The sequence below is a fragment of the Pseudobutyrivibrio sp. ACV-2 genome (assembly GCF_900107545.1).
GTDB lineage: Bacteria > Bacillota > Clostridia > Lachnospirales > Lachnospiraceae > Pseudobutyrivibrio.
Window position 1 is genome coordinate 1 of the sequence record NZ_FNQZ01000017.1, and the last position, 57,671, is coordinate 57,671.

50 protein-coding genes and 1 pseudogene (1 of these 51 running past the window's edge) are annotated in these 57,671 nt (G+C 39.6%); 9 read left to right on the forward strand and 42 right to left on the reverse strand.

Annotated elements, in window-relative coordinates; translation table 11 throughout:
* Window positions 1-2,263 (forward strand): annotated as a pseudogene (locus BLV53_RS17105) (hypothetical protein); the annotation flags it as partial.
* A gap of 155 nt (window positions 2,264-2,418) precedes the next feature.
* A complete protein-coding gene (locus BLV53_RS17865; RefSeq protein WP_170830876.1) occupies window positions 2,419-2,535 on the forward strand; it encodes a helix-turn-helix domain-containing protein in 117 nt (38 codons plus the stop codon).
* A gap of 539 nt (window positions 2,536-3,074) precedes the next feature.
* Here the strand turns inward: BLV53_RS17865 and BLV53_RS14005 are convergent.
* From BLV53_RS14005 to BLV53_RS14050, 11 genes are all read right to left on the reverse strand, one after another.
* Complete coding sequence (locus BLV53_RS14005; RefSeq protein WP_242879112.1) at window positions 3,075-3,422, reverse strand: ATP-binding protein; 348 nt, start codon at window positions 3,420-3,422, stop codon at window positions 3,075-3,077.
* A gap of 443 nt (window positions 3,423-3,865) precedes the next feature.
* Entirely contained in the window at window positions 3,866-4,093 is a 228-nt protein-coding gene (locus BLV53_RS14010; protein WP_090301958.1) for a hypothetical protein, read from the reverse strand.
* 196 nt (window positions 4,094-4,289) lie between these two features.
* The gene (locus tag BLV53_RS14015; RefSeq protein ID WP_242879113.1) at window positions 4,290-4,682 is read right to left on the reverse strand and encodes a putative toxin-antitoxin system toxin component, PIN family; all 393 of its coding nucleotides are present in this window, start codon (window positions 4,680-4,682) and stop codon (window positions 4,290-4,292) included.
* A 5-nt stretch (window positions 4,683-4,687) separates the two neighbouring features.
* On the reverse strand, window positions 4,688-4,963 hold the full coding sequence (locus tag BLV53_RS14020; protein ID WP_015550616.1) for an AbrB/MazE/SpoVT family DNA-binding domain-containing protein: 276 nt from the start codon (window positions 4,961-4,963) through the stop codon (window positions 4,688-4,690).
* Between the two features lie 58 nt (window positions 4,964-5,021).
* On the reverse strand, window positions 5,022-5,174 hold the full coding sequence (locus BLV53_RS17110) for a hypothetical protein (RefSeq protein WP_170830877.1): 153 nt from the start codon (window positions 5,172-5,174) through the stop codon (window positions 5,022-5,024).
* 229 nt (window positions 5,175-5,403) lie between these two features.
* The gene (locus BLV53_RS14025) at window positions 5,404-5,745 is read right to left on the reverse strand and encodes a MazG nucleotide pyrophosphohydrolase domain-containing protein (protein WP_090301963.1); all 342 of its coding nucleotides are present in this window, start codon (window positions 5,743-5,745) and stop codon (window positions 5,404-5,406) included.
* Between the two features lie 1,275 nt (window positions 5,746-7,020).
* Window positions 7,021-8,118 (reverse strand): sugar kinase, encoded by a 1,098-nt coding sequence (locus BLV53_RS14030; protein WP_090301965.1) that lies wholly within the window; start codon window positions 8,116-8,118, stop codon window positions 7,021-7,023.
* A gap of 190 nt (window positions 8,119-8,308) precedes the next feature.
* Complete coding sequence (gene uxaC / locus BLV53_RS14035) at window positions 8,309-9,709, reverse strand: glucuronate isomerase (protein WP_090301967.1); 1,401 nt, start codon at window positions 9,707-9,709, stop codon at window positions 8,309-8,311.
* Complete coding sequence (locus tag BLV53_RS14040; protein WP_090301969.1) at window positions 9,706-11,202, reverse strand: mannitol dehydrogenase family protein; 1,497 nt, start codon at window positions 11,200-11,202, stop codon at window positions 9,706-9,708. The genes uxaC and BLV53_RS14040 overlap by 4 nt, the downstream gene beginning before the upstream one ends.
* Window positions 11,203-11,208: 6 nt before the next feature.
* Window positions 11,209-12,282: a mannonate dehydratase gene (gene uxuA / locus BLV53_RS14045; RefSeq protein ID WP_090301971.1), complete on the reverse strand. Its 1,074-nt coding sequence runs from the start codon at window positions 12,280-12,282 to the stop codon at window positions 11,209-11,211.
* Between the two features lie 217 nt (window positions 12,283-12,499).
* Complete coding sequence (locus BLV53_RS14050; protein WP_090301973.1) at window positions 12,500-13,141, reverse strand: bifunctional 4-hydroxy-2-oxoglutarate aldolase/2-dehydro-3-deoxy-phosphogluconate aldolase; 642 nt, start codon at window positions 13,139-13,141, stop codon at window positions 12,500-12,502.
* 232 nt (window positions 13,142-13,373) lie between these two features.
* Here BLV53_RS14050 and BLV53_RS14055 point away from each other — a divergent pair, with 232 nt between their 5' ends.
* Entirely contained in the window at window positions 13,374-14,255 is an 882-nt protein-coding gene (locus tag BLV53_RS14055) for a helix-turn-helix transcriptional regulator (protein WP_090301975.1), read from the forward strand.
* On the opposite strand, the gene BLV53_RS14060 is transcribed toward BLV53_RS14055, so the two are convergent.
* Both BLV53_RS14060 and BLV53_RS14065 read right to left on the reverse strand, forming a co-directional pair.
* The gene (locus tag BLV53_RS14060) at window positions 14,235-15,395 is read right to left on the reverse strand and encodes a MalY/PatB family protein (RefSeq protein WP_090301977.1); all 1,161 of its coding nucleotides are present in this window, start codon (window positions 15,393-15,395) and stop codon (window positions 14,235-14,237) included. The genes BLV53_RS14055 and BLV53_RS14060 overlap by 21 nt on opposite strands.
* Before the next feature lie 10 nt (window positions 15,396-15,405).
* On the reverse strand, window positions 15,406-16,293 hold the full coding sequence (locus tag BLV53_RS14065; protein ID WP_170830878.1) for a DUF3737 family protein: 888 nt from the start codon (window positions 16,291-16,293) through the stop codon (window positions 15,406-15,408).
* Between the two features lie 308 nt (window positions 16,294-16,601).
* Between BLV53_RS14065 and BLV53_RS14070 the strand changes: the two genes are divergently transcribed.
* A complete protein-coding gene (locus BLV53_RS14070; RefSeq protein WP_090301979.1) occupies window positions 16,602-18,254 on the forward strand; it encodes a GGDEF domain-containing protein in 1,653 nt (550 codons plus the stop codon).
* Between the two features lie 70 nt (window positions 18,255-18,324).
* Here BLV53_RS14070 and BLV53_RS14075 read toward each other — a convergent pair whose 3' ends face one another.
* The gene (locus BLV53_RS14075; protein WP_090301982.1) at window positions 18,325-18,516 is read right to left on the reverse strand and encodes a hypothetical protein; all 192 of its coding nucleotides are present in this window, start codon (window positions 18,514-18,516) and stop codon (window positions 18,325-18,327) included.
* A gap of 407 nt (window positions 18,517-18,923) precedes the next feature.
* Here BLV53_RS14075 and BLV53_RS14080 point away from each other — a divergent pair, with 407 nt between their 5' ends.
* Window positions 18,924-19,796: an AraC family transcriptional regulator gene (locus tag BLV53_RS14080; protein WP_170830879.1), complete on the forward strand. Its 873-nt coding sequence runs from the start codon at window positions 18,924-18,926 to the stop codon at window positions 19,794-19,796.
* A 188-nt stretch (window positions 19,797-19,984) separates the two neighbouring features.
* On the opposite strand, the gene BLV53_RS14085 is transcribed toward BLV53_RS14080, so the two are convergent.
* The 5 genes from BLV53_RS14085 to BLV53_RS14105 form a co-directional block, all read right to left on the reverse strand.
* Entirely contained in the window at window positions 19,985-21,271 is a 1,287-nt protein-coding gene (locus BLV53_RS14085) for a Gfo/Idh/MocA family protein (RefSeq protein ID WP_090301986.1), read from the reverse strand.
* 197 nt (window positions 21,272-21,468) lie between these two features.
* Window positions 21,469-22,308, reverse strand: coding sequence for a sugar phosphate isomerase/epimerase family protein (locus tag BLV53_RS14090; protein WP_090301988.1), 840 nt, complete (start codon window positions 22,306-22,308; stop codon window positions 21,469-21,471).
* A gap of 193 nt (window positions 22,309-22,501) precedes the next feature.
* The gene (locus BLV53_RS14095; protein WP_090301990.1) at window positions 22,502-23,335 is read right to left on the reverse strand and encodes an HAD family hydrolase; all 834 of its coding nucleotides are present in this window, start codon (window positions 23,333-23,335) and stop codon (window positions 22,502-22,504) included.
* Between the two features lie 2 nt (window positions 23,336-23,337).
* Window positions 23,338-25,062: a glycoside hydrolase family 3 protein gene (locus tag BLV53_RS14100; protein ID WP_090301992.1), complete on the reverse strand. Its 1,725-nt coding sequence runs from the start codon at window positions 25,060-25,062 to the stop codon at window positions 23,338-23,340.
* 112 nt (window positions 25,063-25,174) lie between these two features.
* Window positions 25,175-26,692, reverse strand: coding sequence for an MFS transporter (locus BLV53_RS14105; RefSeq protein ID WP_090301994.1), 1,518 nt, complete (start codon window positions 26,690-26,692; stop codon window positions 25,175-25,177).
* Between the two features lie 214 nt (window positions 26,693-26,906).
* Here BLV53_RS14105 and BLV53_RS14110 point away from each other — a divergent pair, with 214 nt between their 5' ends.
* The 3 genes from BLV53_RS14110 (at window position 26,907) to BLV53_RS14120 (ending at window position 30,948) form a co-directional block, all read left to right on the forward strand.
* Window positions 26,907-28,133: a helix-turn-helix transcriptional regulator gene (locus BLV53_RS14110; protein WP_090301996.1), complete on the forward strand. Its 1,227-nt coding sequence runs from the start codon at window positions 26,907-26,909 to the stop codon at window positions 28,131-28,133.
* 102 nt (window positions 28,134-28,235) lie between these two features.
* Complete coding sequence (locus tag BLV53_RS14115) at window positions 28,236-29,693, forward strand: MFS transporter (RefSeq protein ID WP_090301998.1); 1,458 nt, start codon at window positions 28,236-28,238, stop codon at window positions 29,691-29,693.
* Window positions 29,686-30,948, forward strand: a complete 1,263-nt coding sequence (locus tag BLV53_RS14120) for a carboxylesterase family protein (RefSeq protein WP_090302000.1) — start codon at window positions 29,686-29,688, stop codon at window positions 30,946-30,948. The genes BLV53_RS14115 and BLV53_RS14120 overlap by 8 nt, the downstream gene beginning before the upstream one ends.
* Here the strand turns inward: BLV53_RS14120 and BLV53_RS14125 are convergent.
* The 19 genes from BLV53_RS14125 to ispE all read right to left on the reverse strand — a co-directional run bounded on the left by BLV53_RS14125 (window position 30,893) and on the right by ispE (window position 54,350).
* Window positions 30,893-32,086 (reverse strand): helix-turn-helix transcriptional regulator, encoded by a 1,194-nt coding sequence (locus BLV53_RS14125; protein ID WP_090302002.1) that lies wholly within the window; start codon window positions 32,084-32,086, stop codon window positions 30,893-30,895. The two genes, BLV53_RS14120 and BLV53_RS14125, sit on opposite strands and share 56 nt — an antisense overlap.
* A gap of 124 nt (window positions 32,087-32,210) precedes the next feature.
* Complete coding sequence (locus tag BLV53_RS14130; RefSeq protein WP_090302004.1) at window positions 32,211-34,436, reverse strand: glycoside hydrolase family 2 protein; 2,226 nt, start codon at window positions 34,434-34,436, stop codon at window positions 32,211-32,213.
* Between the two features lie 104 nt (window positions 34,437-34,540).
* The gene (locus BLV53_RS14135) at window positions 34,541-36,091 is read right to left on the reverse strand and encodes an AAA family ATPase (RefSeq protein WP_090302006.1); all 1,551 of its coding nucleotides are present in this window, start codon (window positions 36,089-36,091) and stop codon (window positions 34,541-34,543) included.
* A 249-nt stretch (window positions 36,092-36,340) separates the two neighbouring features.
* A complete protein-coding gene (locus BLV53_RS14140) occupies window positions 36,341-38,308 on the reverse strand; it encodes a fructose-1,6-bisphosphatase (protein WP_090302008.1) in 1,968 nt (655 codons plus the stop codon).
* Between the two features lie 137 nt (window positions 38,309-38,445).
* Complete coding sequence (locus BLV53_RS14145) at window positions 38,446-38,889, reverse strand: C-glycoside deglycosidase beta subunit domain-containing protein (protein ID WP_090302010.1); 444 nt, start codon at window positions 38,887-38,889, stop codon at window positions 38,446-38,448.
* A 15-nt stretch (window positions 38,890-38,904) separates the two neighbouring features.
* Window positions 38,905-39,777 carry a sugar phosphate isomerase/epimerase family protein gene (locus BLV53_RS14150; protein ID WP_090302012.1) on the reverse strand — a complete coding sequence of 291 codons (873 nt, stop codon included), beginning with the start codon at window positions 39,775-39,777 and terminating at the stop codon, window positions 38,905-38,907.
* A gap of 233 nt (window positions 39,778-40,010) precedes the next feature.
* On the reverse strand, window positions 40,011-40,514 hold the full coding sequence (locus BLV53_RS14155; RefSeq protein WP_090302014.1) for a hypothetical protein: 504 nt from the start codon (window positions 40,512-40,514) through the stop codon (window positions 40,011-40,013).
* Entirely contained in the window at window positions 40,498-41,370 is an 873-nt protein-coding gene (locus tag BLV53_RS14160; protein ID WP_090302016.1) for a ParB/RepB/Spo0J family partition protein, read from the reverse strand. The genes BLV53_RS14155 and BLV53_RS14160 overlap by 17 nt, the downstream gene beginning before the upstream one ends.
* Window positions 41,371-41,499: 129 nt before the next feature.
* Complete coding sequence (locus BLV53_RS17675) at window positions 41,500-44,271, reverse strand: carboxylesterase family protein (RefSeq protein ID WP_090302018.1); 2,772 nt, start codon at window positions 44,269-44,271, stop codon at window positions 41,500-41,502.
* 165 nt (window positions 44,272-44,436) lie between these two features.
* A complete protein-coding gene (locus BLV53_RS14170) occupies window positions 44,437-44,775 on the reverse strand; it encodes a PqqD family protein (RefSeq protein ID WP_090302020.1) in 339 nt (112 codons plus the stop codon).
* On the reverse strand, window positions 44,765-46,645 hold the full coding sequence (locus BLV53_RS14175; protein ID WP_090302022.1) for an OPT family oligopeptide transporter: 1,881 nt from the start codon (window positions 46,643-46,645) through the stop codon (window positions 44,765-44,767). The genes BLV53_RS14170 and BLV53_RS14175 overlap by 11 nt, the downstream gene beginning before the upstream one ends.
* A 264-nt stretch (window positions 46,646-46,909) precedes the next feature.
* Window positions 46,910-48,064, reverse strand: coding sequence for an FprA family A-type flavoprotein (locus BLV53_RS14180; protein ID WP_090302024.1), 1,155 nt, complete (start codon window positions 48,062-48,064; stop codon window positions 46,910-46,912).
* A 173-nt stretch (window positions 48,065-48,237) separates the two neighbouring features.
* Window positions 48,238-50,640 carry a hypothetical protein gene (locus tag BLV53_RS14185; protein ID WP_090302026.1) on the reverse strand — a complete coding sequence of 801 codons (2,403 nt, stop codon included), beginning with the start codon at window positions 50,638-50,640 and terminating at the stop codon, window positions 48,238-48,240.
* 234 nt (window positions 50,641-50,874) lie between these two features.
* Window positions 50,875-51,078 (reverse strand): hypothetical protein, encoded by a 204-nt coding sequence (locus BLV53_RS14190; RefSeq protein ID WP_090302028.1) that lies wholly within the window; start codon window positions 51,076-51,078, stop codon window positions 50,875-50,877.
* A gap of 88 nt (window positions 51,079-51,166) precedes the next feature.
* Window positions 51,167-51,724, reverse strand: coding sequence for an elongation factor P (gene efp, locus BLV53_RS14195; protein WP_015548742.1), 558 nt, complete (start codon window positions 51,722-51,724; stop codon window positions 51,167-51,169).
* Window positions 51,725-51,884: 160 nt separating this feature from the next.
* Entirely contained in the window at window positions 51,885-52,334 is a 450-nt protein-coding gene (locus tag BLV53_RS14200) for a CYTH domain-containing protein (protein WP_090302030.1), read from the reverse strand.
* A 12-nt stretch (window positions 52,335-52,346) separates the two neighbouring features.
* Window positions 52,347-52,757: a YwiB family protein gene (locus tag BLV53_RS14205; RefSeq protein ID WP_090302032.1), complete on the reverse strand. Its 411-nt coding sequence runs from the start codon at window positions 52,755-52,757 to the stop codon at window positions 52,347-52,349.
* Window positions 52,758-52,777: 20 nt separating this feature from the next.
* Window positions 52,778-53,452, reverse strand: coding sequence for a GntR family transcriptional regulator (locus BLV53_RS14210; protein WP_090302034.1), 675 nt, complete (start codon window positions 53,450-53,452; stop codon window positions 52,778-52,780).
* Window positions 53,453-53,468: 16 nt separating this feature from the next.
* Window positions 53,469-54,350, reverse strand: a complete 882-nt coding sequence (gene ispE, locus BLV53_RS14215; RefSeq protein WP_090302036.1) for a 4-(cytidine 5'-diphospho)-2-C-methyl-D-erythritol kinase — start codon at window positions 54,348-54,350, stop codon at window positions 53,469-53,471.
* A 199-nt stretch (window positions 54,351-54,549) separates the two neighbouring features.
* Between ispE and BLV53_RS14220 the strand changes: the two genes are divergently transcribed.
* Window positions 54,550-55,218, forward strand: coding sequence for a hypothetical protein (locus BLV53_RS14220; RefSeq protein ID WP_090302038.1), 669 nt, complete (start codon window positions 54,550-54,552; stop codon window positions 55,216-55,218).
* A 61-nt stretch (window positions 55,219-55,279) separates the two neighbouring features.
* Here the strand turns inward: BLV53_RS14220 and BLV53_RS14225 are convergent, their stop codons facing one another.
* The 4 genes from BLV53_RS14225 to BLV53_RS14240 form a co-directional block, all read right to left on the reverse strand.
* Complete coding sequence (locus tag BLV53_RS14225) at window positions 55,280-56,137, reverse strand: undecaprenyl-diphosphate phosphatase (RefSeq protein ID WP_090302040.1); 858 nt, start codon at window positions 56,135-56,137, stop codon at window positions 55,280-55,282.
* Window positions 56,138-56,360: 223 nt separating this feature from the next.
* A complete protein-coding gene (locus BLV53_RS14230; RefSeq protein WP_242879115.1) occupies window positions 56,361-57,065 on the reverse strand; it encodes a GTP pyrophosphokinase in 705 nt (234 codons plus the stop codon).
* A 93-nt stretch (window positions 57,066-57,158) separates the two neighbouring features.
* Entirely contained in the window at window positions 57,159-57,422 is a 264-nt protein-coding gene (locus tag BLV53_RS14235; protein WP_090302042.1) for a hypothetical protein, read from the reverse strand.
* On the reverse strand, window positions 57,419-57,671 hold the end of the coding sequence (locus tag BLV53_RS14240) for a TrmH family RNA methyltransferase (RefSeq protein WP_090302044.1). Its footprint extends 560 nt past the window's final position; 253 of the gene's 813 nt are visible here — the last part of the coding sequence; its start codon lies off the right edge, out of view; the stop codon is at window positions 57,419-57,421. The genes BLV53_RS14235 and BLV53_RS14240 overlap by 4 nt, the downstream gene beginning before the upstream one ends.

Below are 57,671 nucleotides of genomic sequence, written 5' to 3' on the forward strand. Positions count from 1 at the left end.
GTTCTATGCTAAAATGAATCCTGATGTTGTTGCTGTTCTTGGCAACGATGCTAATGCTCTCTTTAACCACTTCTTACAATTTGGTATCAATGAAGGCAGACGCATTAATCCTTATTTCGATGTTAATGCTTACAAGAAAGCTTATCCTGATCTTGTTGCTGCTTTTGGCGATGATATTGCGGCTTACTACAATCATTTCGCTAACCATGGTATCTCTGAGCACAGAACTCTTGGTGGTTTCCCTGCTGAAAAGATTGTTCCGGGCGCAGCTGTTGCTTATTCCGGCTCTTCTAGCTCTTCTTCTTCCGGCGGCGGTGGTTCTTCTTCTTCTAAGCCTGCTACTAAGCCTGCTGATGAACAGGTTACTCCTACACCAGTTACCCCTGAGAAAGAGCCTGAGAAAGAGCCTGAAAAGGATCCAGAGCCTACTCCTGTTCCAGAGAAAACCGCAGAGGAAAAGGCTAAGGATGCCTTAGATAACGCTGTAAAGGCTGCTGAAGATGCTGATAAGGCTTTAAAAGAAGCTAATAAAGCCTATAGTGATGCCGCAGCAGAAGTAGGTAAGCAGGATGTTGATGGAAAAAACACAACAACTGATGGATTGTTGGCTGCTGTTGTGTCTACAGATGGTACTGCATCGATAGTAGCAGGTGAAAATAAACTTACATCTAGGGCTATTGCTTCTGCAAATTCTGCTATTGCTAAAGCACAAAACAATCCGACGGCATCTAATAAGCAAGATGCAATAAATGCTGCTACAGCAGCAGTACTTCAGGCAACCGACGAGTTACAAGCTGCTAATTCAAATGTTGCAGCCGCAGATAAGGCTCTTAAGGCCGCAGATAATGCCGTAAAAGCTGCACAAGCAGCGACAGTTGCAGCAGATGAAGCATTAGCTCAGGCAAAAAGTGCTAAGGTTGCTGCAGATGATAAAGTTGCTGCAGTTAAAGAGCAGATTAATGCAAATCGAACTAGATTAGCATTAGCACAACAAGCAGAGACGATTGCAAATCAGAATTTTACTAAGGTAAACGCTGAACAACAAGAAGCTGTAAAAGAAGCTTATGATGCACTTGTTGTTGCAGCTAAAGCTTTCGGTGATGATAATAAAGTTGATAATAATGATCTTGCTGTAGCTGATAAAATTAATAATGTTGTATCCAATAGTACAAAAGATAAACTTGATATAGCTTCAGCAAATCTAGTAGGAGAAATCGAAACAGCCCTTACCCTTGGTCAAGGAAATGGTACAATTAATGATTTGGATAGAGCTAAGAGTGCTTATACAAATGCTGCAAGCACAGCAGAGACTTCGCTTGTAAATGCTAAGAAAGCCCTATTAGAGTTGGTTCCAGGAGCAGAGTTTAATGCTGATGGTACTGTAACAGCCGAATCAGTTAATCGTGCAATGAGTGCCGGTGAGAATAAACTAAATTCGGATATTAAGGCTCAGTTTAAAGCTCTTAAAGATGCAATAGATGCAAAAAATAGTACAACACAAGGTACACCTTATTACGATTATGTGACTGAGTTAATCGACGATGCGCTTCAAGCTTTGGTTGATTTGGGATGCTATAAAGCCGGTCAAAACACGACTGCTTATCAAGAAGCAGAGGCTGATTTGATTAATAACGGTGCTTATATTGGTGATTCTACTAAACAAACTGCTGCATTTAATACAGCAAAAGTTGACTTTGATAAAAAATATAATGATAATCAGACTGGTATTAAAGCAGTTTACGATAATGCAGTTTCAGCTAAACAGGGTGCAGATACAAATGTAGAGAATCTTTCAAAATTAGTTGGAGCCTATGAAAAAGCTGATTTAGCAAACAAGGATGCTGAGAAGGAATATAAAGATGCTCAGACTACTTATAAGAATGTAAAAGCTTCTTCAGCAAAAGCAATTGAGGATGCACAGGAAGCGGTAGATGCTGCACATACTGAGGTAATTGTTATCCAGCAGGCGGTGACTTCATTAGAAACAACAGATACATATGATCATGATAATGATCCATTAACACCAGCTGTTACCAAGCTTGGGGCTGCACAAGATGAGGCTGCCAAAGCTGATGCTCAATTAGGAACAGCTGAACGCTTAGTCAAAGATACAGCAGACGAAGCTGAAAAAGCTGCCGAAAATAAAGAAGCTGCAGACGAAGCAAAGGCTGCTGCTGATGAAGCAAAAGCTACAGCCGAGCAGAACCTTGAGACAGCAAATGGCCAGCAGACAACAGCAAATGGTATTGTTGTAACAAATTAATAATAGATTAGTGAATGATATCATAATAAAAAGTGTTACATAGTTACTATTGTTTCGAGTCTAAAATAAAATTCGCTTAGTAGCAGGCGAACAGAATCGGGAGCTTTGGCGTAAGCCGGAGCTCCCTGTTTTGCTAAAGTTTGAGGATGAATGTTATGAAATACGAGAATATTGAACTACTCAGGTTGCGGCATGAGCTGACACAAGGGGAAGTAGCGGATGTCTTGGGATGCCATAGAGAGGTCTACCGGAGATATGAAAAAGGAACTTGAAAAATGCCTGTGAGCATGGCAATAAAGAAGGCACAGTTTGATCTGGTATCACTGGTTTACTTTTTTCCCAGAGTATGTGACAGAATAATCTGTTATCTCTGCGTTATGCTTTGTTATAAAATGTTATCCCCACGTTATTGATTGTGACTTTTTCAGGATAAAATATGTGTATTGTAAAATGTACCAAAGAATAAGATTGATGCATCACTCGCTGGTACATTTCTATTACAAAAGAATATGAATACTACTAAACGTCAGATTGGAACAGTAATCCAATGCTGGCGTTTTTTACATTAAATCAAGCTCTAGAAAAAGAGGATGAATAATAGATTTGTATAACCACCCTCCAAAAACCCATCAAAAAGAAATTCCATCAGAAACTTTGATTCACCCAAATTTGCTTAATAACAGGTTAACAATATGTAGCTGCCTACGAGGATTCAATTCTGATTTAGAATGTGTTGTTTCCTCAGAAGACATATTATTAACAATAGATGGTACTTTTTTTGCAAGGAATAGTTACAACAATAAAATTTTTCCTAAATGTAATAGCTTTTTCCATGCTCCGCAATAATAATAGTGGGTACTCCTCTTCCATATTTCTCACTTATATGAAGCTGTAAAAATATTTCAGACAGTTTTTCTTTAACAGGCACAGATTCTCCAAGAAAAAATCCTTCTTTTGTCTGAGCTGACACAAGAGTTCCTCTTAATAATATTCCTATTCTATCTGAAAATACTGATATCATAGGTTCATTTCTACTAACCTGATAATCATGAAGCACAGCATTGATAATCGCTTCACTGAATACTTTATTACTGAATAGTGGAACATCTTTTCTTTCGACCAATCTATTTGTTTCATCAGCCTGTATTATATTTGGCACATCTCCATACTACAGTAATGTATCTAAAGTATATAAAATACAATTATTTCCAAACTATCTTTAAAATCAAACCATTCTTGTTGTTCTGGCATTGAGCACAACTCTGTTATAGTTTCTTTTAAACCCATAAACTCACCGGCTTTCTGTATTCTTAGAAGAGTATAGAAGATCTAGAATAGGGTTGATAGGAAATTAGAACAAAAAGAGCACTACCAAATGGTAATGCCCATATATTTTTATATATTTTATTGCATAGAAAAAGGCTCTGGGCCCTCCGTTATCCAACAGTGGGTCGAGCCTGTACTTAACTATTTAATAACATGTTTTAGGGAAAAATCAACTCTAATTTGGGAATTCAAGTAATTGACCATTCTTTTATATTACTAGGCTTAATAAACGATATATCTTTTCCCAATGAAGCAAAATAATTCGCCGTCGCGAATTCATGCTTCTCTGGTGGAATTCTTAAATTCGAAACATCTACTCCGCCAGCCATTTTTCATCTGCTCCAGTGCAACCTTCTGAAGTTCTGGTGACAGCTGTTGCAAAATTAATAAAGCCTGATTTATTGTTTCATTTTTTTCTATTTCCCCATTCAACAAATAATCAACTATCGTTTCTAACGCTACTGCCATTCCTGCAAGCACATCTGCCAGTTTCTCCTGGCTCATTCCCTTCTCACTTATTCCTCCTGTTGAATCTGATGTATGTCTTTGGCAAACCGGTTTGTCCTCTTGACTACCTCATAATACGTTGTAATACCTTATGGTTCGATGTATGAACCGACAACAAAAGGTTGTCGCTATGAAAACCTTTATAAATAAAAAAGCACTACTATCATGAATAGTAATGCTCTATTATATCAATTTACATTTCCAAAAAAGTAGCTACGTTTATAATTCTTGGATCTTCAACCACTGCTTCTAAAAAATCCTTATCGCCCGTCAAGAATAAGTCCGCATGCGCATTTAGTGCTGCTCTAAGTATTGGTCTATCCTTAACATCTCGTATTTTTAATTCTGCTGCATTCATTTTTTTGGGAGTTTTGACAACTTTTATCGACTGTAAAGCAACATACAAAAACGCCTCTAGTTCCACTAATCTATCTGGAAATTTTTCTTGAAACTTTCTATGAAGTTCATCAACAACATAGTCACAAGTTATAGGTTGATATGGATAAGTTAGTGCCTTTCTCAATGCCTGAGCTACTTTTCCATTAGGAAATAACGCTGCTGAAATAAAAATGTTTGTATCGATCATCACTTTCACTCAGCATTTTCCTCCCTCCGTGATGCAGTAATCCAGTTTGCAACATCGTCCTCAGATAATAATCCCGCCTTTGAAGCTTCACCCTTCATTTGCTCTTGGAACCTTTTTAACGCATATACGGCCGAATTAACAACTTTAACTTCATTTCCTTCAACTATAAATGTCACCCTATCTCCAGTCTCAATACCCAACGCTGCTCTTACATTCTTAGGTATAGTGACCTGCCCTTTCGACATTACCTTTGCGTCATTTACAAATAATGTGCTTGCCATATTAACACCTCCTTTAAAAAGTAGGGAATTCCTACTTTTATTATAACTTGATATTAGGTTACTTACAATCTATTTTTATATTTTTTAATAGCTTTATCTGCTCTAATGCCACTTTCTGCAATTCTGGTGATAATCCTTCCATTATCTGTACCACCTGATTAATAGTCTCATACTCTTCCTTCTCTCCATTTAATAAGTAATCGATTGACAATAGCAATGCTTTTAATATTCTAGAAAACAAATATATATTTATAATAGAATATTCTAGAAATACCGTTTCTCAAATCTCAAAATTGTTGAATTTTAGGCAATTCTCACATCAAAAATTCTAGAATAATAATTATTATTCTTACTTTACATCAATATTATCATCTATAGTTAACTCTTACTTCTACCTTTTGCATTGCGATACAAGAGGGATTAAAATTTCATAACTGTTTCTACCAGCGATTCATATTCTTCTCAAACTTACTAGTGTAAGATTCTTTTAACTCATCGGCAGATATCCCATAGCAAAGCAAAACATCATTGTAATACATAAGCACATCAGCCATTTCTTCAATAAGATGATTACGCTCAGGATTGTCTATATCAGCTGCTTGAGGGCCATGCTTCTTAACTATATCAATAACCTCTCCAACTTCTCCAATCATCCAAAGTAGCTTGTTTTTACCAAATTCTGGAGAAATATGCTCCCATTTATCTTTGTACTTTTCCTGAAGTGCTTTCTGCATTTCAAGCATTTCATTTATTCCAAAATCAAACTGTCCTAAAAAACACATTGGTGCCTGACCCCATTACGAAAATGTTACAAAATGGAATAGACATTGGTGACTGATTCGATGTGGTCAACAAGAGCTGCAAAGCCAGTAAAAAAGGCTTTGCAGCTTATTCTTTAATTGGAAAAACGCAGTTTTTCGCAATAGGGCCACTTACGGTATCTCACTATCACATAAAACATAGAGCGAATCAAAGTAAATATTTTTGTGCCTTCTGAACGTAACCCTGACACGAAAAATCCCTCGATTCCACATGCTACATGCCATCTAGAGTCAAATCCGACACGTATAATTCATTTTATCCTATTATTACGTGTCGTTAGACTATCTATTTAACACGAAAAATCCTTTCAATCCCCTTTCTACGTGCATTCTAGTTCCGATTCGGGCACGTGAATTCTATTTTTCCCTCTATCTTCGTGCTTTCTGAAGGTAACCCTGACACGAAAATTCCCTTGATTCCACATGCTACATGCCATCTAGAGTCAAATCCGACACGTATAATTCATTTTATCCTATTATTACGTGTCATTAGCCTATCTATTTGACACGAAAAATCCTTTCAATCCCCTTTCTACGTGCATTCTAGTTCCGATTCGGGCACGTGAATTCTATTATTCCCTCTATCTTCGTGCTTTCAATCTTTTTGTAACAACGGTGCCAGTAGAAATCAGAGATGAGGCAGTTAAAGAAAGAGATGCTGAAACAATGTTGGTGACTGAATCCGATGTGGTCAATTAAAGTTGCAAAGCCAGTAAAGTAAAATTAAGGCTTTGCAGCTTTTTAGTTTGCGCGCCTATCACTGTTTACCGAGTACAAATTTACGCTGCCACTTATATTTCTTCAATTGAAAATCATAATATTATATTGTACAATGAAGGCACAAAAAAGGTGCTACCGATAGACGGTCAGCCCTTTGGTTATTATCACTTAATGAAGAAGTAATCGAACCTTAGGCAGAGGCGATTACTTCTTTTTCTTATGGTCTTTTCCATAGCTAACTCCAATAGAAAAGCAGGTTAATCCAAATCATATAATTGCAATGAAATCACATATACCCATAAGCAAGCCCTCCTGATATCTATTTCCGGTAAACCCGGATTTTAAGGTAATCAGGAGGGTACGCCCTCACTAATTCAAGGGTCACTCTCCTACCGCTTGTTTTGTAATCTATAGATGTGCCTGTGTAAATCATACATCTTCAATGAATTATAAAATCAAAAAAAGAGCCCTTCGATATTGCTCAAGGGCTCTGAAATATTAAAGCTTAGAATGTAATTAACGCTTTACTCTGGCGCCGGCGCCGCCCATGATGGCTTCTACTTCGGCACAGGTGGCCATGGTGGTGTCGCCTGGTGTTGTCATGGCGAGGGCTCCGTGGGCTGTTCCGTACTCTACGGCCTTTGAGGCATCGCCTGTGGTCATGAGTCCGTATACAAGGCCTGATGCAAATGAATCACCGCCGCCTACTCTATCGAGAATCTCAAGTCCCTTGTAGTCCTTGGCCTTGAAAATCTCACCATCTGCCCAGCAAAGTGCAGACCAGTCGTTGACTGTGGCAGTCTTTACTGTACGAAGAGTGGTAGCTACTACCTTGAAGTTTGGATAAACCTTTGCTGCTTCATCTATCATCTTCTTGTAGCCTTCAATGTTTAACTCCTTAAGGTTGGCATCGTTTCCTTCGATTTCAAAACCAAGGCAGGCTGTGAAGTCTTCTTCGTTTCCAATCATCACATCCACGTACTTTGCGATTTCTTTATTTACTTCTTGAGCCTTTGCCTGACCGCCGATGGCAGACCACATTGAAGCTCTGTAGTTTAAGTCGTAGGATACGATAGTTCCATATTTTTTTGCGGTCTTGATAGCCTTTATTACGGTGTCTGCAGATGTTTCAGAAAGAGCTGCATAAATACCGCCAGTGTGGAACCATCTTACACCAAGCTCACCAAAGATATAGTCAAAATCAAAATCTTCAGCTGTGGCCTGAGAAATAGCTGTGTTTGCTCTATCCGAACAGCTAAGTGCGCCTCTAATTCCAAAGCCACGCTCAACAAAATTAATTCCGTTTCTGCACTCTCTTCCGATACCATCTGTCTTTTTCCAATTGATAAGCTTTGTGTCTACGCCACCCTGGAGGATGAAGTCTTCCACAAGATGTCCTACTTCATTATCTGCAAAGGAAGTAATGACAGCTGTATCCATGCCAAAGCATCTGCGAAGTCCACGGATTACGTTATATTCTCCGCCACCTTCCCATACCTTAAACTCTCTGGCTGTGCGGATGCGGCCTTCGCCTGGATCAAAGCGCAGCATTACCTCACCTAAAGATACAGCATCATATTTACAATCTTTTTTGTCTCTTAAATTCAAGTTCATTATTCTCTCTCCTAGTCCGAGTCCGCTGTCCAAAAGGGCCATGCTACATCTCACATGTCGCCACGCTCTCGCTCTTTCCAGAACGTAGCCACACTAAATTCGCGCAAGCGCTCATTAAGTGTAGACGTTCTTCTATGGGCTCCATTGTGAGATGTAGCATGCCCCTTTCGGGCAGCTCATCTATATGTTGTTAAAAGTTGAAATAATCTACGGCGTTGGTTCCGCATATGCGTTTTACGAGTGTAGCAAGATATGCTTCGTCGTTTGGATATTCGCCGTTTTCTACCCAAGTTCCTATCTTGTTGCACAGGATGCGACGGTAGAGTTCGTGGCGTGGGAATGAAAGGAAGCTACGGGAGTCTGTGAGCATTCCAACTGATGTGGAAATAAGTCCTGTGTCGGACATAGACTCGATTTGTCTTTCCATTCCGTTTTTATGGTCGCAGAACCACCAGGCTGCACCAAGCTGCACCTTACCCTTTATTCCTGACTCGTTGCTGCAGAAGGTTCCAGCCATAGCCGCAAGCATTTCTGTATCCTTTGGATTCAGGCAGTAAAGAATAGTCTTTGGCAACTCGTCGTTTTCATCCATTGCTGAAAGGAGTGCTGCAAGCTGTGGTGCATAGTTGAAATCGTTTAATGCATCAAAGCCTGTGTCAGGGCCAAGTGTCTTGAAGAAACGCGCTGAATTGTTTCTGATGGCGCCAATGTGCAGCTGCATTACAATGCCTCGCTTTGCGTACATACGGCCAAGTTCTGTAAGCATGTAGCCTCGGAATTTACCTTCCTGCTCTTCTGAAAGCTTTACGCCTGCAAGACGTATCTTTAAGATTTCATCTACTTCTCTTTTGTTTGTAGGAACAAAGAACAGACTTTCAAGGCTATGATCAGAAACTCTACATCCATTTTCCATAAAGAACTCTAACCGAAGTTCAAGAGCCTTAAGCAAGGATTCTGTGTCATCGATTCTGAATTCAACAAGCATGCTTAAATCATCGATGTAATTTTTGAAGCCTTCCTTTTCAATACCCAGAGCCTTTTCTGGACGAAAGCTTGGAAGTACCTTTATTTCAAAACCATCCTCACGGATTTTTTTGTGCCACTCAAGGCTATCCTTGGGATCGTCTGTAGTACAAAGGACAGACACATTTTGCATTCTAAGGAGATTTCTAACGGAGTATTCCTTCTGTCGTAATTTTGAATTACATTCATCCCAGATTTCCTTTGCGGTGTCTGGTGTAAGAGGCATTGTAATTCCAAAATATCTTTGGAGCTCAAGGTGAGTCCAGTGATATAGAGGATTGCCAATCAAATTCTGCACAGTATCTGCCCATGCAAGAAATTTATCAAATGGAGCCCCGTCTCCAGTGATAAGCTTTTCTGAAACACCATTGGCTCTCATGGCGCGCCACTTATAGTGGTCGCCACCAAGCCAAACCTCTGCCATATTGTCGAAACACTCATCCTCATAGATTTCTCTAGGGTTTAAGTGGTTGTGAAAATCAATAATTGGCTCATCTTTAACAGATGCAAACAGTTTCTTTGCCGTATCATTATAAAGGAGGAAATCATCGTCCATAAACTTCATCATACTGCCTCTAATTCCTTTCTGATATTACCCTGGCCCTTCATCTTTGAATATACTTCAAGGATTCTCTTGCCCATGGTGTCTTCATATAAATCAACGCCAAATACGTCTTTACGTTTTAATACATCCTTTGCAGGAAGACCCTTCAATTCCTCAAGAAGTGGGTCTGGGCTCTGCTCAAAAGACTTACCTTCGTCATCAATTCCTTCGAGGTATCTTAAGTAACCAGCCAATACAAGTGTTACCACCTTAAGATTTTCTGTAGAAAGTGATGAGTTGCTTCTATATGCTTTGATTGTCTCTCCGAAACGAATTGGAAGCTTCTGTGATGTATCGCAGGCAATTCGCTGTGGAGTATCTGGCATAAATGGATTCGGAAGTCGCTTTGTAAGCACAGCATTTAAGAACTTTTCTGGAGAAAGTACCTTAGGGTCCACTACTACCTTCATTCCCTCTTCCTTACCAAGCTTTGTCACGAGCTTCTTTAAGGCCTCATCATCCATTTCATCATGGATTGTGTCATAACCAAGGAGACATCCAAAGATGGCCAGTGCTGTGTGAAGTGGATTTAAGCATGTGCAAACCTTCATCTTTTCAGTCTTATCTACTGTCTCTCTGTCTGTAAAAATGATGCCAGCCTTTTCAAGGGCTGGGCGGCCATTAGGGAATAAATCCTCCACTACCAGGTATTCTGTCTCCTCCGCATTTACGAAGTTGGCTACATAGGTGTGCTTGCTGGTAACTATTGGCTCTGCGCCTTCAACGCCATCATCGATAAGCATCTGCTTTACTGTGTCATCTGGTCTTGGTGTGATTTTATCAATCATTGTGAGTGGAAATGCAACTAGAGATGGAGTTTCAAGATAGCTAACAAATCCTGCATCACATTTGCCCTCCTTGAACCACTCCTGTGCAAGCTCAAGCACTGCCTCTTTAAGCTTGTCTCCATTGTGTGAGCAGTTGTCCATGCTGACGATAGAAATAGGAAGGCTACCCGCCTTGTATCTTTCTAAGATAAGACCTACTACCTTTGTCATATAAGCTCTGGTCTTATAGCCTTTTTCTGTGATTGTAAAGCTTACCATCTGAAGTGATGGAGCTCTAAAGATTTCACGAAGTCGCTCAATTTCTTTTTCGTTATCCTCATCAAGAATGCAGGATTCTGCAATTGAACCTACTACTGTTTTTTCTACGCTTCCGTCTGCCTTTAGTGTTGCAAGGATGCTTAGGTTGTCACATGGTCTGTTGTACTTTTCGATGATTTCATAATCATAGCCTTCAGCTACAATGAGACCTGTATCTAAAACGCCCTCATTTAAAAGCTTCTCTACCGCATTTGCCTGGAAGGCTCTGAAAATATTACCTGCACCAAAGTGAATCCATGTAGGATTTGACTTCGTATTTGCGATAATTGTTTCTCTGTCATATTGAGGAAGCTTATAGCCTTTTTCCTCCCAAGCCTTTCTATCCTTCAATCCTTCATTTGTAAGTTTCATTTCCCATTAACCCCTTTTACTATTCTTCTCGATTGCTTCCCACAATCCATTGATATATGTTGCACCAAGTGCTCTGTCATAAAGTCCGTATCCAGGCATAGCCTTTTCACCCCAAATCATACGACCATGATCTGGGCGGATTGGACCTGTAAATCCGATATCATAAAGTGCCTTTACGATTTCATACATATCAAAGCTTCCATCGCTTGAAAGATGTGCAGCCTCCTCGAAATCTGTTGGTGTATTAAACTTAAGATTTCTTACATGTGCAAAATGAATACGTCCCTTAAGACTTCTAATCATTGCTGGTAAATCATTTTCAAGGTTTGTTCCATATGAACCTGAGCAGAAGGTTACACCATTGTGTGGGTTATCTACCATCTTCATCATTCTCTGGATATTCTCCTGATTTATAATGATACGTGGAAGACCAAATACAGGCCATGCTGGGTCATCTGGATGAATAGCCATGTTGATATCATATTCATCACAGACTGGCATGATTCTCTCTAAGAAATATTTGAGGTTTTCAAATAAGTCTTCATCTGTTACATCCTTGTATTCCTCAAAAAGTTCTTTAACATGAGCAAGTCTATCTGGCTCCCAACCTGGCATCACTGAACCGTTTGTATCACCTGCGATAGAGTTAAACATTTCCTCTGGAACCAACGCATCTACGGCCTCCTGTGTGTATGCAAGCACTGTAGAACCATCTGGTCTTTTTCTTGCAAGCTCTGTTCTAGTCCAGTCAAACACTGGCATGAAGTTATAGCACACAAGGTGGATGTCTTCCTCACCAAGGTTTCTCAATGTCTCAATATAGTTATCAATTAACTGATCACGGCTTGGCTTGCCAAGCTTGATATCCTCATGTACATTTACACTTTCAATACCTGCTACCTTAAGGCCTGCTGCCTCAACCTCTGCCTTCATGGCCTTGATGCGCTCGCGGCTCCATACTTCGCCTGGCTTGGTGTCATACAATGTAGTGATTACACCTGTTACTCCAGGGATTTGTCTAATTTGCTCCAAGGTTACGGTATCAAAATCCTTTCCGTACCATCTAAGTGTCATTTCCATTTTTCTATCCTCCAAAGGTTATCTCTCGCCTGTAAGAATACAATGTGGCAGCCTAGGTTATCTCTCGCCTGTTACGCTATCAAGCTTTATATCTCTACGGTCAGCTTAGAATGCTTCCCTTAAGAGACATAAATCTTGACAGCTACAGGCTATATGTACGCTGTGTAGCCACATTGTATTCTTACAGGCTATTTGTACGCTGTGTAAATAGCAGTCTTTATCCACGCACTTCTCTTACGATGTCTGAAGCTTCGTGGGTTAGGGTTTTGATGGCCTCGAAGTTGCCTGACGCGATAAGGTCTCCCTTTACCATCCATGTACCACCACAGGCTACGATGCGGTTGTATTTTAAGTAGTCGCGGACGTTTTCTTTGTTGATGCCACCTGTTGGCATGAAGTGAAGCTTTGTGTATGGTGCTGAAACGGCTTTGATCATTGGAAGGCCACCGGCTGGCTCGGCTGGGAAGAACTTTACAAAATCAAGTCCAAGCTCCATTGCCTGCTCCATTTCTCCTGGTGTCTGAACACCTGGACAAACTGGATAGCCTTTTTCGATACAGTAATGTACAACAGTTGGATTGAAGCCTGGTGCAACGATGAATTTTGCTCCTGCTGCCATAGCTCTGTCTACCTGCTCTGTTGTAAGTACTGTTCCTGCACCTACTAGCATATCAGGGAAGTCATGTGATAAAATCTTGATTACTTCCTCTGCTGCTTCTGTTCTAAATGTAACCTCAGCTGCTGGAAGACCACCATCCATAAGTGCCTGTCCAAGTGCGTGTGCATCTTTGGCGTCTTCTAAAACAACTACTGGGATTATTCCTATTTTTTCGAATTTGTTTTTGATTTCCTCGTACATTTTTCTTCTCCTTCTTCAGGTGTAGCCCTCATCAGTCAGCTGAGCGCTGACAGCTTCCCACTCGCCGTGGTTGCAGATAACGCTAAAGCATTATCTCATCCCCACAGGGGGAAGCCTTTTGGTTTTTGGTTACCTTTTATGTGTATAAGGATACAGGCTGAGGCTATTTTTTTGTATTGTTGAGGTTGCGGGGTACATTGCAAAATTTGCTATTGTATGCTACTTTTATAATATGAAAAAGAATATAAAATCAGAATTTAGTACAAGACAATATATGCTTTCCAGGGACTTTGAGATCTATTATTACAGTGACAGCAAGCTTCCTGATGTGCACGCCCACACTCATGATTACTATGAGTTTTACTTCTTCATCGATGGTCACATCATCATGCACATCGATGGCAAAGAGTTCACTCCTACACCTGGCACACTCATTATCATCCCGCCTAAAATGAAGCATTACGCCAGGCTTGTGGATGGTTCCATTCCGTATAGACGAATTGTTTTCTGGGTTACAAAAGCTTTCCTTGAAACTCTTTCCACCATCTCAAATGACTATATGTATCTGGCAGAAAAAACTAAGGATGACAGATTTTTTATCCATAAATTTACAGATATTGAGTTCAACACCATTCAGGGAAAGGTCTTTACACTTATTGATGAGACCCACTCCAACAGGTTTGGCAAAGATGCCAAGATTCTATTATCCGTAAGTGATTTCATCCTCAGCATAAACAGAATGGTATATGAAGCTTTGACTCCTGACGCAATTGATGAAGAATCAGATACACTTTATCAGAGCATCATCCAATACATAGAAAATCACATTGACGAATCTCTATCACTTGATATTTTGTCGGACAAGCTTCACGTCAGTAAATACCATATCTCCCATCTGTTTACGGAGACCAATGGAATGCCACTTCATAAATACATAACAAAAAAGCGCCTCGACATGTGTCGAGACGCCATTCTAAGCGGTCAGGATATTTCACTGGTTGCTGAAGCCTACGGCTTTGCAGATTATTCTGTTTTCTATCGTGCCTTTGTCAAAGAGTACGGCAAATCACCTAAGAAATATCGTGATGAAATATTAAGAAACAATAATAGCTGACTTCAGTCTGGCAAGGCCATCCTCAAGGGTGGCTTTGCTGCAGGCTACATTCATGCGCAAGAAATCCTTGCCACAATCACCATAAGCAGTGCCCGCTGAAAGATAAAGCCCTGTATCCTTGCGAATATTAGCTGCAAGCACCTTGCTGTTTATTCCAAGTGAGCTCACATCAATCCATAGTAAATATGTGGCATCTCCACGAACCACATGTAGCGCAGGGATATTTTCATCCACAAACGACTCCACTCTTTTTCTATTTTCAAAGAGGTATTCTCTAACCTCGTCAACCCACTGTCCACCATGGTTAAAGGCAGCTACTGCTGCATGGGCAGCAAATACATTTGGCTCTGCCACCTCATCGGTGTTAATACCTCTCCATACCTTGTGACGCAGGAATTTGTTTGGCACAAAAATAGCTGCCGTCTGAATGCCAGGAATACTAAAGGTCTTGGTTGGGGCAATGCAGGTGATGCTAATATCCTTGCAGGTGTCTGAAACACTGGCAAATGGAACATAATCCTTACCAGGCTCTGTCAGGTCACAGTGAATCTCATCTGAAATGACAGTTACGCCATACTTAAATGCCAGTTCACCAACCTTTGCCAAATCCTCTTTGCTCCATATTTTGCCTACTGGATTGTGAGGATTGCAAAGAATCATAAGGCTAGCCTGAGGATCTGACATTTTTGCCTCAAGGTCTACAAAATCCATGGAGTAAACGCCATTTTCATAATGCAATGGGCTCTCAAGTGGCTTGCAGCCGTTATTTACAATGCTATTGAAAAATATATTATATACAGGAGTCTGAATAATTACCTTTTCATTTGGAGTAGTTAGCTTACGCACTATAGACGAGATGGCAGGTATTACACCTGTGCAAAACATCAGCCACTCTTTTTCAATTTCAAAATCGTGACGATTCTTCCACCAATTGATGTATGCCTCATACCAGTCATCATTTACGTCTGTATATCCAAACACGCCCTCTGCCACACGCTGCTGCAACGCTTCAATGATTTCTGGTGCTGTCTGAAAATCCATATCAGCCACCCACATTGGGAGCTCGTTTTCAGCCACATCCCACTTCATTGAATCTGTGCCACGTCTGTTTACCGGTGCGTCAAAATTGTATTTGCCCATTTTATGTCTCCTATTTTCTGTCTCGTCTCCACTCTACAACTTCTTCTTTTTTACCTACAGCCTGACAGGAAATAACTGTCTTGGCAGGATCAACTAAATCAGGCTCAACGATAAGTGTCTCAATTTCAGGAGCTGAGATTGTGCCGCTGATTGGATTGAATACACTGTCGATTTTTGTAGTGATTTCAGCATTTGCATTTTCCACATATTCAAATGCTAAGGTTGTATTAATAAGCTTGCAGTTTTTCATTGTAAGATTGTCGATGTAGCAGAAGCCCTGTAAGCTTTCGATAGTGCAATTTACAAATGTAAGGTTCTTTGAGTTCCAGCCTAAATATTCGCCACAGATGTATGAATCGTAAACTGTAACATTTTCTGTGTTCCAGAATGAGTCCTTTGAAAGAAGCACTGAATTTCTAACTGTGATATCTTTAGCACCGTCAAAGGAATAGTTGCCATCAAGCTTTAGTCCATCAACCTCGATGTTTTCAGAGTTCATAGCAAAATAGTGACCCTTAGCTGAAACATTTTTAAGGGTAATGTTCTTGCAGTTCCAGAAGGTTTCCTCAGCATTTGTCAGCTGAACATTTTCAAGGGTAACTCCATCACAGCGTCTAAAATTCTTTGGAGCTGTAATTAAAGAATCCTTTACCACGATATTGTTTGTATACCAAACACCTGAACGCCCCATCTCAAGCCAGTTACAGTGCTCCACCTTGATATTGTTTGAATACCAGATTGGGTACTTGTATTTGAACTGAGAATCGTAAATCTCTATATTTTTGCTTTCCTTTAAAGGGGACTCTCCTTCATCAAAAATGGAGTCATAAATCTTTGCTCCATCCTCTGCATAAAGAGCTCGCTCACCTTTAAAAAACTGCTGTCTATATTCTTTCATAATGATAATAACCTCCAAACAATCATCTATTGATATCTTACTCCCTGTAGGCGCAGTTCCGTCAATAGATTTCACAAATACTTCTAATAATTCCCTGGAAAATTATAGCACGATATTTCAATTTTGTAAAATCTAATTGCGTTACCCCTCTTTTTTTTGTGAATTGCATTCCTGCACAATAATTCATGATAGCAAAAGAGTTAACATAATTTCATATATATCGTCAATTTTTTTTCATAATTGAAAACTATAATATGATTAATGTATTTTGACTTACTGTGGCCTTTTGCGTGGTTTAAAGGAATAATATGCAAAAAAATGCGATAAAAAGGATACTAATTGCATATCTGGCCATATTAGCTGCTATATGTCTATTGCAGCTGTCTTACCATGTAAATCTTCAAATCGAAAAAGTAGCTAATCATCAAACCGCCGAAAAGCTATTAACTAAGGATTGGGATTCCGTGTGGAATCATATGGATGAAAATCTAAAAGATATAACGACACTCACAAAGGCTAGATCTCTAACCCCGGAAGATGCAGGTGAGCTTTATGAAAGGGCTGCACTAATCTATTTTAGTAAAGGGGATACTGTAAACTACTTCCAGAATCTAGGCTACGCCCTGTACTACCTCAAGCAAAGCGATGATTATGATCACACAATCAATGTATATCTGGATTTAGCCAATTTCTTTTTAAATAACTATTCTAATGAAGAAGCAATGGCCATGTTTGAAGCTGCTCAGAAGGTGCGCCCGTTTGAAGAAATTGAAGATATCCAGGTGAAAAGTTATGCCTATAGAATGCTTGGAATAATGTCCATTTTAAAGCTGGAATATAATGACGCTGAAACCTATTTTAACAAATCTCTGAGGCTTTTAGAGGAAAGTAACAACGGCTCATTTGAGGAGCAATATACCGCCATGACGGAAATATGGCTGTCGAGGGTATACGAAGAAACAGGCCGTCTACCTAAATGCAAAGAAGTATTAGATAAATGGTCCGACTATTTCATGTTTGAGTCAGACAAGTTCCAGAATATATATCTGAGAGACTTCATCATTCCATACTATCAGGCCAAATGCTACTATCTTTGTGCTGAAAACATTAAAGAAAGAAATAATGCTACACCAGAGGAAAATGAAGCTAGAGCCAGAGCTGTAATAGACTATATTCATGAATTCATGACACTATGCGAGGAAAATCATTACGAGAAAGCCGAGCTATATACACTACTTAAAATCCAAAGAGAATATCCTACCAGAAATGAAGAAATACAGACTGAGCTGTATCAGGTTGTGGATGAACTATATTCAAATATTTACACCCAACAAAACAAAACCTACGCCTCTGTCATAAATTCTATTGTAAGCAACTCCTTGGATGAGCTAAGGGTGAGGGATAGCGAGTTTTCAAAAAATATAACCAGATTAAGACTGTTTTTATTTTCACTATTGGTAGTCAGCCTGTTCATCCTGCTTATCATTATCCTGCTTATAAACAATCGTATGGATGGCATGACAGGGCTTCTTAGCCGAAGAATTTTCGACACTGACATTAAGCGATACGCCCGCACAAACTCCGAATATGGAGTTATTATGCTTGATATAGACAATTTCAAAAATATCAACGACTCCTACGGCCACCCTGAGGGTGACATTGTTATCCGGCGTTTGTCTCAGCTGATATCAAAGGAGACCACCTCGGGAATCAAAGCCTACAGATATGGTGGCGAAGAATTTTCCATTATTGTAGACAAATCTGAACTTCCTTATATCGATAAGATTGCTGAGCGGATACGAAACTATATGGAACAACAGGGTTGGGAGTTTGATCCTAATATTGTAATCACTCTAAGTATAGGTATTGCTGTAGGCATCGGCGAAAATATAGTAAAACTGGCAGATGACAATCTGTATATCTCAAAGCAAACAGGGAAAAACAGAGTTACACATTTATAAAAAATTTAAATATATATAACAAAAGAGTGATGGGGTTCCCATCACTCTTTTGTTAGGATTTCATTATGCATTATGCAATGTGTAATGACTTCTGAGCATCTGCTGGATTCATCTTGCTCACCTTGCCCTGTGACTGAATGCTAACAACTTTCATAGTATTTCTACCAACGAACTCTGTATGAATTCCATGACTGAGTAAGTCTTCTGCTTTTCTGAATAAATCCTCTGGTCCTGTACATGTAATAATAGTGCCAATAGCCATTTTCTATTCCTCCCCGGCCTATGTGTTTTTTCTGTGTCCGCCATATATATCGCCGTCGGACACGTCTATCTTAAGCCCTTCTTTTTGTTTTGTCTATGAAATAGTTGTGAACAATTTGTGAATTCTACGAAAACGTTTGAATGATGCTTATTCCAAAATAATTCAATCATTGTTGCTCATAAAAAGTCAAAATATTACACTTTATAACGATTTAAATTTTGTTCATTTAATATCATAAATTTTACAAAGGTGTCATAATGTCATATAATCAAATCGGTGAAAATGCTGATGAAACCGCTATTTTTGTGATATTTTTACAGATTAAGTGTCATAAAGTTAGATTTGGTTCAATTTAGATTTATCATAATGATATGTTAGGTGTCAAAATGACATCTACAGGAGGACATATGGTACAAAATATTATTTTTCCATCTAATCAAATATTCAAATATCATCTCACTGGCAAATTCAAAGCCCTTTCTAATGAGTGGAAGCATGACTATGCCCCCTTAACTGACTATGAACTGATTATTGTCACTGAAGGAGATTTATATCTTTCTTATCAAAATAATAATTTTCATGTTAAGAAAAATGAATATCTTATCCTTCCACCTAGTGCCACCTGTAGAGATGGCTATAAGATGGCTTACTCATCCTTCTACTGGATGCACTTTGCTGTAGATTTAGGCTCTATGCCAAGTACGCTAAAACCATCCTATATGCCTAATACAGATATCACTGACTGCTTTTTAATTCCACAGACAGGTTCTCTACCCCGTCCTGAAAAGGTAATTGTACAGATGAAACAGCTACAGGATATAGTCAAAAACTCTTACCCTCAGATTTCCTTAGACACAATGACTACAAGTATATTGGCTGAGCTTTACGGACAGCTAAAGGTCATTCCCCAGCGTGGCGATAGCAGTAAATTCCGCCCAGAGCAGCAGGTATACAACGATATCTTAGACTTCATAGAAACCAATATGGACAAAAACCTTAAAGTTCAGGATATCGCTAGTTCCTTTGGATATAATTCTAAATATCTATCCCATTTATTTTTGGGGTTGTATGGAGTTCCTTTAAAGCAATTTATATTAGATCGAAAAATAGAAACCGCAAATTTCATGCTTACCGACGATGATAAGCCTATCAAAGAAATTGCCAGCGATTTAGGATTTTCAGATGTTCATAATTTCACCAGAGCCTACAAAAGACGTACTGGAATCACACCAACAGAATATAGAAATGCATTTTCAAAAAGGCTACTATTTCATAAATAAAATTTTAGTCTTAGAGCAAAATAAAAATGCATCCCACTGGCAATAGGATGCATTAAAAGTATTATATTAGGTTCAAAAGTATTTTTTAAGGAATTTCGGGAGAGCAATGGCTCGCTCTCCCATTTAATATTAAGGAAAAATTTAGTGTACTGCAATAAGCAAATATGTTAATTTCGCAAATCTATTGATTAAACTTCTGGAACATAATCATCGAAGTCGTATGTGATTGTTCCAAAATCTGTCTTCTGCTCGCGGATAGCGATAGACTTAGACATCTTCTTGATTTCCTCAGCTGTTACTGAACGGCCGAGCTCATTTGAAAGCATAACACCTTCTGAAAGGAATGCTGTCTGCATAGCGATGTATGGTGAGTCAATACGTGTCTCATCTGTAAGATCACCACGAAGGTATGAGTACCACTGAAGCTGGTTGTCATTGTACATAGCCATCTCTGGATGAAGGAGAAGCTCCTGCTGACCTGTGATATCACCGATAGCACACTCAAGCTTTGTATCAAATAAACGTCCCTTTTCATCAACACCGAAGTACTGAAGTCTTGGTAACTGTAAGTTTCCACCACCTACAATTGAGCCACCTTCAGGTACAGCCATTGGGCCACCTGTCTGGTCAACATCTGTAAACTTAAGTCCACCAAGAGAACCTGCGATGAATGTAGAACCGATTTCATCCATGTGAATAGCCCAGTCTTCATAGATATCCATTGAAAGACCACCCTTGAAACGAGCGATTGCAACTGATAAATCTTCTACTGGTGTATGGCAATCTACTAAATCATCGATAGCCTTATCTCTCCAGTAATCGCATGTTGTTGTACCATAAACGCTCTCAAGCTCTGGCATACCCATTACATAGAGCATCTGTGCAAGGTGATAGATACCAAGGTCGAAAAGTGGTCCGTGTACACCAACCTCTGGATCTACGAAATCACGGCTGAAGAATGGCATATCATAGCCTGGACGCCCCTGACGTCTGTGTCCAACTGAACGTGCGTGATAAATCTTACCAAGCTTTCCGTCAGCAATCATTTCCTTTGCGATACGAGTCTGTGGGTTGTAGATAGAGCTGATCTGGATAGCAAGCTTCTGACCATACTTCTTCTGTGCATCATATAAAATCTTTGCATCTGCATAGCTAGCTGACATTGGCTTCTCAGAGTAGCAAGGGAAGCCTGCTGCCATAACTGCTGTTGCAACTGATGTGTGAAGGTTGTTGTGTACACAAACTTCTACTTCATCAATATCATCTCTCTTTAACATCTCACGGAAGTCTACGTAAAGATCCTTCTCGTCGATGCCGTACTGCTTACCCCAAGCTAAAAGCTTTTCCTTGTCGATTTCAGCAGCTGCTACGACTTTGAGGTTCTCGCCTCTCTTGTTTAAGTTTTCGATAACTGTCATGTGACGGTGTGAGATCATACCACAACCGATAATAGCAATTCTTAATTCTTTTTTCATTTTGTCCTCCTGTTTATTGTATATGCTACGCGGCCTCGTAGGTTTCCGTGCTCCCGCAGGCCACCTCCCATGCTCTCATTGCGGTGCAGTAGCTCCTCATTCGGCATGGGGCCCTCCTGCTCGCGCTTGCCGAGGTTGTGATGCCGCTTACTATATGTATAAAAAACTACATTAATTCAACGCTAAAACGCTAGTTCCTACCAGCCAAGGATACGTAAGTATTCGCGGCTACGACGAGCGCACTCAAGTGGCTCAAGCTCGTAGTGCTCATCCTGTTCTACGATTACCCAGTTTGCGTTTGCTTCGATGGCTGCATCAAGAACTGGCTCCCAGATCATCTGGCCGAAACCTACTGGACGGAATCCGAAGTAGCCTGTGTCGCCTTCTGATTCTTCCTCTTCGATACCGATGAGCTTGTACATATTCTTAACTTCACCCTTCTTGATATAGTCCTTAAGGTGAACTACTGGGATGCGGTTTGTATACTTCTTAACGAATTCTGGAGCTTCGCCTGTAGCAACATCACACCAGCATGTGTCAAGCTCTGACTGAAGGTTATCAGCTGGGATTGAATCGAACATTTCATCATATCCCCACTTACCATTTTCAAGCTTAACGAACTCGAAGTCATGGTTGTGATAAAGGAATGTCATTCCTGCCTTGTGAATCTTCTCTCCAACTTCATTTAAAAGTGGAAGGAACTTCTTGAATCCCTCCGGATTTGCTGGGCGATATTCCTCAGCCATGTATGGCATTACAAGGTACTTAACTCCGATTGTAGAATAATCAGCGATAACCTTGTCGATATCGTTCATCATCTCGTCGAATGCAACGTGTGCAGAAATAGGTGTAAGGCCAACCTCCTCAAGAGTCTTTTTAACAAACTCTGGCTCTAAACCGTAAAGTCCTGCAAGCTCAACTCCGTCGTAGCCAAGCTCCTTTACCTTTGTCATAACATCTTTAAAATTTTCTGGTGTGTTCTCAAGTAAATCTCTGAGACCATAAACCTGAATTCCAACTGGAAGTGTTTTACTCATTTTCTTCTCCTTTTCTTATATGTTAGTTTCTTGAACTTTGTTTCGCTCTTTATGCTGTTATTCTATGAAAATTTCCCACATGATACTTTGTATTAATTTTCGTTTTCATTCTCTTAATTGCAGAATGATTTTAAGCGTAAAAAAAAGATGCAACAGATTTACATCATCTATTGCATCTTTATTTGCTATGAAATTACCTAAGATTATCCAAAAATTTATCGATAACCTTATTCTGATAGTCACCTTTATAGTTGCTATTTATAAATCTTGGGAAGGCGTTTTCTACAAGCTTAGCCCAGGACTCATTTTCAAAATTAACACATATTGGATAGTAAAGCACACCATTTGAAGCCGCTGCTTTCATATCCCCTACTGCATCACCGCACATTAAAACATTGTTTACACGGTAACCTTTTTTAAGAAGCTCACTTATGCAATGAGCCTTGCTTCCCATATCCTGAGTGCATAAAATATCTACATGCTCAGTCAAGCCGTATCGATCCCATTCAGCCTTTACAGCCTCAGGATTTGCGCTTGAAACTACTGCCACATCACATTTTTCATGTAGCTTTTCTAATGCTTCCTTTACACCTTCAAATGGTTTGATGTCTTCCTTTGGAAGTGCCTCTATTTTTTCATTTACTCTGATGCTCCAATTCAATGCCTTTTCAAAAATAGGATTTTCAGGAATCATTTTCTCCACTGCATTGTTGCTAAGCTCAGGCGCATGCTCTGCCCAATCCACAAGTGCCACTACACCTTCGATTGGTGTATATTTTGCATTTACTTCTGCAAGAGCTGTTGCAAGTCCTTTGAAGCGATTGATGCCTCTTGTCATGGTGTACAGGTTCACCTGATTCCAGCTATATAATATTTCATCCTGCCACTGTTTAAGGTTCCACTCCTCTATCATGCATGGACCGAAGCATTTGATGTGCTTGATGTTCATGGTGTCCATGGCACAGCCATCGGAGTCGACGCAGATTAGGAAGTCTTTGTTTTTTTTAAAATTTGTTAGAACTGACATATTTATAACCTCGTCTCCCAACGTCCGCACCAAACCAGTTCATTGGCGCATCCTTTGAATTCTGATTTTCCTGTAAGTTTTTCAACCAGGGCATGTAAATATTCAGGTGTGTCTGAATACGCATTTACGAATGTTTTCATCATTGGCACATCATATAAGTGATTAGTGTAATTTAATGATACAGCCACAGTTGGAACCTCATTTACAAACCAAGGATTTTGCACTGAATGAGAGGCATCATATGCAAGTCTTACATTGTTTTCCTTTGCGTAGCCCTTCATATTTATTACAAAAAGCACCAGGTCTGTATTGGCTTTGAACTCTTCACGGTTGATGTGAGCCATTACCTTAAATTTATTGAACTTGCTTGGTTGCTCGGCTTCATATTCATATATGTCCTTCGGTGATGTGACATTAAAGCCTGCCTGAGTCAGTTCCTCAATTAGCTTTGCTTTTGCTTTATCCACACCATCCGCAAGAGATGCCGGTGCACTTTCAACAAACACCAGATAAATATTTTTCTTTTCATCAGGATTAATTGGAAGCACCTTTTGAGTATCTTTCACCAATGTGATGCTTTCATCAGCAGCCTTGGCTGCAAGTTCATGGTGCTTTGCGCAGCCTACTATATCAAGTCCGTCCTTTTCAGGAAATGTAAAATCATTAAGTCCTACCATTGCTTTGAGTGCAAGGATTCGAAGCACTGCATCCTCAAGTCTTTCCTGTGAAATAACACCATTTTTTAGACCATCTCTAATGTACTGAATATCCTCTGCCGGATCATTAAAGAACAGAATCATATCACAGCCTGCTGCAATCACTCCTGGAATGTAATCCTTTCGTGGCATAGATGCTGTAAGGCCCACCATGTGAGTTGCATCAGTAATAATCAGGCCGTTAAAGCCAAGCTGCTCTCTTAATAAATCCTGAAGAAGCTCTGGCGAAAGGGTCGCAGGCTTTATCTCTGAGTCCTTAATTCCAGGACGAAGCTTTCTAGAATATGCTGGCTGGCAGATATGTCCCACCATGACGCTTGGAAGGCCTGCATCTATAAGGCTCTTATATACATATCCAAAGCTTTCATCCCATTCTTCCACTGATAAATCGTTGCAGCCCATCACCAGATGCTGATCTCTTTCCTCTGAACCATCACCAGGGAAATGCTTGGCTGCACAGGCAACGCCTCTTTTCATATTTTCTTCCATGTAAGCTATGGAGCGTGAAGCCACAAGCTTTGGATCATCACCGAAAGCTCTGGTGTTTACGATGGTGTTTCTCCAATTTGAAACCACATCGCACACTGGTGCAAATACCCAGTTGCAGCCGATAGCCTTTGCTTCCTCAGCTCCAACAGCTGCCATATCACGAACTGTTTCCTCTGTACCGCTAGCACCGCAAGCTGCACCTGATGCAATAAATGTGCCCTCACCTACAGCACCATTTCCGCCTGCCTCTGTGTTTGCAGCAATTAACACTGGAACCTTGCTGTGCTCCTGAAAATATTTATTCTGTTCATACACCTCTTCAAGTGAGCCACCTTGCCAACGAACACCACCTATGTGGTATTCGTTCACAAGCTTCGAAAGATACTCTTCATCTCTTTTTAATGTAAGATTTACAAAGAGTTGTCCTATTTTTTCATCCTCTGAAAGAGAATTGTAGGTTTCCTGTACCCACTTGATTTGTGTTTCGTTTAAGTTGAAAGGCTTTGCCTTAAGATTTACCATTTCTATAACCTCTAGTAACACCTCATCCGCCCCTCGCCGGGGTGGCAGATAACGCTAAAGCATTATCTCATCCCTTCGGGCACCTTCCCCTCAAGGGGAAGGCTAGAGAGTATTACGCTTCCTTCTTCATTTCTTTCTTATTAGAATCAGAGTTTTTTATACTCTGTGATTCGCGCTTAATTCTTGCGATGTCCTCTGAAATGCTATCCATCATTTCCTTATTTAATGGATAAAAATGCATTGCAATGATGTTGCAGATGTATCCGATGAGTAACACACCAAACATACAGATGATACCCACTACTGCAAGTCCTTTGGTGTATGGAGTATCTGCTGTTGGAAGTGATGATGATGAGCTTACTGCTGCACATAAAACACCAACTAAAAGTGGAGCAAGTGAAGATATAAGCTTATCGATGAAGCTGAAAAGTGTTCCAATCAAGCCTGGCACATATTTGCCGCTTCTGTAAACTTCATAATCTGTACAGTCTGCTGTCATAGGATATACCAAGCTTCCTGCAATGTTCTGGAAACCTGAGAATAATACCATCAGTACCAAAAATGCCAAGCTGAATGCATTCCATCCTGCAAATCTTCCATCACCTGGAAGTGATAATCCTGTAGGATCACCAAATACAAACAATGCGATTAATGCAACAAGTGAAATAGCTGCTGCATAGCTTGCATATGTGAAGCCCTTCATCTGTCCAAATCTTCTAGCAACAAATCCAATACCAAAGAACAGCATTATAATTCCTGGAACGATAGTATATGTACCTACCAAGCCAGCAGCTGCTGCATTTCCACAGATGATTGCATAAAGCAGAATAGATGCTGTAGCATTTCCGTTCATCTGACGTCCAAGCTTATCTGTAGATGCACTAATAACAAGCATTTGAAGCGCTCTGTTGCTTTTTAATACCTGCCAGTAATCCTTAAGCTTAATTGGCTCTTCATCTTTGCTTCCGATACCATAAAACTCAGGTCTATCCTTTTCTCTGATTGCAATGTAAGCAATGATTGTGCACACCATTGAAAGTGTCGCACCAACCTTCCACATCTCTGTGAAATATCCCATATCAAACTGATACATATGCTTGCCCAAAAGATATGTGTAAGAATAAAGTGGTGCAAGTGTAAAGAAAAGTGTTGATAAAATACCACTATAAATACCAAAGGTAGGTCTTTGCTTTTGATCATTTGTAAGACATGTCTGAGCAGATTTTGTAACTACGCACTGGCATGTATAACCTACAATATAAACTGCATAGAACACTACAAACATAAAAAACTGTGCAACCTTTGGGAACTTAGGTGTTACAAAAAACATAAGTGCTGACATTATCAGCATAATAATCTGTCCAATAACAAGGAATGGTCTGTTCTTTCCAAACTTGCCATTAGTCTTGTCCAGGATTACACCAATGACAGGATCTGTTGCTCCATCCCAAAGTCGCATGATTGTTGCAAGAGATGATGCAAGCACAACTCCAACGCCGACAATACCATTTAAATAGTATGAGATGAAAATCATCATCCACATGTAAGTGTTGGTTCCCACATCGTTTACTGCAAGACCGGCAATTTGCCACCATTTTGCTCTGTTAATACAGTCATTCCTTTGTTCCATTATTTTCTCCTCCTTTAGGCCACCCCCGCGTGGTCAATTGATGAAGTAATCTTATACGGAATAGTCGATTATAACAATTACTATATTTTCAATAAATCGTACTATGTTTATCTTTTCTCAAAAAATAATAATATAGTATGATATTATGTAAATATAGTTAGAATTTAATCAAGCTCGTGACTGTATAATACATACTACGAGGTACAAAGTTATCATGAATTACACATATATCGATTTTACAATCTCTTTTTTCCACAAATTAAATCTTGTTACAAACGTAATTAAAATCACAGAACCTTTACCTGCTGATTTGGACTTGGGTCTTAGACATTCAATTATAGGGGACATAAGTAGAACCCTTGCAGAAATGGATTTTTTACCTGCCGATTTTGTAGAGACTAATACTATATTTTTTTCTACTGACAAGTACGAATGTCACTATATTTTTCTCCCACTGCCTACTCCTGCCAGGGACAAGACTCTGGTGGCAGGTCCATACTTAACAGAAAACACTTCTATCCTAAAAACAAATGAATTATGCAAAAAGCTAAACATTCCAGACGGTCTTCACCAATTCATGCATCAATATTTTGCTACTCTGCCATGCCTGCCAGATACATCTGTAATAGAAAACTATATTGATACTGTGGGTGAAGCCCTTTATGGTTCAGGGAATTATCATATTGAATATATCCGTCAAATCACGGATTCAGCCACGCCTTATATATCAAATATCGATACCAGCGACAATGAAGAAATGATGAAGCGAATGGAGTATAGATATAGCCTAGAGCAAAAGGTTATAGATGCAATTTCCAGAGGAGACTTCAACAGTGCCATGAGAGCAAGCTCGGATCAGGCCCTTAGAAACATAGACAATCGTTCCTCAAGTACTTTGCGCAGCAAGAAAAACAACCTTCTAGCCTTTAACACTGTTTGTCGAAAGGGGGCAGAAAAAGGCGGTGTACATCCAATTTTTCTAGATGAAATGTCCAGACAAATGGCAATAAAGGTAGAAAATATGATATCCACAGAACAGGACAAACTGGTTCACCGTGATATTTTGAAAAACTATTGCAATATGGTACAACAAAATTCCACATCAGGATTTTCCCCAACCATGCAAAGAGCTTTGATACATGTGTCGCAGCATCTGTTTGATACTGACCTGACGCTGCAGTCCACTGCAGAAAGCCTTGCTCTCAATAAAACTTACCTGGCAAATTTATTCAAAAAAGAAACTTCAGGGACCTTTACGGCATACGTAAATACCCGCCGCATAAACCATGCTATTTTCCTTTTGAATACTACAGATGCCCCTATTCAATCCATCGCAAGCGATTGTGGAATTCCTGATGTAACCTATTTCACCAGAATCTTTAAAGAGAAAAAGGGGCTGACCCCCAGCAATTACAGAAAACTTATTAAATCAAAATCATAGAAAGAAATATCGTTATGTTTAGTCATATTATTTTCTATTATAAAACTCCAGTTCTAAATATACTGATTTCACATTAAACAAATCAATGGAGGAGAATCAGTAATGAAAAAAGAACAAACTAAAGAAACCAAACTGTCCTTTCTAGAGCAATTTGGTTATTTCAGTGGTGACTTCGGGGGAAGCTTAGTCAATCTTTATATCAGTGCATTTTACGTAACCTTCTGTAACTATGTACTTGGTATCAGCCCAGCGTGGATGGCAACACTTATCTTTGTTGCAAAAATATGGGACGCAATCAACGATCCTATGATTGGCTCATTGCCAGACCGCTTCAAGCTAGGTAAAGGCTCTGATAAATTCAAGCCTTGGGTAAAAATATTTATGGTGCCTTTAGCACTTACAGGTCTTTTATGTTTTACAGATACTACATCATTCCCAAGTGTTATCAAGCATGCATGGGTTGCAGTTTCTTACATTCTTTATGGTATGGCTTATACAGGTGTTTCAATGCCTTATGGTGCAATGGCATCTGTTATCACCGACTCACCTGTAGAGCGCACACGTCTTTCACGTGCGAGAGCTTTTGGTGGAATGGGTGTAGGTATCTTATTTATCCCTATCGTTTCACTTGCTATTTGGGATGATGCAGGAAATCCAAAGGCTAGCGGCTACTTCCTTATGGCTGTTGTAGCAGGTATCCTTTCTGTTATCTTCTATCTTTTACTTGTAAACCTTACAAAAGAGCGCATCCATCAGGATCACAGATTTGTCGGTGAAAGTGCTCCAAAATACAGCCTTGGCCATGTTGTAAAGGAAGCATTCACAAACAGAGCTCTTATCGCTGTTATGATTGCATCTATCGGAAGTATGTTTGCAAGTGCTCAGAGCATGAACAACTACCTTTTCAAAGAGTACTATCACATGCCAAAGGCAATGGCTGCATCGTCATTCATCAACCTTCCAATGATGTTCCTTGCATTCTTTGCAGTTCCACATCTTGCAAAATTGATTGGTAACAGAAAGCTGATTATTTATTCAGCTGCTTATAGTATAGTTGCTTTTATCATTTTATACCTTGTGCCAATTCCAAATTGCTATGTATTCATGTTTGTAAGCTCTGTTGCAAACCTTGGACTTACAGCATTTACAATGCTTGTTTGGGCACTTGTAACAGAATCAATTGATTATCAGGAATATAAATCCGGCGAACGCTCAGATGGAACAATGTATTCAATCTATACATTCTCAAGAAAAATCGGCTCTGCTGCTGCAGCTTCTATCTCTACAGCACTTATCGGTACAGCGGGATTTGTTGCTGGCGCTGCTGAGCAGGTTCCTGCATTTGGTGAAAATATCAGAAAGCTTGTTATTTTAATGCCACTTGTTGGTGCCGTAGTAATCCTTGTAAGTATCTGGCTTGTATATCCACTTACAAAAGCAAAATCTGATGAGATGTATGAGAAATTACATGAGATTCATGAAGCAAAAAAAGCAGATAATGTTAAATCTGATGCTGAAGAAGCAAATAACACAATTGAACTAGAGGTACAAAATGCATAAATTTACAACTATCACTACAGACCTTGGAGAAATCCAAGGTCTTGAATTTGAAAATGGAACAAAACAATTTAGAGGAATCAGATATGCTACTGCTGAACGTTTTGCATATCCAATAGCAGTTGATTCATGGACAGGCACATACGATGCAACAAAATTTGGCAATGCCTGTCCACAATTCAGAACCTATGACCCAGAGGATAAAAAAGATCCAAAGCCTTTTTATTACAAAGAGTTTCGTGAAGGGGTAGCATTTACCTACGATGAAGACTGCCTGTTCTTAAACATTTATTCACCTAAGGATGCAAAAAATGCTCCTGTTATCATTTATATTCATGGTGGGGCTTTTCAGGGTGGCTGCGGTAATGAGCTGCATATGGACGGCACCGCCTATGCAGAAAACGGCGTTATATTTGTAACCATCAATTATCGATTGGGAGTGCTTGGATTTCTTTGTGATAGAAAGCTTACTAAAGAAGCTGGACACAGCGGAAATTATGGATTATACGACCAGTTGGAGGCGATCAAATGGGTGCATAGCCATATAGCTTCATTCGGTGGTAACCCGGATAACATCACATTGTTTGGACAATCCGCAGGGGCTATGAGTATACAACAGCATTGCTTTTCACCACTTACCAAGCCTTACTTTAACAAGGCTTATATGGCAAGTGGTGCTGGAATTGGCAGAGAATTTGCAAATGTTAATCCTGTTGAAGATAGCTACGATTACTTTGCAAAAATAACCGATAAACTCGGTGCTACACCTGATGAATGGAGAAAGGTTCCAGTTCAGGATTTAATAGAGACCTTCAAAGCAAATATTGATATAAACATGATGATTCACTGCTGCCCTCATGTTGATGGAATAATCATTCCTCAAAATCCTGAAAAGTCTTTGGAAGGCAAAGCATTTGCAGATATTCCATACCTTCTCAGCACAAACTCAGAAGATATGGCACCTGAATTCTTACATGATATGAGTAAAGAATTCTGCAATGCAGTTAATGATAATGGTGGCAAAGCCTATTATTTCTACTTCAGCAGACAGCTTCCAGGTGACACCTCTGGAGCATTCCATTCTGCTGAGCTGTGGTACACCATGGGCTCCCTCAAAAAATGCTGGCGTCCATTGACTAATGAAGATTATGTATTATCAGATAATCTTGTAAATATGATTTGTGAATTCGTAAATACGGGATCTATATCTTGTAACGCTTACGATATGCCCCAGGTGTCATTTCAAATTCAGCCTTAAATAGCTTTACAAAATAATTAGCATCAGGTATTCCTACACTGCCGCTTATCTTTTGGATTTCATCATTGGTTGAAATCAAAAGATGGGCGGCTTGTTTTAATCTAACCTGTCGCAAATATATTGCAGGTGTCATGCCTGTTTCCTTCTTAAACTGGGAAATCATGTAGCTTTCAGTAATATTTAATTCTTCTGCAATCTCCCTTATTGAAACGTCATGCATATAATGCTGATTTATCGAGTAAATGATACTTTGAGTCAGTGCAGAGTATTTCTCATTTTTTATAATACGGATTATTTCGCAGAACTCCTTGAGCATAATCTCGCAGGCCTCTTCCATTTGCTTTTCACTCTGAGCCGCTGATATAGCCATGGACTCCTTTGTTGTTATTTTGTGAATAATAGGTGCCGGAACGCCTGCCTCATAGGCTGCTATCCTGCTCATGGCTCTATTTACAGCAAGTCCAAATTTCTTTTCCTGAAGACCTACATTTCTGGTCCACATACCGGCCGCATTCTCTGATAATAGCTTTTTGTAGTGCAGGGTTTCCTGTATGTTTCCCCGCTTAATTGAGTCCATGTATTCTCTTTCTGTTATATAATGTGCTTCAATATTTGCATTACTTATACGCTCTAAATCAACATCATTTGAATCTTCTACAGTATGACCTTTGTATTTGGTAAAGTGTTCTGTAAGATTTGTAATACCCAGATTTCTGGTAATGCCACGTATGATTTTATCCATTACTGCCTCTGGGATAACTGGATATTTGCCATAATAAATAAGCAGCTCATTGGCATCCATTTTTTTCTTGTCTATCTGATTGCACAGTTGAATACTCTGGCCTATAGTCATTTCCTCTGACAGATATGGACCTACTATTATGGGTATTTCATTGTAGTAAAATAAAACAATTCTTATATGCAGTAGGTCTTCAAAATAATTCAGGTTATCATAATGCCCCTTCTCCAAAATAAGCTTTAGGGCATCTTTAGACAACCAGGCCTGACCATCTATAGCTCTATTGTCTTCACAAAACTTTTCCACATCCTCATCATTTTCAAATATATTTATCCCCAAATTGAAAATGTCATGTATAAGATTCATTGCAATTTGTAATTTATCAGCTTTATTTTTCATTTCTATCCCTCAATAAACGTCAAATAAAGGGGCTGATGCGTTCAGTCCCTTTTTTGATTATATAACTTCTTGTGTGCCTTTTCCTTAAGTGGCCCACAAGAAGTCATCATATTTGGCAGCTTCACTAGCCACAGCTATATTTTGTTAATTCTTCATTTAGAGCCTTTACTTCTTCCTCTGTGTAATCAGGCTTTGCCAATTCAAAAAATCTATCCAGAGTAAAAGTACCCACCATATCTCTCATGGCTTTTCCTACATCTGGCATACGCTTATCTATGGCTGAGATGGCATTGTCGCAGGCTAACAAATCATTTATAGTAGAGCGCACTGACAGGTAGCCTTCTGGGAATAGCTCTGCTTCTTCCTTTTCATCCAAAAACCAGTTTCGCACATTTAGTCCTGGGTTTTGATCCACATAAATATATGATTCGTCGGCTGTAGACTGTTTATTAAATACCACCTTATCTGTGCAGCCAGCAGCCTTTGCGGCAAATTCATTGTAACCATACTTAAGAGGTACATTTTCAAAAACAGCACTTCCATTACAGGTGTCAGCTTCAAGTGTAGCTGTGTCAGTAACTAAAATAACTCTAGGCTGATTAGAATAAACCTTTACATTTATGCTATCTTTGCAGCGATTAACATATCTTTTGCTCGCAATATGAACAAATGGCTCCTTTGACCACATAGCCTTGTAGTAGTAAAAGCTATCCTTTTTTGTCTTTCTGTCAAAGGTTACAAGCCCCTTAATATTCCTATTTTTAATGTTGGCCGCCTGTCTGATTGGGCTTGTAAAATCAAACATATTCCATACAAAGCTGCCCCAGACAAAATCACGCTCAGCCATCATAGGATAGACCGTTTCGTGATACAGAGCCTGATATTCCTCAGTGTAATCATTTACCTTTGGCTCATCGCTATGGAACTGTGTATTCGTATCAGCACCATATTCGGAAATAGCAAGTGGCATATCAGGATTTACCTTATGGAACTCATCTAAGAATTTACCATGGTCTGCGAACTCACCATAGTACCAGCCGTAATAAATATTATAGGCAGTGACATCTGTCACCTGATTTAATGTACTATCCGGATGTACCACATTTAAGTTTGCGCAGGTTGAAAATCTGGTGTCATCAAGCTCATGAACAATGTCATTTAACACATGCATCTTTTCTGCCATATATGGAAATTCTCCGTAGATAGCTATCTCATTTTGGATTCCCCAGAAACAGATGCTAGGATGATGCAGGTTCTGGAGTATCATCTCCTTTAGCTGAAGCTTTGCATTTTCAAAAAGGTGCTCATCCTCTGTGAGCTTTAGCATAGGAATCTCTGCCCATGTGACAAAGCCTATCTCATCGCACATGTCGTACACTTCCTGTGGATGAGGGTAGTGTGAAAGTCGAACAGCATTGGCACCTATTTCTTTGATGAGAGACATATCCTCTTTCCAGTTTTCCATTGTGGCTGCAGAAAAAACGTCATGTGTATCCTGGTGCTTTGCCACGCCATGAAGCTTGAGATGATTGCCGTTTAAGAAAAAGCCTTTGTCCGCATCCATGGAAATTGCTCTAAAACCGATAGACTTTTCTACCGAATCAACTTCTATTCCATCTACTACTAAAGTAGCTCTGGCTGTATACATATGAGTTTCATCTAAACCATTCCAAAGAATAGGTGCTTCAAGCTCCAATCGCTCTGTCATTTTATTGTCAGGTGCACATCCTGCTCTTACAAGCTCCTTATCACCTTCTAATATCGTATATACGATATTGATATTTTCTGACTCGCACTCATTAGCCCCAAGAGAAATCACAGTTTGTGCCCAAAGCTTACCATCGCCATTTTCATCTACTTTAGTATTAAATATTACACCATCTGTACCAAAATAGGTTCTATCAAAGCAAGTCTCACCGGTAGAAATAAATTCCACCTTTCTATGAATACCTCCAAACACAGCAAAATCCCCAGAGATAGGTGACACCTGCAAATCCTTGTCAGTGCTAACGAGTACAGTGAGAAGATTCTCTCCTGCCTTTATAGCCTTAGAAAGTTCTACCGCGAAAATGTTGTAACCACCCTCATGCTGGCCTACAAGCTGTCCATTTAAATAAATCTTACAGACCTTATCAACACCATAAAATTTTACAAAAGTTCTCTCCTTATCCTGCTTCGTATATACGAATTTCTTTTGATAAACTGCCTCACCACGATAATAATCATCATCCTTGTACCAGGTGTGCGGTAAATTGATTACTTCGCCCTCTATAGCCTTTGTTATATCTATATCCTGCCAGTTGGCCTTATTAAAAACCCATTCATTATTCCAATCAAAAAAAGTTACCATTTCGCCCTCCTCAATTAAGTCTAACGAAATGGTAACATAAATACTTTTCTATGAATAGAAATATATATCTCTCAACAGTAATATTTGTCACTGGTCTTTTTCAGCTAACCTTCCGAGCCAGCATCATAAAAGCTAATACTTTTCTTTATGTATTCCTCTATTCCATCCTGAAGCTTTCCAGTGTCTTGTGCAAAAAGGCTCTCTGCGATCTTATTAGCTGTAGCTCTTCCCATGGCTCCAATCTGCATCATGTGAGAAAGTATCTCATTTTTATACACCACGGATATCTCTCGATTCGGTATAGACACCTCACATAACCACGTTCCATCTCCCTGAAGTTCTTTTCTAAGTGTTTTCAAATATCCTGCCACCAAAAGAAGGCTGTAGATATTAGAAGGGTCCTCGGATATGGATCTGTAAACCACGTTTTGATCAATCTTTACAATAACTCGCTCTCCTTGAAGAAGTGAAGACAGTTTTTCTGTAATATCATCAGTTGCTGTTTTCAGCACATCTTCAAGAATTTCATTTTTACCAGTGTTTACCCAGTATGCTTGAGGGAGACATCCCTTTGAAAGATAATTAATTACAGACCATGGATTATATATTTCCTTATTTCCAAAAATATACCCATCATACCAGTCCCTCACTTCTTCCGCTTTATCTAAAGCACCATAATATGCAAGCATTTTCTGTACTTCATTTCCAGTAAACCCAAAGAAATCATCGAACTGCTCATCCATAACAGAATTAACTGTAAGATTATTCAACCCACTGAAAATACTTTCCTGAGCTATTCGCAAGATACCTGTCAAAAAACCATAAGATAGATAACTATTATCCTTAAAACCTCCTGAAAAGAAATTCCGCATAAATCCAATGATTTCATCATAAAACTCTTTTGAATAACCTTCCTGAATTGGAGTATCATATTCGTCAATGATTATAATTGGAGCCTTACCATAATGAACTGCAAGCATTTTTGAAAGTTTTTGAAGAGAGGACGACAGTTCTACTTCATCTGCTCTTCCACTCAGAATCTTATCAAAATATTCTTTCTCATATTCTGCAAGCTTGTCACTATTCCTAAGTTCTAAGTGTCTGCCAAATTCTTCCTGTACCAGTTCAGAAATTTTTGCAAAAGTAGCATTCCAGGAATCATACTTAACATCTTTAAATGTCAAAAAAATCACTGGATATTTTCCCTGATGCTTTCTGTACTCTTCACCACAATTCCAGATTAATTTATCAACAAAATAGCTGCTGGTATCCTCATCAGATATTTCAAAAAAAACTCGCAACATATCCATATTCAAAGTTTTCCCGAAACGTCTAGGCCTTGTAAACAAAGATACTAATGCCTTTCGATCTAAAATCTCCTTGATAAGCAGGGTTTTGTCCACATAATAGTATTCAGACTGAGCTCGTACAAAATCGGAAATTCCCACTGGAAGCGTCTTTTTCACATCCACAGTATCTTGTTTAACATATCGTCCGCTAACAATGCGGTTATCTACAGGGTGCTTTGCGTCATCTGGAATTTGCCACTGTTTTCCTGATTTCATAGCACCAGGAATTTTTCCTAATCTGCATAATTCCGATATTCTGCGTTCTGATATTCCCCATAATTCAGACATGTCTTTACAAGTTTTCATGCACAAAGCCCCCTTGTACTTTTTTCTTCAGTATAAATGTCATTCGGAACAATGTCAATTTATTTTCGATATTATTCGGAATAATATCAATTTTTATTCGACATATTTCCGAATAATGTCAAGACAACTTGATATACTTCCGAATATAATAAAATATTACCATTCCTATCCTCCCCAAATAAAGTCTTCCATAGGCTTCTCCTAAATCAGTCTATATTAGGGTTTTCAAGAAATGGTAACATATAAATTCTATTCTTTTTCAACTAACCGTCCGGTGCGATAAGCCTCTAACAAATTTTCCAACTCTCTAATTGTCTCTTTTATACTCTCCCCGTTATCAGTATCTGCAACAGTTTTTCGTCGTTCTACATGCTGCACAAGCACTGTGTCAGAATGGATGTCACTGCCTGTTTCCACTGCTTTTTCAACAGATTCGAATGGTTCGTGAGCGGCCAAAAGGAAGCCGTAGGAATTGTAGGTTAGTGTGTAGCCTGCTATGCCTGTCTTTGGCTGGTAGGCTTTTGAAAAGCCACCGTCTATTACAATAAGTCTGCCACCACATTTGATAGGAAGCTCACCCTTTTTAGCCTCCACTGGAACATGTCCATTGATGATGTGGCTTTCAGGTGAATCAAGACCAAACTCATTAAGAATCATGGTCACTGTTTCATCCTTGTCGTACCAAGTGTAATATGGATTTTTCTTTTCCACATGGGTTTCCTTTTCAGCTATGAAATAGCGTTCAAAGGTAGCCATTTTGTCCTTGCCAAATACTGGCGAATTGGCATGACACCAGGTGTACCATAGCATATCCATTCCACGCTGCTTTTCCACAGGGTCAATAGCATAGTAGCCCTTGCGCAAAAGCTGCTCTAATGTATCATAAAGTGCTCTACCCTTGTATTTTTTGCCGCAAAGCTCCACTTCCTTTAGCTGTCCGTTTTCATCCAGCGGCACGCATCCATGGAACAACAGATTGTTATTATAGGTCTTGTACAATCCGCCTTTACGATATAAAAATCGCACATGCTCCTGAAGCTTTTCACAGTTTATAAAACCGTTGCGAAGCTTTTCCATTACCTCTGCCTCTTCCTCTGATAGTGCGTATGGGTCAGCAGGATTTACTGTAGGAAAATTCTTATCAAGCAGCTCATACTCCTTGCCATCTATGGTCACAACTCCTCTGGTCAAATCCATCTTATCCAAAAGCAGTCTATCTTCCATGTGCCACTCTGGATGCTTTTTTATCAGCTGACCTTCCACCTTAAACTGAATGATGGACATGGCCTTGTGCATCTTCCTGTCGGTCTCAGCATTGGCCAGGTCATATTCGCCTTCACGATAATGCAGCGCAAAGCAATCACAAGAATCCTCCTTGTAGGTATCCATAGCAAACTTGAATAAAGGTAAAAGATTAATTCCGTAGCCATCCTCTAAAATATCAAGATTGCCGTATCTGGCAGAAAACCTGAGCACTGTTGCTATGCAGGCAAGCTGTCCTGTAGCAGCTCCCATCCACACAACATCGTGATTACCCCATTGGATATCCACACTATGATAGTGCATAAGTGTATCCATGCAAATGTGTGGGCCTGGGCCTCTGTCGTAAATATCACCAACTATATGCAGATGATCCACAACAAAACGACTGATAGCATTGGACAAAGCTATGATAAGCTCCGGTGCTTTTCCGATTCTGATTACCGTGTGAATAATCTCATTGAAGTAGGCCTCCTGGTCTCTGGAATCACGCCTTCCTGTGATAAGCTCTTCAATTACATAGGCAAAATCCTTTGGCAAAGATTTTCTCACCTTGGAACGAGTGTACTTGCTGGCTGCCGCTTTGCAGACCTGGATGAGTCTGTTAATCATCACCACATACCAGTCGTCCATTGATGTGCCCCAGGCACTTTCCTTTATCATCCTGATACGTTGCTCAGGGTAATAAATTAGGGTGGCCAAATCCCGCTTTTCCTTTTCGGAAAGCATGTTGCCAAATTCTTCATCAATCTTTCTTTTCACTGCACCTGAACCATTTTTCAGCACATGGGCAAACTGTTCATGCTCCCCGTGTATATCCGACAGATAATGCTCTGTGCCCTTTGGCAGACTCAGAATTGATTGAAGATTGATGATTTCTGTAGCTGTTGACGCCACATTCGGAAACTGTTTAGACAGTATCCTTAGGTACGAATCCTGATTTTCCTTTTTCTCCACTTTTTTCCTCCCAAAAAATTCTTCCCTTAAAATTTTCTTTCAACATAACTTTACAATAGAATTTTTCAGAAAAAAAGTGTAAAAACCAATACAAAAAGTGGAGAAAGGTCTTCTCCACTTTCAAGCAATGGATAAAATTAAACTATTAGCAGTCTTCTTTCATTTACATGATGACCAAATTCTGGCATGAAAACCATGCTTTCCTTGTCTGGATCTAAGCCATCCTGAATGATTGGTGGCATGTAGCTTGATGTAAAACAAAAACCATATTTTAAGTCATGATAACCCTGCGCAAGTCCACCTGGCTTTTTCACCTTTAAAACTGCAGGGCATGTTGTTGCCCAATGGGTCTGAAAATCACCTGCCATCTCCTCATTTGTAAAATCTTCACCTTTGATATTCCAAATGATATCATCCTTTTCGATTTTCTCTCCATCGATATAAAGTGTACCTGGGCGAATCTGTGAAAGGAAAATTCCTCTGTAGTATGGAAGTCTCACCTTAAACTGAAAGCCTGTGACATTACCATTTTCGTCCTTTGTATTTCTGAATCCTACGGATTGAATAACCTGTTTTTCCATATGTATTTCCTCCCATTAATCTCCAAGTAAGTTCTTAAGCAAAATGTGGTGTTTGCGAAGTGTCTGTCCTACTTCATAGCCATCGTCATATTTGTCTGCGCCTTCGTATTCGCTGAGCAAATATCCTTCATAGCCATTTTCAGCCATAACCTTGATGACTTCTTCGTAAGGAATAGTTGTCTCCTTGAAGTCATCACTCATGTTGATGAACTTTGCATGGCAGCAATAAATGTATGGAAGTAATGGAATAATATCCTCTGGCTCGTTTGGAGTATAAAGTGGATCAACCCACTCGCCTTCCTTGAAGCCTGTTCTAAATACCGAAAAATCAATATTTAATCCAAAATTCTTTGTTCCTGTCTCCTTGATGAAATCCACAAAATCTGTAACAAGCTTGCCCTTAAGATTTGATGGTGTATGAATCTCTGGGCACATCTTGATTCCGAGCTCTTCTGCAAGTGGAAGTGCTCCCTTGATGATTTCTCTCCAGTTTGTAACTGGCTCAAGTAAGTCATTGATAACAGGCATTTTGGTACGCATAACTGTAAATCCAAGTCTGTGAGCCAGTCGGATATCACGTTTAAGCATTTCTACTGATTCCTCTGTTGTGAGATCTCTGTCGCCAAGCACATGAGAATCAATCCAGTTGCCATATTCCACTGGTACGATTTCATACTTGTCACAAAGTCTCCACCAATTTTCAACCCACTCATCTGTTGGGTATGGGTAGTTTTCAATGTGTGTGTTTGCAAGGATTTCAATACCATGTGCCCCCATGTCATGGATATCCTCAAAGCAATCTTCAAGTGTTTTTGTAAGGCCAAACTCAGCTGAGTAACTGTAGAGAGCGACGCCACGTTTTGGTCCCTTCTTGTTGTACTGATACATATTTGTTCTCCTCTCAAATATCGTGTTGTATAGTCCCTAATCACTCCAGACCACTGGCTAATATAGCTGGTCGAGCTGTTTTACATTGCTGTCGATGTATTCATTGTATGTAATTAATCTAAATACACATTTTCAATAATTTCTCTTTATCATCTGAAATATTGCAATAAAAAATGACAATAAAAAAAGATGCAACAGAAGGAAAGCCTGTGTTGCATCTTTAAATGTGTTATTCACTTACGCTTTTGTAGTCGCTCTCGAATTTCTCCAGCATACTTTATTATTTTTTCTTTCCACTCCGGATCCTCTTCATCCAAGCGGTAGGCATAGTAACCATATTGCTTAGCCTGTGAACATATCACCTTTTCATCATCAATATGAAGACTTATGTGATAGTAGGGCGGCATTTTCTGTGGAAGCAATTTCTTTTTATCTCTCTGCACCTCACGTAAATGCCTGTTTGCATTTATAATCCCATCGAAGCTCACTCCGTACAGTTTAAAATAAGTAGCTATATAATGTACCGTTCTGTAGGATGAAGTGTACACCCACACCTCATAATCCTGATTTTGCAGTTCTTTAATAAGCTCAGGTGTCCCTAATCTCAATCTCTCTTTAAAAAATAAATTAAAAGGAAATACAGGTGGTTTTTCTGTCTTGTGAGTCTTTGGATATACAAACAGTGCCTCATCAAGATCGAAGGATATTCTCATTTTGTCACTAATCTTCTTTTGCATCTTTTCCCATTTCCCCTATTATATTCTTGATTGTGGTTGACCAATTTGCATCCTCCAAATCAAACGCTTTTGACACCTTGGCTGTTCTATCTACCCAATACAATTTGTCATTATAGATGTGTAGTGTAAGTTCGTATTTATTGTGAAACATATCATCGATGCTTTTTGCCACAGCTGGATTAAGCTTTGGTATTCTTTTATCTCCGGTAATTACACCTGTTATTTCAGCATGATAAAGCTTGAACAGATTTTTCATATATTCAAGAGAGTGTAGTCGCTCAGTAAACAACCATATATCGTAGCCTTCACTTGCAAAAAAATGAAAAAGTGCAGGAATCCCCTTTCTTATTCTCTCTGTGTAAATCCTGTTAAATGGAAATAACAATTCATTTTCCATTTCACCAGACTCTCTAAAAATCACCTGATCAAAATCAAAAAGAACCCTCTTATTGTGAACAGATGCTTTCAACAATCGCTCCACGTCCTCCTGGCTGGTCAAATTAACAACCTTTACCGGCACATATTTCCTGCCAAGCTTGTAGTATGCAGCCCACCTATGATGACCATTTAGAATCATGTAGCCATTAGGATGAATCTTCTCCACTATGATTGAATTCATAGCGGAATCAGTCTGCACAAAGCCCCCACCATTTCCGATTCGATATATGTAATCTGAAATTATAGAATAGTTAGGTCCCACATTAGGCTTACAAAATTCATCATTTGGATTAGGATGTACTTTCGCAATAGGCACTCTTCTAATTATAGCTCGCTCAAATATGTTTGCCTTCACTGGGAAAGATAGACTATTATATTTTTCCACTTCCTCTGCTAGTTTTTTTTCAAAATCAGCCATTTCTTTTTCCTTTATTTGTATAAATCTTCTTTTCTATTTTACCCTTTAATAGAGGATAAAGAAATCGATTTTTGCTGAAGTGATGATTTCATTTTTATTAGGATTATTTTTGTCTTCTTATAGTTGCCTTTATTCGTGTAGTAATTCTATTGTCGAAAGCTGAGTATTTCCATTTCCTTTGAATCGTAAATAAAGGGCTGAGACTCCGTCCTCTGGTTGGAACTTGCCTTCATATTCGGTCCAAACATTTGCAAAATCTATTTCCACCTTTCCAAGGACTTCACCGTCAATTGATTTTAGCACCTCAAAGGTTCCAGCACCGTACCCACGGGTCTTAATTCTGATTCCTTTAACACCCTTGAAATCAAAATACTTGAAGCCGATTACAGTTGTATCTGTAATGTCCTTAATATAGCTATCCTCATGACCTGATGTGCCGTACTCCTGCACGATTCTTGGGTTAGTCTGCTCCACATATATTCCTGTCTTATCGTTGAAAATGTTGCAGGCGATATATGATGGATATTCTCCAATATCTGAAAGTGGGCCATCGTTTAAACCACAGGAAGTGATCTCCACCTGAGGGATGCTGCCATCAGCATTGAAATGAATCTTTTCTGCGCAGCCCTGTCTTGAAAGCCAGGTTCCATTAGTGTGTCTATGATAAAAGATATACCAATCATCACCAATCTGAACTATGCTTCCGTGATTGTTTGCCCCTGGGCAGGTTGGCATATCCGCAGGCTTATAGCTATCAATATGTAAATCAGAGTTGCTTACAATCACACCGCCATATGTAAATGGGCCAGCTGGTGATTTTGATGTTGCATAGCAAAGCTCGTGCATCACCTCTGATGAATAGATGAAATAATAGGTGTCATCATGTTTTCTGATAGATGGTGCTTCAAAGAATGCATGTCCCTCAAAGCCTGTGCCTGCGCTATAGCAATTGCCTGGAGCGATAATCTCAGGAGCCTTTTTGATGGTCAACATATCAGGGCCAAGCACTGTAAACTGAGCGCCTGTTCTGCTCTTATCCCCCTGTCCACAGAAGCCTGTGTAGAGATATGTTTCATCCCCTTCTGTAAGTACCCCTGGGTCAAACTGTGGCTCGTCACCTTCTCTTTCACCAAGTCTATTACCATCTTCATAATGAACATAGCCATAGAATGTGTATGGGCCTGCCGGTGTATCGCTGACTGCAACAGATACCACACTTACCTTATCCAAAACGTAGAACAGATAGTATCTTCCATCTGATCCTACTGTAACGTCCGGCGCATAAAGACACATATGGCCATCTTCATTGAGTGGGTCGTCAGTCTTTTTATAAATCACACCTTCATAGTGCCAGTTTCCCAAATCATCAACTGGTGCTGACCAGCACACATAATCTCCCAAGCAGAAGGCTGCACCATTATACAAATCATGAGAACCATATACATACACTCTGTCACCAAACACGTAAGGCTCTCCATCAGGAATGTATTCCCAGTTTGGAAGATATGGATTTACAGCCTGCTTTCTGGTGTTTTGACGAATACCACCTTCTCTTCTGGCCTTTGCCCCCTGACTTAAAAACTCCATTTCATCTTTTTTATCAAGGCTAAATGGCTCCCATTTCGGAAGGGTATTTCTATCACGTCCTGTTCCGTTTGGATTTGCTGTCTTTATGAAATTGGCAAAATAATCACACATCTGTCTAGCCAAATCATAATGTCTGCCCTCATATGGGCGGTGGCACTTGCCCAGACTCTCGAAAAAGAACCACAGATCTACTGAATGGAAATTGCCTGGATAATCCACTCCATCTCCTGGAATATCTGTATCAAATCGATAATAATAAAGCTTTCTTGTAGGGTTCTTTTTCAAAGCATCATTAAATGCACTCTTAACTGAATGCTCCACCATATTGATTTTATCCACTAAAAATTCATCTGATGTGTTTCCTGCGATAACTGGAACATCAGCACAATCACCATTCACAAAACGCTCGACAGGGTCACTCTTGCAGAATACCCCATCCATGATAGGAAACATTCTAGGATGATTCTGAACAAATCTGTTATAGCCATTAAAAATTTCATCAGCAGATAAAGCTCTTGCTTCTGCCAAGGTCTTAACACCCAATGATGCAAAAAATTCTTCTCCTAGTTTTTCTGCATCTTTAAGACTCAGTGGTCTAAAAATATCTACATCAGGATTAGGCATACGGATGATACCGCTTAGAATAACAGCCCCCTTAACGATATCCCTGTTGTCCTCACAAACCAGCTGATTCATTGTGCTGGCACCACCGGCAGACTGACCTGCAATCACAATCTGATCTGGGTCTCCACCAAATGCTGCAATGTTTCTATATACCCAGTGAAGGCCTGCCTTTTGGTCTAAAAGTCCAAAATTTCCTGGAGCATCAGGGGCTTCCTTTGTGATATCAGGATGAGCCAGATATCCAAAGCAGTTCAGTCGATAATTCACACTGACAACAACCACACCTCTTCTGGCAAGTCTCTCTCCGTCAAATTCCATCTCTGCTGTGTATCCCCACTGGAAGGCTCCTCCGAAAAACCATACCAATACAGGAAGCTTTTCATCCTTTGCTTTTGCAGGGGTCCACACATTTAAATACAGGCAGTCCTCGCTGTCTTCAAGCCCTGTGTCCACATGCCATTCTCTGTCATACAGACCATCGCCACCCTGAGGAACATCCTGCATGGAAAGTGGGCCAAACTGAAAGCACTCCCTTACCCCTTCCCAATCCTCTGCTGGCTGTGGCGCACGAAATCTGTTCTCCCCAACAGGTGGAGCAGCAAAAGGAATCTTTTTATATACTGTCACTCGCGGGTCAGTTCCTGGCAAGCCACGAACTGCACCATTTTCTACTACTGTCTCTCTAAGCATTACATTATTCTCCTTATACCTTCCCTATTATTTCATGTTATGTACTCATTATAAGTATCAAAGGAAAAATTTAGGGTGGGCAAACAATAGGTTTTTCCGGTCAAATTAAAGAATTCTTCTCATAAAAAAAGATTGATTACCACCTGGATAATCAATCTCTAAAAATTACTTTATTTGACTTATGAAGCCAACCTGGCTGAGCTGTTTCATGTAAACACTTAATCGCTCATAAAGTGGCTCTGCTTCTTCTCCAAAATTTTCATGAACAAGCTGACCGATTTCATATACATCTCGCTTGCCATCGATTGTTTGGAAAATAAAACTGCCCATACCTTCTAGTGTGATTTTAGACACCTTAGGCTTTTTGAAAAACTTTTGGGCTATTCTGTTTGTAAATCCTTTATTCTCCATTTCGACGATGACCTCGCCGGACTCATTACAAGTCCAAGTGAGGTCATCATTTACTTTGAAGACATAGTCTAAAAAGTTGTCTTTATTTTTCATTCTTCTTTCCTGTTGCTGCTTTATATACAGCAAAAGCAACTAAAACAATAAGAATAAGTGCTGGCACATTACCTGTAGGAATTACTGAGCTTAAGTTAATCTTGTCTGTAATGCCTGCTACTGTAAGGATAGCAAGAAGTACACCTATGATACCCTCACCAGCAATAAGTCCTGAACAGAAGAGAATACCCTTTCCTGACTCATCCTTCTGCTCACCAAACTTGAAATCAGCATACTTGCGGATAAGACCACCAATCATGATTGTAGCTGAAAGCTCAAGTGGAAGGTAAAGACCAATTGAAACAGGAAGTGCTGCTACACCAAGGATCTCGATTGTGATTGAGATGAACGCACCGATGAAAATAAGTGCCCATGGAAGATTTCCATTCATAACACCTTCGATAATCATCTTCATCATTGTAGCCTGTGGAGCTGCAAGCATGTCTGAACCAAATCCATAAGCTGAATCAAGAAGAACCATAACACCACCGATTGCAAGAGCTGCTGCAACAGTACCAAGGATTTCACCAATCTGCTGCTTCTTTGGTGTTGCACCAAGGATATAACCTGTCTTTAAATCCTGTGAAGTATCACCTGCCATACAAGCTGCGATACAAATGATAGAACCGATTGCGATGGCACCCTGCATTCCGTGAACGCCTGTGTCACCAATAACCTTAAGGCAGATTGTTGCGATAAGGATTGTAGCGATTGTCATACCAGAAACTGGGTTGTTTGAGCTACCTACAAGACCAACCATACGTGAACTTACAGCACTGAAGAAGAAACCGAAGATAACGATGATGATGGCACCAAGAAGTGTAACAGGCACTGCTGGTACAAGCCAGATAGCAAGGATAAGAACTACAATACCACCAAGAACAATACGGATGTCCATATCAAGTGCTGTACGCTCTGTAGATGTAGAACCTGCTGTCTTGATGCTCTTGATTGAATCTACGAATGTTCTAACGATAAGTGGAAGTGTCTTAATAAGTGAAATGATACCAGCTGCTGCAACGGCACCTGCACCAATGTACTTGATGTAGTTTGACCAGATTGCTGCTGCACCTGCAGATGCATAAAGTTCTGCAACTGAAACGCTTGCTGGGTACATAACGATGTCGCCACCAAATGTAACGATAGCTGGAATAAGTACGAACCATCCAAGGATACCACCTGCAAACATATATGCAGAAATACGTGGTCCACAGATATAACCAACTGATACAAGTGCTGGGTAAACCTCAGCAGAAAACTCTGTCTTAAGTGCTTCAATCTTTAAAGTGAACACTGACTGAATAGCGCAAAGTCCATCAACAACGAACTTTATAACAGCACCGATTCCCATACCAATGAATACAGATTTTGCAGAAGAACCACCTTCCTCACCTGCAAGAAGAACCTCAGCACAAGCTGTTCCTTCTGGATATGGAAGCACACCGTGCTCCTGTACAATAAGTGCACTACGAAGTGGAACCATGAAGAATACACCAAGAAGTCCACCGAAGAGGGCGATTACTGTGATGGTAATAAGCGAAGGTGTTTCCATAACGCCTTCCTTTGCCCAGATGAAAAGTGCTGGCATGGTGAAGATAGCACCTGCGGCAAGTGACTCACCTGCAGAGCCTACTGTCTGTACCATGTTGCTTTCAAGGATTGAATCCCTTTTCATAATAACTCGGATAACAGCCATTGAAATAACTGCTGCTGGAATAGAAGCAGAAACAGTCATACCAACTCTAAGTCCAAGATATGCATTAGCAGCGCCAAAGATTACTGCAAGGAGAAGACCCATGATAATAGATGTAGGAGTCATCTCAGGAGTAACCTTGTCCGCTGGAACATAAGGTTTAAATTGCTTTTCCATATTATTTATCTCCTTTACTAACTTTAAACCGAATGTTTCTATTATATACACACTTTAAAGTGTTTGCAATTTGATGTGTTAAAGCGCTAAAGTGGCAACTCCATGTAGGAGAACAATGCTCGTTTTGATGTTGAAAAGGCGTTTGAATATATCTAAGTATTTTCAATATCGGTCAAGCCTATACTCATTGAAAATACTAAGATATATTTCAAACGCCTTTAGCCTAGTCTATGTACATTGTTCCTCGTAAGGACTTTTATACTTCTATAAATTTTTTACCAGCTCATCCATTACAGCTTCGCTGTCACTGTTAAGAGTAGACTTAATAGATACCACTGGCTCAACGAACTCCATGTTTTTCATTGGCTCTAAAATGGCTTTCATGCATTTAGCTGCCTGTGGTGCCCAGGTACCGTTTTCTACAAAGCCAACCTTACGGTTCTGATAGGTCTTTGCTGCAAGATGATGAAGGAAATCATCCATTGGTGAGAAAAGATTTCCATCGTAGGTTGCGGCACAGCAAATCATTTTATCAAAGCGGAATGCCTGTGCTACGGCCTCAGAGATTGGCTCACGACACACATCCATAAGTAGTGTCTTGTGACCTGCCTGCTCAAGCTTTTCCTGAAGCTTAAGAGCTGCTTTTTTGGTGTTACCATGGATGGAAGCTACAGCGATAAATACGCCCTCTTCTTCAGGCTTGTAGCTACTCCAGGTGTTATAAAGATCGATATAATAGCCTAAATTTTCTGTGAGGATTGGACCATGAAGTGGGCAGATTGTCTGAATATCAAGAGCTGCTGCCTTTTTCAACAATCCTTGTACAGATGCACCATACTTACCCACAATATTAAGATAATATCTACGGGCTTCATCAATCCATGGTTCATCTACATCAAGTGCACCAAATTTACCAAAGCCATCTGCTGCAAAAAGTACTTTTTCTGTACTTTCATATGAAACCATTACCTCTGGCCAGTGAACCATTGGCGCCATTGCAAATGTAAGTGTGTGTGTTCCAAGCTCAAGTGTATCACCTTCTGCAACCACATGCTTTCGTGATTCAAAAAGAGCTGACTCCATAAACTGCCCCATCATAGTAAATGTCTTGACGTTACCTACTACAGTTGTGTCAGGATATTTCTCCAGGAAGGTCTTAATAGAACCGGAATGATCTGGCTCCATGTGATGTACCACCAAATAGTCAGGTGTCTTGCCAGCAAGCTCTTTTTCAAGATTTGAAAGCCACTCGTCTGTTACTCGTGGATCTGCGGTATCCATAACGGCAATTTTATCATCCATAATTACGTATGAATTATAAGAAACTCCGTTAGGCACTGGATACTGACTTTCAAATAAATCAATAGTTTTGTCATTACAACCAATATACTTTATTGCATCGGAAAAATTAACGCTCATGATTTCCCTCCTCCTATTCTATATCACAATATTACCAAAAATCTTAATCTGTGAATAGTTCCTTAAGAAAAAAATAGACCCTCTGGTTTCCCAAAGGATCTATTTTCTATTCTAATGTCGCATTATTAAATAGTTTTAGCCAGTGACTCTTCAAAATGAATTTTCCATCAGCCCTATTTTCTAGGCATATCCCTTTTAACTATTATCTTAACTATATCACTCAGGATTTCCCCAAAGGTTGCAGTTCTTACTGTGGTACCAGTATCTTCTGTTTTTCTTGCCTCCTCACGCAACTTTATATCTGTAATCTGCGCTTTTTCCATATCTACATAAATTGAACCGACTGTAGTATTGGCATATGATAAGAACTCTTTACCTGAGGCTTCAATTCTCTTTCCTTCCATAACATAGGTGTGCTTAGTTGTTAAATAGTCAATACCTTCATTCTTTGCATCGTATAATACCTTAAGAATTAAGTCTCTTCTAGTTGAGAGGGGAGCGTTTTTATATACGTTATATTTAGCACACTGATTTAAGATAATATCTGCTTTTCCTTGTAATTCTGCAACATCAGCATAATATTCTCTCAACTGTTCATCATCGTAGATATTCTGCTTCTGTTCCTGTTTTGGAGTAGTCTCCTGGTCATCAGATTGTCCAGAATCTGAATTCTTACCGTACGCTTTCATAAAGGCATCCATAATCTCTTTATTAGTATATTTGCCATTATTTCCGCTTCCGTCACCACCTAGTGCCTTGTCTACCATAGGAATCATTTCAGCACCAAGCTGTCCAACCTCTTCAGGTGTAAGATTCTTTGTTATCTTTGAAACATCGCCACCTAATGCCTTACCAAATACAGCATCAAGCCCCTTATCTACACCGCGATCAATAGCCTTATCTAATGCACCTTTTGCCTTATCTAAAACATAATCCCACGCTGGACTACTCTCATCTTTCTTACCCTCAGACTTTGAAGAATTGCCATTCTCAGACGCTGGAGTTCCGCAAACCTTATTATATGACTTTGTAAAGGCATCCATTAGCTCTTTATAACTAAACTTACCATTATTTCCGCTTCCATCGCCACCTAGAGCCTTGTCCACTATTGAAACCATTGATCCGCCAAATTTACCTAAATCACCAGATGTAAGATTTTTAGCTGCTGTCATAAGATCTCCGCCTAGAACTTTATCAAAAAGATAATCTATGCCCTTATCGACACCTTTATCAATAGCCTTATCAATTCCCTTATCTAATGCGCCTTTTGCCTTATCTAAAACATAATCCCATATTGGATTAGTTCCAAAACCAATTTTGTCTAGTGGTGGAAGATCTTCGTCTTTCTTATCTTCTGTCTTTGTTTCTTCTGGAATCTTATCTTCTTTTATTATCTCATGGCGAGTTTCAACTACTTCAGGTAAGTCGTGCTTTTGTTCGTCTATCTTAGTCTCCTCTGTTTTAGACTCCTCTGTTTTAGATTCCTGTTTTGTTTCTTCTTTAGACTCTTCCTTCTTTGTTTCCTCGACCTTTGTCTCTTCAGCCTTTGTCTCTTCCTGCTTTGTTTCTTCGGCCTTTGTCTCTTCCTTCTTTGTTCCTTCAGCCTTTGTCTCTTCCTTCTTTGTCTCTTCCTGCTTTGCTCCCTCGGCCTTTGTCTCTTCCTTCTTTGTTTCTTCCTGCTTTGCTTCCTCGTCCTTTGTCTCTTCCTTCTTTGTTTCTTCCTGCTTTGCTTCCTCGGCCTTTGTCTCTTCCTTCTTTGTTTCCTCAGCCTTTGTCTCTTTCTTCTTTGTTTCCTCAGCCTTTGTCTCTTCCTTCTTGTTTCCTACTACCTTAGCTTCATTATCATTTTGAGCATCAGATCTTGAATCACTTACCTTATCAGGAACCTCTGGCTGTGGTTCCTCTTTTTTGTCATCATAACCTGGAACAGGTGCTGGCTGTGGTTTTGTGTTATTAATCTTATCTATTGTAGCCTTCTTAGATCTATCACCAATGATTATTGACTTTGCTTCATTTCTTGCATTCTGCTCAGCATTCTTTCTGGCAGTGCTTGTGATTTCATCCATCATCTCTTCTGCCTTAGGATTCTGCTGATTTCCATCGGTACCATAATAATTAATAACTACGTTATTGTTGTTTGTAATCTGCTGATTATTATTTGTGATAGTCTGATTGTTATTAATAACTTGATTATTATTTGTAACCTGGTTATTATTTATTGTCTGCTGATTATTGTTTGTTACCCGGTTATTATTGGTAACCTGATTGTTATTTGTTACCTGATTATTATTGGTAACCTGATTGTTATTTGTCGTCTGCTGATTGTTATTTGTTGTCTGGTTATTATTGGTAACCTGATTGTTGTTGGTTACCTGATTATTATTTGTTGTCAGTGTATTGTTACTATTTGTTGAAACATTTGTTACTGCGCAGCACACATTCTCATTTGAAACTTCAACCACCTGATTTGGTGTATCAACCTCACATGCCAATGCTACTGTTGATGCACTAGACATCATTACTATTGCTGCTAAACCACCTGCTAATAATCTTACTTTGTTCATTCTTGTTTTCATACAATCTGTTCCTCCAATTTCAATTTTTTCTATGTTTTGTTGGTTTGTTATCTTTTTGATGAGGCAATCATAGCAGTAGTATTATCACAAAAATATCACACGATATAATCTTTTTTCAGTTTTCTTTTGTAATGACCAAAAAACCTCTGTAAATTCATACAGAGGTTATAATTTTAGTGTGTAATTATTTATACAAAAAAAGCCCCTCGACATAATGTCGAAGGGCATACAAAACTATTTACCTGCGAGTCTGGTTACGATTGAATCGAGGGTATCACGAGGCACTGTGCCGTCACGATACAGTTGATTGATAGTGCTGTCACTTCCAAGAAGCGCTGTAGCATCAAGCCATGTACCTTTTTGGAATTCTTCATCAAATACAGCAAATATTTTTCTGTTTTTTAAAAGCTGTGATAGCGGGTATTCTCTGTAATCCATAACATAACTCACCTGTTAATCCTATTCAGCTCTCATTCGCAGGACGATATAATCTACATCTGCCAATAAGAGTTCTCCCTAAATAGAATTAAACTCTTGAAAGGTACTCTCCTGTTCTAGTATCAATCTTGATTGTTTCACCGTTCTCAACGAAAAGAGGAACGTAAACAACTGCGCCTGTCTCAACAGTAGCTGGCTTTGTAGCGCCTGTAGCTGTATCACCCTTGAAACCTGGCTCTGTATCTGTAATCTGAAGCTCTACGAACATTGGAGGCTCAACTGAGAAAATTGAACCATTGTGTGAAAGCATCTTTACGATTTCGTTTTCCTTAACGAACTTAAGAGCATCACCAATCTGATCTGCTGTAAGAGCTACCTGATCGTATGTCTCAACATCCATGAAGTTGTAAAGCTCACCGTCGTTGTAAAGGTACTGCATATCCTTACGATCGATACGAGCTGCTGGGAACTTTTCTGTAGGACGGAAAGATGTTTCTGTAACACCGCCACCCTTGATATCCTTAAGCTTTGTACGAACGAAAGCTGCGCCCTTACCTGGCTTTACGTGCTGGAACTCGATAACCTGATAAACCTTATTGTCCATCTCGATTGTCATACCGTTTCTAAAATCACCGGCTGTAATCATTATAAAATCCTCCTTTAAATGCACACCCTACGTGCCTTTTGACCATGTTCACTGGCTTATAGCCACAATTGTATACAGTATTTTACTTCAAAATTCCAATTTTTTCAAGAAGTTTCTGCCCATATAACTATTTTCCTCTTGACAAAATGGTACAAAACCTTTACTTAAGAGGATTTCCAAAAATCATATTACTATTGTGATAGCGACGGTCACTTGTAACATCTTCTCCGAACCATTCTGGAGCCACAAAAGCATCTGCAGCCTCTACCGACTCAAACTCAACCTCTGCCATAATCAAATCTTTCATATGACCATCAAAAACATCCAGCTCTATAGTGTGACCTTCAAATGGAATCATATATCTGCGTTTTGTGATAGGATATCCATCGATTTTTTCCAAAAGATGCTCATAGGCTTCTTTTGTCAGCGCTGCCTCGATTTCCTCCCTAGCCATGAGCCCGCTGCCCTTGTAGGTAAGAATATATTTATCATTTTTCTTTCGTATTCTCACAACCGGGCTGGTGGATAAATAACCTTGCTCAATATCCACGTATTCATATTTAGATAAATCCGGCAATTCCTTTACCAGAAATTTTCTTTCGATTTCCATAGAACTCCTTTATTAAAACTGTAATACTATTTCCATTTTGGTCTCGATAGGATTTGGACCGGTGATAATGTCATAATCAATTATCAGCTTCAGGCCATTTTTCTGCTCAACCACCTCGTAGCGTCTAGTGAACACCTGAAGGTTAATCATACCAAAAGGGGTGTTGTATTCGTTGGTGGTTTGCTTTCCTGGCATAAGCTCAAGCTTTGAACGAAGAGCTCCCTTTTGAGTCATAAAAAGGCTTCGTCTATCAAAAGTAATCAAACAGTCTATCTGGCCGTCCTCTGAATCTCTGGAGTAGGACACATATCTGCGATCGTCTCTTTCCATAAAAGTGCCACTATACTGGTCCATTATATGTTCCTGCTCTCCACCCATATTCTGGATGGAATTCAGGTTTACTTTGCATTTTTGTCCTGCCATAAATAGTCCCCTGTTAAGTTTTATTTTTGTTCTCTGATAACTTCCCTGACTGCATTTATCTGATTTGAAAGATGTGTATGCATAATATTTTGCAGGAAGTTTGTGTCTCGTCTGTCGAAGCCCTCGATTATTGATTTGTGCTCCTCGATGAGCTGTGAATATACTGAAGGATTTTTAACGTATTCGTATCTGTAGCGATACATTTGCTCTCTAGCTGAATTGATGATAGCTTCAAGCTTTGGATTGGCAGCTGCTGCATAAATCACATCATGGAAGGCTTCATCTGCTTCAACGATTTTGCGCACATCATCTGTGCGTGTAGCAGCTTCAAAGGCTTGCATTGCTTCCTTTAATTCAACGAACTGCTCATCTGTCATACGTTTGCAGGCACAGGCTACAGCAAGTGCATCCAAGGCATCTCGAACCTCAAGAACATCCTGCAAATCCTTTTCTGTCATTTTGGCTACCTGCGCTCCCTTGCGTGGAATTGTTACTGCAAGACCCTCCTGCTCAAGCATTCTGATAGCTTCTCTGATAGGCGTTCTGCTGACACCAAGCTTTGTGGCAAGGTGCATTTCCATAAGTCTCTCCCCCGGCTTAAGCTCGCCCTTTAAGATAGCTTCACGAAGAGTGTTAAATACAACATCTCTAAGTGGCAAATAATCGTCCATTTGAAGGGTAAGATTTTCTGTCATTATATATTCTCCTTTTCTAACGGTTGTTTACCGTGTTAAACAGTGTTGTAAGGTAAAGTTGTTTTACCATTCCGCTGGCTGTAAGGGCTTCCTTAGCCTTTCGGGCCGTCTTATTATCTTCGAAGAAGCCAAACACTGTAGGACCACTTCCGCTCATCATTGCTCCAACCGCCCCATTATCCAACATATTTTGTTTGATGTCGGAAATGATTGGATGCATAGGTATAGTAACCTCCTCCAATACATTTCCCATGTGTGAGCATAATGCGTGTAAGTCCTTTGATTTTATGTCTGTGATAAGCTGATCTATGTCAGGATGTGTCACAGTATCAAAACGAGAATCTAAGGCCTCGTAAACCTGCTTTGTTGAAACTGAAATGCCAGGCTTTGCTATAAGCACCGGACATTTAATCATTGGAGGAAGAGGGCTTAACACCTCTCCTATTCCTTCTGCTAAGGCTGTGCCTCTCATAACACAGTAAGGCACGTCGGCACCTAGCTTTACCCCTCGATCCATCAAGTCTTTTCTTGAAAGACCAAGGTTAAAAAGTTTATTAACTGCAAATAAAACTGCCGCTCCATCAGTAGAGCCACCAGCCATACCAGCAGCAACAGGAATGTGCTTTTCAAGGTTGATTTCCACACCCTGCTTAATATCAAACTCATTTATCAACAATTTGGCTGCTTTAATGCACAGATTATCATCATCCAACGGAAGGAATCTAAGATTTGTCTTCATAGAAATAGAGCCATCATCTGTTTTGCTGATGGTGAGCTTATCGAAAAGATTGACTGTCTGCATAATCATGCGGACCTCGTGATACCCGTCCTCTCTGATACCTGTAACATCAAGACCGATGTTGATTTTTGCTAATGCTTTTACATCAATACTATCCATAACTAATATTGCACTTTCTTGTACTTTGTATTCAATCTTTATAAATTATAACAATCAAATCGTATTATTACAACCAGTTTGTATTAAAATAAATACAATCTAGTGGTAATTTTTTCTCAAGTAGTTTCCGATAATAGGATTAGGAAAAGGATTTCCATGAGGTTTTTAATATAGACCAATGTAACAAGGAGGTTTTCATATGGATGTTAATATTTTAAGTAGTGTTACTTCTAACATTTCTAGCACATATTCCCCAAAAACTGAGCCTGAAAAAGAAACTAAAGAAGCAGAAGCCCCTGAGGCTGCAAGAGCTGAAGATAAAGCCACAAAGTTTTCCGATACTGCCGCTGTATATGAAAAATCAAATGAGGAGGCTCCTAAAAAAACTGAAAGATTTTCAAAGGGTGACCGCACTGCTATTGTTGAGCAGTTAAAGGCTGAGCAGGAAAAAATGACTAACAATCTGTTAGAAATCGTAAAGAAAACTATCGCCGGTCAGGGAAGCACATTTGCAATCGCATCCCAGGATGACATGTGGAAATTCCTGGCGGAAGGAAAATTCACAGCTGATGCTGATACCATCGCAAAAGCTAAAGAAGATATTTCTGAAGATGGATATTGGGGCGTAGAAAAGACCTCTGAGAGAATACTCGAATTTGCAAAAGCTTTAACTGGAGACGACCCGGAACAGGCCGACAAAATGCTTGCTGCATTTAAAAAGGGATATGAACAGGCCACTGGAACCTGGGGAAAGAAGCTTCCAGATATTTCCTCTAAGACCTACGATGCAGTAGTAGAAAAATTCGATGCATGGAAAAATGGTGAGAAAACAGTAGATACCGATGAAGTAGTTAAAACTGAAGGATAAATAATAAAATCCCTTGATTATGGCTTGTAACCTTAATCAAGGGATTTTTATTTGTCTTATCTTATCCAATTATTCCTACAAATCCACAAACGAGTACGATGATTCCAAGTACAATTCTGTACCATCCAAATACTTTGAAATCATGCTTTCTGATGTAATCCATAAGGAATTTAATTACAAACATTGAAACTGCAAATGCAACTACCATGCCTACGATGAGTATTGCTGCTTCCATTGCTGTAAAACTAAATCCAAACTTTAAAATCTTGAGTAAGCTGGCTCCCAGCATAACTGGAATTGCAAGGTAGAAGGTGTATTCCGCTGCAACTGTACGGGCAACACCGATTATAAGTGCACCTACGATTGTAGCTCCTGAGCGGGATGTTCCTGGGAAAATGGCTGCGATAAGCTGGAACATACCAATTAAAAATGCTGTCATATAGCTAATGTCTGCAACTGTATTTATCTTTGAATTTTTGCCTGAATGCTTTGTCTCAACCACGATGAAAGCAATACCAAAAACGATAAGTGCAATAGCCACGCAGGTTGGGTTATAGAAAAGTGCTTCAAACAAATCATCCCAAAGCAGACCTACAATTGCCGCTGGTACACATGACACCAAAATATGGAACCAAAGAACAAATATATCTTTTTTTATCCATGCACCAATACCTTTATTGCTCAAAGGTGCCGCATTATCTTTCTTGCCAAATAGCCAAATCTTATTCCAGAAAATGATTACTACCGCAAGGATAGCTCCCAATTGAATTACTACCTGGAACATGCTGTAAAATTCTTCAGATACATCAAGCTTTACAAACTGATCCAATAGAATCATGTGACCTGTACTGCTTATTGGAAGCCATTCTGTTATGCCTTCCACGATACCAAATAAAACCGCTTTTATAATCTCTAACATATTTCCTCCTTTTGTCTATGCCCTTGTGTTTTTTTACCTTTAGGTTTTGGCTCGCTGGTTACGGCTACAAACCATGGACCTCTACGCCTCTCTTAGATGTTCGGCTTAAGAGGTCCATGTTTTGTAGCCTACCAGCTATTTATAATCTTTTACGGGCATAAAAAAACACTGTCGAAAAATACGACAGTGTTTATGATAACATATTCGATTTATGAGCGAAACCTTAAACAGTATTTCCTTCGACAACTCTTTCCTGCCATCCGTTAACTACGGTACGGTTTTCACGCTCTCGCTCTGCTTCTTCTAGTTTGGTACGCATGATGGCGTCGTTTAGTTGAAGCATCTTTGTGTCCATCATCGAAACGATTTCTGAACATTCTCTAAGATCTCTACTGATGTAATCAGGTGCATTACCCTCAAACTTGTAGTAAATCTTGTGCTCAAGGCTGGCCCAGAAGTCCATTCCAATGGTTCTAATCTGGATTTCAACCTTTGTATCTACTGTCTTGTCTGACAAATAGATAGGAATAGTTACTAGCATATGATAGCTCTTATAACCGGATTCCTTTGGATTTTTGATGTAGTCCTTGATGGAAACTACAGTGACATCTGTCTGGCGACCAATCATTTCTGCTATCTGATAAATATCTGATGTGAATGAACATACAATACGTACACCAGCTATATCATTACAGTGTTCAATCATGCTAGGGATTGAAACCTCGTAACCATTTTTCTTGAGTTTTTTGACAATGCTCTCCGGAGTCTTTACTCTGGTCTTTATATATTCGATTGGATTATATTGATGTACCTGCTGGAATTCATCGTTAAGAATTTCAACTTTGGTACGAAACTTTTTGATGGCTGACTCATAAAGCAGCATGACAGTATTCCAGGAATTGACGCCGTCATCCGGAAACATACTCATGTCCAAATGGATCACCTCCCCGTTTATTTTCTTCAAATATATAATATCATAAATTTGAGGAAAATTTTATTAACTCTTTATTAAATATCAGCATTAATCCTCATCCAACACATGTATTTCAAGGTAGTCGAATGGAATCTCATCCACAAAATTATCCTGAGTAAATCTAGCCTTTCCGTGACGCTTAAATTCACGTATGGTGGAATCTAGCCAGACTGGTTTACTGGTGTCAAACTCATAGCAGGCCTTGTCTACCGCATTAAAAATCTTGTGGGTACGAGTCTCATCTGAGTCATCCTCAACTACGAGGTCGTGAAGGAGATGGTTGTCCTTCCATGATTTAAACCATATTTTCATTGGAATCTCCTTTGGCGTTGTGTTTCGTACATCAATATGCTGGCTGCCACTGATGCATTAAGAGACTCCAGTTGCCCCTCCATTGGTATCTTCAAGTATGAGGAAGCGTGACTTGCCATCTCATCGGTAAGTCCATTACCTTCGTTGCCTATCATAAATGCAGTAGGACCAGTATAGTCAAACTCGTCGTGGAATTTCTTTCCCTTTAAGTGAGCTGCATAGACATGAACTCCATGGTCTGCTTTTAAT

Excerpts from the sequence above, each read along its gene's own strand:
- BLV53_RS14185 (WP_090302026.1), bottom strand. The coding sequence starts at position 50,640 with ATGAAAACAAGAATGAACAAAGTAAGATTATTAGCAGGTGGTTTAGCA.
- BLV53_RS14070 (WP_090301979.1), top strand. The coding sequence starts at position 16,602 with ATGCAAAAAAATGCGATAAAAAGGATACTAATTGCATATCTGGCCATA.
- BLV53_RS14025 (WP_090301963.1), bottom strand. The coding sequence starts at position 5,745 with ATGTGTTTTTTAGGACAGTTTGATTTTGGAATAAATGAAATGCTTGAA.
- BLV53_RS14075 (WP_090301982.1), bottom strand. The coding sequence starts at position 18,516 with ATGGCTATTGGCACTATTATTACATGTACAGGACCAGAGGATTTATTC.
- BLV53_RS14175 (WP_090302022.1), bottom strand. The coding sequence starts at position 46,645 with ATGGAAAAGCAATTTAAACCTTATGTTCCAGCGGACAAGGTTACTCCT.
- BLV53_RS14105 (WP_090301994.1), bottom strand. The coding sequence starts at position 26,692 with ATGGAACAAAGGAATGACTGTATTAACAGAGCAAAATGGTGGCAAATT.
- BLV53_RS14235 (WP_090302042.1), bottom strand. The coding sequence starts at position 57,422 with ATGAAAATATGGTTTAAATCATGGAAGGACAACCATCTCCTTCACGAC.
- BLV53_RS14040 (WP_090301969.1), bottom strand. The coding sequence starts at position 11,202 with ATGAAACTTACAAATGAAGGATTGAAGGATAGAAAGGCTTGGGAGGAA.
- BLV53_RS14100 (WP_090301992.1), bottom strand. The coding sequence starts at position 25,062 with ATGGTAAATCTTAAGGCAAAGCCTTTCAACTTAAACGAAACACAAATC.
- BLV53_RS14170 (WP_090302020.1), bottom strand. The coding sequence starts at position 44,775 with ATGAAAAATAAAGACAACTTTTTAGACTATGTCTTCAAAGTAAATGAT.
- BLV53_RS14220 (WP_090302038.1), top strand. The coding sequence starts at position 54,550 with ATGGATGTTAATATTTTAAGTAGTGTTACTTCTAACATTTCTAGCACA.
- BLV53_RS14155 (WP_090302014.1), bottom strand. The coding sequence starts at position 40,514 with ATGCAAAAGAAGATTAGTGACAAAATGAGAATATCCTTCGATCTTGAT.
- BLV53_RS14080 (WP_170830879.1), top strand. The coding sequence starts at position 18,924 with ATGGTACAAAATATTATTTTTCCATCTAATCAAATATTCAAATATCAT.
- BLV53_RS14200 (WP_090302030.1), bottom strand. The coding sequence starts at position 52,334 with ATGGAAATCGAAAGAAAATTTCTGGTAAAGGAATTGCCGGATTTATCT.
- BLV53_RS14190 (WP_090302028.1), bottom strand. The coding sequence starts at position 51,078 with ATGGATTACAGAGAATACCCGCTATCACAGCTTTTAAAAAACAGAAAA.
- BLV53_RS14050 (WP_090301973.1), bottom strand. The coding sequence starts at position 13,141 with ATGTACGAGGAAATCAAAAACAAATTCGAAAAAATAGGAATAATCCCA.
- BLV53_RS17675 (WP_090302018.1), bottom strand. The coding sequence starts at position 44,271 with ATGCTTAGAGAGACAGTAGTAGAAAATGGTGCAGTTCGTGGCTTGCCA.
- BLV53_RS17865 (WP_170830876.1), top strand. The coding sequence starts at position 2,419 with ATGAAATACGAGAATATTGAACTACTCAGGTTGCGGCATGAGCTGACA.
- BLV53_RS14020 (WP_015550616.1), bottom strand. The coding sequence starts at position 4,963 with ATGGCAAGCACATTATTTGTAAATGACGCAAAGGTAATGTCGAAAGGG.
- BLV53_RS14015 (WP_242879113.1), bottom strand. The coding sequence starts at position 4,682 with ATGATCGATACAAACATTTTTATTTCAGCAGCGTTATTTCCTAATGGA.
- BLV53_RS14115 (WP_090301998.1), top strand. The coding sequence starts at position 28,236 with ATGAAAAAAGAACAAACTAAAGAAACCAAACTGTCCTTTCTAGAGCAA.
- BLV53_RS14210 (WP_090302034.1), bottom strand. The coding sequence starts at position 53,452 with ATGACAGAAAATCTTACCCTTCAAATGGACGATTATTTGCCACTTAGA.
- BLV53_RS14150 (WP_090302012.1), bottom strand. The coding sequence starts at position 39,777 with ATGTATCAGTACAACAAGAAGGGACCAAAACGTGGCGTCGCTCTCTAC.
- ispE (WP_090302036.1), bottom strand. The coding sequence starts at position 54,350 with ATGGATAGTATTGATGTAAAAGCATTAGCAAAAATCAACATCGGTCTT.
- BLV53_RS14130 (WP_090302004.1), bottom strand. The coding sequence starts at position 34,436 with ATGGTAACTTTTTTTGATTGGAATAATGAATGGGTTTTTAATAAGGCC.
- efp (WP_015548742.1), bottom strand. The coding sequence starts at position 51,724 with ATGATTACAGCCGGTGATTTTAGAAACGGTATGACAATCGAGATGGAC.
- BLV53_RS14125 (WP_090302002.1), bottom strand. The coding sequence starts at position 32,086 with ATGAAAAATAAAGCTGATAAATTACAAATTGCAATGAATCTTATACAT.
- BLV53_RS14205 (WP_090302032.1), bottom strand. The coding sequence starts at position 52,757 with ATGGCAGGACAAAAATGCAAAGTAAACCTGAATTCCATCCAGAATATG.
- BLV53_RS14135 (WP_090302006.1), bottom strand. The coding sequence starts at position 36,091 with ATGAAAACTTGTAAAGACATGTCTGAATTATGGGGAATATCAGAACGC.
- BLV53_RS14145 (WP_090302010.1), bottom strand. The coding sequence starts at position 38,889 with ATGGAAAAACAGGTTATTCAATCCGTAGGATTCAGAAATACAAAGGAC.
- BLV53_RS14180 (WP_090302024.1), bottom strand. The coding sequence starts at position 48,064 with ATGAGCGTTAATTTTTCCGATGCAATAAAGTATATTGGTTGTAATGAC.
- BLV53_RS14120 (WP_090302000.1), top strand. The coding sequence starts at position 29,686 with ATGCATAAATTTACAACTATCACTACAGACCTTGGAGAAATCCAAGGT.
- BLV53_RS14065 (WP_170830878.1), bottom strand. The coding sequence starts at position 16,293 with ATGAAAGAATATAGACAGCAGTTTTTTAAAGGTGAGCGAGCTCTTTAT.
- BLV53_RS14085 (WP_090301986.1), bottom strand. The coding sequence starts at position 21,271 with ATGAAAAAAGAATTAAGAATTGCTATTATCGGTTGTGGTATGATCTCA.
- BLV53_RS14090 (WP_090301988.1), bottom strand. The coding sequence starts at position 22,308 with ATGAGTAAAACACTTCCAGTTGGAATTCAGGTTTATGGTCTCAGAGAT.
- BLV53_RS14055 (WP_090301975.1), top strand. The coding sequence starts at position 13,374 with ATGAAAAAGAATATAAAATCAGAATTTAGTACAAGACAATATATGCTT.
- BLV53_RS14095 (WP_090301990.1), bottom strand. The coding sequence starts at position 23,335 with ATGTCAGTTCTAACAAATTTTAAAAAAAACAAAGACTTCCTAATCTGC.
- uxaC (WP_090301967.1), bottom strand. The coding sequence starts at position 9,709 with ATGATGAAGTTTATGGACGATGATTTCCTCCTTTATAATGATACGGCA.
- BLV53_RS14030 (WP_090301965.1), bottom strand. The coding sequence starts at position 8,118 with ATGAACTTGAATTTAAGAGACAAAAAAGATTGTAAATATGATGCTGTA.
- BLV53_RS14060 (WP_090301977.1), bottom strand. The coding sequence starts at position 15,395 with ATGGGCAAATACAATTTTGACGCACCGGTAAACAGACGTGGCACAGAT.
- BLV53_RS14230 (WP_242879115.1), bottom strand. The coding sequence starts at position 57,065 with ATGAGTATGTTTCCGGATGACGGCGTCAATTCCTGGAATACTGTCATG.
- BLV53_RS14225 (WP_090302040.1), bottom strand. The coding sequence starts at position 56,137 with ATGTTAGAGATTATAAAAGCGGTTTTATTTGGTATCGTGGAAGGCATA.
- BLV53_RS14010 (WP_090301958.1), bottom strand. The coding sequence starts at position 4,093 with ATGAGCCAGGAGAAACTGGCAGATGTGCTTGCAGGAATGGCAGTAGCG.
- uxuA (WP_090301971.1), bottom strand. The coding sequence starts at position 12,282 with ATGGAAATGACACTTAGATGGTACGGAAAGGATTTTGATACCGTAACC.
- BLV53_RS14110 (WP_090301996.1), top strand. The coding sequence starts at position 26,907 with ATGAATTACACATATATCGATTTTACAATCTCTTTTTTCCACAAATTA.
- BLV53_RS14160 (WP_090302016.1), bottom strand. The coding sequence starts at position 41,370 with ATGGCTGATTTTGAAAAAAAACTAGCAGAGGAAGTGGAAAAATATAAT.